Below are 57671 nucleotides of genomic sequence, written 5' to 3'. Positions count from 1 at the left end.
ACCAGTTGGTGGTGTCCTTGCCCTGCTGCTTCCACGTATAGAGCGGATAGCTGGCATCCTCAGCGACGATACCGTCACCGGATGCAGCCTTGAACGGCAGCGTGAAGCCATTTGCGGTCTTCGTCGCATCCGACTTCTGTTCGCCCTTGGCGGAAATCAGCGTACCCGTCGGCTTGCCGAACTTGTCGAGCAGACCCGGCGATGCCTCGCGCAGATTCTCACCGAATTCGCCGAAGCGAATGATCGCGTTCTGCCCCTCGGCCTGCTCGATCCAGATCTGATGCGCCTGCGCGGACGCGACAGTCGCGAGCAAAGCAACGGCGGAAATGGACAGCTTCATCATGATGGAGACCTCTGGAAACAATGGATCAGGCAGAAACAACAAGCGCCGGGACCGCATGCGGCCCCGGCGGATGTGAACGTGACATGATCGGGGCGCGTCCGATTGCCGGCGCGTCCCGCTCATGGCTGCAGACGATCAGAAATCGAATGCTGCCGACACGACATAAGTGCGCGGCGAACCGACCGTGACGAAGTTGCCGGTGGTCAGCCAGTAATTCTCGCCGGTGACGTTCTCGATATTCGCGCGGATCGTGACTGGCTTGCCGGTGATCGCCGTCGTCGTGTAGCGCGCACCGATATCCAGGCGGGTCCAGTCCGAGAAGCGCTGGTTCGGCAGGTTGGCGCTGGTGAGATAGGACTGGCCGGTATAGATCACGCGCCCGTTGAGCGAGAGACCATAGACCCACGGCGTGTCCCAATCGAGGCCCGCCGAGAACGTCTTGTCCGGCACGCCGGCCGCATCATTGCCGCGCTCCAGCGGATTGGTCGGATTGGTCAGTTCAGGCTTCAGGAAAGTCGCGCTGACCAGGCCGCGCAGGCCGGGCATCACCAGGCCGTAAGCGTTCAGCTCGAGACCACGGTTGCGCTGCTCGCCGTTATAGGAGAGTTCGCCAGCCGGGGTCGTCTGCGTCGCCGGGCGTGTGATCTGGAACACCGCAGCCGTTGTCGTGATGGTGCCCCAATCGACCTTGACGCCGGCTTCCTGCTGCTTCGACTTGAAGGGCGCGAGCACGGCACCCGCATTGGTGTAGTTGTTGGGCGCGCCACCGGGGACGACCTGCCCCTGGCTCAGGCCTTCAGCGTAGTTCGCATAGAGCGACACGTTGTGCCATGGCTTGAACACGACACCGGCAAGCGGCGTCGTTGCACCGGAATCGTAGCTCGCCCCCGGGACACCAGAGACCGGATTGAACGCGTCCTGCTTCACCATCTGATGGCGCACGCCGACGGTCACCAGGAACATGTCATTCAGGAAGGACATGGTGTCCGCGATGGCCACGCTCGTGCGCGTGATGTCGCTGGCCTTTCCTGGCGTCAGACGCGGGACGGTGATCATCGGCAGCGGCAGCGGGTTGTAGATATTCGACGAGATGGCCTGGGCTGCAGGATTGACCGACGAGGAGTTGCCATTCTCCTGCTGGAAGCCACTGAAGCCGACATTGACCGAATGGCCGATGAAGCCCGTATTGAAGCGCGACCGCAGACCGACATTGCCGCTCAGCGTCTTGCTATAGGAATCGTAGTAGCCATTGCCGACCCGGAAATTGCCGAGCGCATCCATGCCGGTGGGGCCACCCACGCGCGAATCCGGGAAGATCTGTTCGTTCTTGCCCTCGCGATAGCCGATCCCGGCATAGGCCGTCACGGCGTCGGCCAGATCGTATTCGAAGCTCGATGCGATCGTGTTGTCACGCTGCGTCAGCATCGTGCCCGGATACCAGTTGCTGCGCGCATCCGGCGGCGCCGGAATGAACGGCACGGTTGCCTGGACGGTCATCTGCGGACGGAAGTTCTTCGTATCGTCGTTCTGCGAAATCGCATCCAGCGTCCAGCGGAAACGTTCGCCACGATAATCGAGCGACAATGCGCCGAGGCCGGCGCGCCAGTTGCCGCCATCCACCGAGGCTTCGCCGTTGCGGCCGACGCCGTTGAAGCGGACACCCCACTCCTTGTTCGCGCCGAAGCGCTGGCTCGTCTCCAGATGCATACCGTAATTGCCGGCGCTCATGAAGAACGGCGTCAGGCGCGAGAACGGCACTTCGCCGGCACGCTTGGTCGCGATGTTGATGCCGCCGCCGACGCTGCTGCCGGGGGCCATGCCGTTGATCAAGGCGCCCGGCCCCTTGAGCAGTTCGATCCGCTCGATGATCTGCGAGGGCACGCGGCTGGAGGATACCAGTCCGTAAAGGCCGTTGAGACCGACATCGCCCGAACCAACCTGGAAGCCGCGAATCTGGAACGTGTCGTCGAAACCGTTGCCGCCCGTCGTCGTACGTACGGATGCGTCATTGATCAGCGTATCGGCTGCAGTACGCCCCTGCTGGTTCTCGATCAGCTCCGATGTGTAGTTCACCGTGCTGAACGGCGTGTTCATCACGCTCGTGCTACCGAGCAGGCCCAGCGTGCCGCCGGTCGCGACCTGGCCACCGGCATAAGCGGGCGCCGGCGTGCCGATCGTGCGCGTGGTTCCCATCGTGGTGGTCGGTGCAACCGGCTGTTCGGTCTGCTGACGCGGCGCCACGCGGGTGACGCGCTGAGGCGCGGTACGCGTGCGCACGGTCGATGTGCGTGCGCGCTGCTGAGGTGCATCGACCGCGATCGGCGGCAACGTTTGCGACGACGCGGTCTGCGCATCGGCTTCGGAGGAACTCACGCCGCTCAGGCACAGCGTGACAACGCCAGTCGCCACGCCAGCATACAAACGGCTCTTACAGGTCTTGAAGTAGGTCACGAACGCCCCTCAGTGAATCAGAGGCGACTGACTAGGAAGGTGAAGCTGCGCGGACAACAAAGCGCGTTTAGAATCGTTTTACGATAGCGAGAGAGCGCTTTGGAGCATTGCATCTACACATTGCGGCGGAACCCGCGTTCAAGTGTCGATCGATATTGTTCGATATCTCCGGAAACACTTCTCCCGTAGAACGAAATCCATCATCGCGCACGACGCCAATCATGCGACGCTTCGACATCTCTACACCCCCAAGCTGCGCGCGAGAGCCGCAGCACAGGCGACCATCTGCCACACATCAAATGAGATCTTCGCTCGAAGATTAAACGCACGGATTGTCAGAACGTCCTTGTCGACGACGACTCGTGTGGACAACGCAATTCATCAGCGTGAATAATTCAGCACTTTCAGCCTGCTTCCGTCGCCCGCGCGTCTCACAGGCTGAGGGCAAAAGAAGGACACCGATGCAGGGAGCATCACGTGTGGATCGCATGCGAACGATGCCGCCCGGACCAACGAGCGTATCGTGCCTCAGCTGTTTCACGCGGGACATTGGTGGGCTGTCCAAAGAAAAAAGTCTCAACGTCCCGCGTGCAGCGTTTTCCCCAGCGGAGTCTCCACCGTTCAAACACACCGTCATCGTCAGCGAAGCCCTTGCGCTTTGTCCTGAGGACGGGCTAGAAGGCGCGCAACGAGATGACGTTCTCGTCCGACCGATTCCAGACGGCGCTTCGACAGCAGCTCTGGATCGCTTGGGGAATGGTGTAACGGTAGCACAACAGACTCTGACTCTGTTTGTCTTGGTTCGAATCCAGGTTCCCCAGCCAGTTCAGGCAGGAAAAACGTCGAAAAATCATAAATTTAGATAGAAACACCGATCACCCAGTGATCGTTGAAGCGTTACGGCAAGGTCGATCGCCGCGCACGAGCTTTTCTGTCCGCTGGTCTTGGGTGCGCTACCTCGTGGCAACTGGCGAAGCGGTTAAGGCTTGGTGAATGCACGCAACCACCAGGCGAACAACCGGTATGCTGGAACCGCGATTCCCGCCGAATGGCAACCGGATGCAACCACCTGCCCTTTCGGTCGCAGGCTTCGTCAGCGCGCCTTAACAGTTTCTCCAGCGCCTGTGCCCCATAGTCTGCCCAAAATCGGGGCGCAGAATGCGAATTCGTCAATGAACCATCTGACTTCAACAGCGTCGTTCGGGCGCATCATCTCCGTGCGCGGTTCGCTGGCGCGCGTCGGCCTTCTTGCCGTCAATCCGATGAGCCCATCGGAGATGCGCGGCACCGTCGGCCGTTTCGTCAGCATTCGCTGCGCCAGCTCGACGATCATTGCCATGATCACCGAAGTCTCGTCCGAGAACATGCAGAGCTCGGAGCATTATGTGGCGAGCGCATCGGTGGACCTGCTCGGCGAGATCATCGGCACGCCGGAACACCCCAAATTCCAGCGCGGCGTCACCAATTATCCGACCATCGGCGACACCGTCGATCTGATCACCCAGAACGAGCTGCGCACCGTCTATGCGCCGTCCGGTTCTGACCAGATCAATGTCGGCACGCTGCAGCAGGATCGCTCGGTGATCGCCTATGTCGATGTCGAGGAAATGCTGAGCAAGCATTTCGCCGTGCTCGGTTCGACCGGCGTCGGCAAGTCGTCGGGTGTTTCGCTGCTGCTCAACGAGATCCTGCGCGCACGGCCGAACCTGCGCATTTTCCTGCTCGATGTGCACAATGAATATGGGCGCTGCTTCGGCGACAAGGCGCTGGTGCTCAATCCGCGAAATCTGAAACTGCCGTTCTGGCTGTTCAATTTCGAAGAGATCGTCGATGTGCTGTTCGCCGGCCGCCCCGGCGTGCCCGAAGAGCTGGAAATTCTCTCGGAAGTGATCCCGATCGCCAAGGGCGTCTATACGCAATACCAGAATGCCGACCGTATCGGCCTCAAGCGCATCGATCCGAAGACCATCGGCTATACGGTGGACACGCCGGTCCCGTATCGCCTGGTCGATATGATCTCGCTGATCGACGAGCGCATGGGCAAGCTGGAGAACCGCTCATCGCGCATCCAGTATCACAAGCTGATCTCGCGCATCGAGGCCGTGAAGAACGATCCGCGCTACGCCTTCATGTTCGACAACGCCAATGTCGGCGGCGACACCATGGCTGAAGTGATCAGCCATCTGTTCCGCCTGCCCGCCAATGGCAAGCCGATGACCATCATGCAGCTCGCAGGCTTCCCCGCGGAAGTCGTGGATTCCGTGGTGTCGGTGCTGTGCCGCATGGCGTTCGATTTCGGCCTGTGGAGCGACGGTGTGTCGCCGCTGCTGTTCGTCTGCGAGGAAGCGCATCGCTACGCCTCCGCCGACCGCAATATCGGCTTCGGTCCGACCCGCAAGGCGGTGTCGCGCATCGCCAAGGAAGGCCGCAAATACGGCGTCTATCTCGGCCTCGTGACCCAGCGTCCCGCCGAACTCGACGCCACCATCATTTCACAGTGCAACACGTTGTTCGCGATGCGTCTGGCCAATGACCGCGACCAGGCGCTGCTGCGCTCGGCGGTGTCGGATGCGGCCGCCAACCTGCTCTCTTTCGTGCCCTCGCTCGGCACCCGCGAAGTGCTCGCCTTCGGCGAAGGCGTCGCACTGCCGACGCGTCTGCGCTTCAAGGAAGTGCCGCCGCATCAGCTGCCGCGCTCGGAATCCGCGATCTCGACGGTGCCATCGGTCGCCGCCGGCCACGACATGCATTTCGTCGGTGCCGTGCTGGAGCGCTGGCGCGGCGCGACCACGAGCCGCGACGTACCGAACGATCCCGGCTTCATCGAACGCCCACTGGCGGCGCCGACACGCACCATGGACGCGCCGATGCTGCAGCCCTCGCTCGGCCTCGATCCCGATCGCTTCTCGCTGCTGAAGAAGCCGCTGCGCTAGCAGAGATCATATCGTGCTCGACTGGTCGGAGATCATCCTGCGCCTGGGCATCGCGGCCCTTGCCGGCGGTGCCGTCGGTCTCAATCGCGATCTGCATGGCAAGCCCGTGGGCGTACGCACGCTCGCTCTCGTCAGCCTTGCGACAGCGATGCTGACGACGCTCGCCGATCCCCTGCATCAGGGTGGCTTCACCGATGCCGGCAGCCGGATCGTGCAAGGCATTGTCACGGGCATCGGCTTTCTCGGCGCCGGCGTGATCTTCCATGCCGAGAAGCATTTCCGCATTCGGGGCCTCACCAGCGCAGCATGCGTCTGGCTCACCGCCTGCATCGGCATCATGTGCGGCGCCGGGCACTGGCGGCTGGTGATCGTCTCGCTTGCGATCACCTTCGCGGTGCTGCTGCTCGGCGGCAAGATCGAGCGCGCATTGCACCGCGCCTTCGGCGGCAAGGGCGATCCGACATCCGAGCCCATGGATGCGCCTCAGCCGTCCGATGCCGGGCCGCACCAGCCGGGCAAATAGATCGCATCCTTGCTCTTGGCGAGGGCCAGCGCCTTTTCGACGGCACTGGCGAAATCGCTTTCGACATCCTTGCGCGACAGCCGGCGCCGAAACAGATCGGCCCACAGGAATTCGCTGAACGGCGTGGTGTCCTTGGCATAGCCACCGGCCCGGCGGATCTCGCCAGCCAGACTGCGGAACGGATCGTCTTTCAGGCCGGTGACCGATTTCGGGATATCCTTGAATTGCCGCCGCTCCCCTTTGGCATCATAGGGATAGGCCCAGCGGCGATGGTCGAGCACGCTCCAGAACGCCTTCTGATCCACCATCGTGAGATCGGCGATCACGGTGACGAGCACATCCTTGACGCCCTCATCATGCAGCGCACGCGCGAGATGGTGGTGATCGACGACATAATGTCGTTTGTCCGGACCGAGCACCACCGGGATCATATGCTCGCCGAGCAGTTCGGCCTGTTTGCGCTTCGACTTGTGGTCACGCCAGCGCTTCCGTTTCTCTTTCACCTCGCGCATGCCCACTGTCATCTGCGTCGGGCGCAGCGACAGGATCGGCACAGGCTGCAGGATGGGTTCGCGGACATTCGACATGAGACACTCCGTCAGCGTGCATTTTCCGCCTGATCATGACACGGCTGCTGCTCACGTCGCGATCAGTTCCACGTCATCAAAGGGATCACGGCATTCCCGCCATGCAGCTTTTACTGAGTCAGCGGCACCTCACCATGCTATCGTTATTCATCGATGTCGCAGACGACGGATCATGAAGACCCAGCAGCCGATCATTCGCGAAGATGACGAGCACCGCGTGCTTCGCTTTGTCCCGCGGACGTCGGAGACACTGCCCCAGCATCCGACGGCGCCTGAATCCCGCACGGCATTAAATCCGGCCGGCGATCTGTCTCGCTATACGGCGTCCGCAAACGAGCCGGACGACTTCCGGCACCGGATGCTGGCCAACAGCGCGGCTGTCGCCTTCACCGCCTTGCTGGTTGGCGCCGGTATCTGGCTGGCCATCACGATTGCGGACCTCCGGAAGACCCAGGATTGCGTGCTGATGGGCCGGCGGGACTGCGCCCGTATCGCCACACCGCACATTTAGGCCCGTCCAGGCCCTTTCCGCCGCCCACAACGCGTTGGTGAGCAACTGCTCAACTGCATTGAACTGGCGCGCCTGCTCCGATATACGGGCAAACGACTCCCTGCGGCGGACCGGACCTTCCGGTGCGAAGCTTGGCCTTTGCGCGCGCAGGACGAAATTTATCTTCAATATATCAAAGGCTTAGTAATGTCCTCCACATTCGATCAGGTCGCTACCATCATCGCGGAAACCTGCGACATCCCGCGCGACACGATCACGCCGGAAAGCCACGCCATCGACGATCTCGGGATCGACAGCCTCGACTTCCTGGATATCGCCTTCGCCATCGACAAGGCGTTCGGGATCAAACTGCCGCTCGAGAAGTGGACCCAGGAAGTCAACGACGGCAAGGCGACCACCGAACAGTATTTCGTTCTGAAGAACCTCAGCGCGCGTATCGACGAACTGGTTGCTGCCAAGGGCGCCTGACGCCCGGCATGAACCGCGCATATTTTTACCTGATCGACCGCGCTGCCGGCCTCTCCGGCAGCGCGGAATCGCTCACGGTCGAGGCACTGCTCAATGGCTGAAACACGTCCCGTCGTATCCGAACCGGTCGAAGCATGGATCACCGGCATCGGTATCGTGTCGTCGCTCGGCGAAGGTCCCGATGCGCATTGGGATGCGCTCAATCAGAAGCGCGTGAATGTCGATGAGACGACCTTCGCGCCCTATGTCGTGCACCCCCTGTCCCCCGTGGGCTACGACACCCAGATCCCCAAGAAGGATCAGCGCCAGATGGAAGCCTGGCAGCGCATCGGCACCTATGCGGCCGGTCTTGCGCTCGATTCCGCCGGCGTGAAGGGCAACAAGGACATCCTGTCGAAGATGGACATGATCGTCGCGGCCGGTGGCGGCGAGCGCGATCTCACTGTCGATTCCAGCATCCTCAATTCGGAAGCCCATGGCGCAGCGACGCCGAGCTATCTGAACGAGAAGCTGCTCAACGATCTTCGCCCTACTCTCTTTCTCGCACAGCTCTCTAACCTGCTTGCCGGCAATATCGCCATCGTGCATGGCGTCACCGGTTCGTCCCGCACCTTCATGGGTGAGGAAGCCGCGGGCGTGGATGCGGTGCGTATCGCGCTTGCGCGTATCGCCGATGGCCAGAGCGACATCGCCCTTGTCGGCGCCGGCCATAATGGCGAGCGCAAGGACATGCTGCTGCTGTACGAATTCGACAACTTCAACCTGCGCGACAAGCATTCGTCGGTGTGGGATCGCAAGGACAAGAGCGGCTTCGCGCTCGGCTCCGGCGGCGCCTTCCTCGTCATCGAGTCGAAGGCCCATGCGGAAGCGCGTGGCGCAAAACCGTTTGCACGGCTGAAGACCGTGGTGGCCGATCGTGTACGTCGCAAGGACGGCGGCGAAGTCACCGTCTCGCTCGACAAGCTGTGGACCGCCGTCGGCGCCAGCGATGCGGACACGGCAGTCATCACCGGTGCGACCGGTGCAGAGCCTGCGACCTCGGAAGAACTGAGCTTCCTCAAGAAGCATGCGGATGTGCCGGTGCGCGCGACGGGCTCGTCGTTCGGCCATGCGGTGGAGACGCAGTTTCCGCTCGGCATCGGCCTCGCGGCATTGTCGCTGTCGCGCGGCGCGCTCTATGCGCCCAACGATTCCACGGGCACCGAGATTGAAATGTCGAAGGCGCCCTCCCAGATTGTCGTGATCGGGACCGGCCACTGGCGCGGCGAAGGCATGGCGCTGGTCGAGAAGATTTAAGTTTGAGAGGCCTGCAAAGGCGACGGAGAAAAGATGTCAGCAACCCGCGATAAATTCGGCCGACCGATCGTCGTCGTCACCGGCATGGGCGTTGCGACTTCGCTCGGCGCCGGCAAGCAAGACAACTGGAAGAAGCTGACCGCCGGCGAATCCGGCATCCGCACCATCACGCGCTTCCCCATCGAGGGCATGAAGACGACGATGGCCGGCACCGTGGACTTCCTGAACGTCGATCCGTTCTCCTCCACCGATCTCGGCGAGAAGCTCGGCGAACTCGTTGCGGAAGAAGCGATCGCCCAGGCCGGCATCGGCGCCAAGGGTGACTTCCCCGGCCCGCTGTTTCTCGCCGTCGCGCCGGTCGAAGTGGAATGGCCGCAGCGCCAGGCGCTCGCCAAGGCTGCCGGCGCCAACACCGACATCAATTACGACACGCTGCTGCGCACCGCCGGCTCCGGCGGCTTCACCGAATATCACCGCCGCTTCCTGTTCGGCTCGGTGGCCGACTCGCTCGCCGATACATTCGGCACCAAGGGCTCGCCGATCTCGCTCTCCACCGCCTGCGCATCGGGCGCGACTGCGATCCAGCTCGGCGTCGAAGCCATCCGTCGCGGCGAAGCCGATGCGGCGCTGTGCGTCGGCACCGATGGTTCAGTCAATCCGGAAGCGCTGATCCGCTTCTCGCTGCTGTCGGCTCTCTCTACCAATAACGAAACGCCCTCGAAGGCTTCGCGCCCGTTCGCGAAGAACCGCGAAGGCTTTGTGATGGCCGAAGGCGCCGGCGCGCTGGTGCTGGAGAGCCTGGAATCGGCAAAGGCGCGCGGCGCAAAGATCCTCGGCATCGTCGCCGGCTGCGGCGAACTCGCCGACAATTTCCACCGCACCCGCTCAAGCCCGGACGGCAAGCCGATCATCGGCTGCGTCAAGAACGGCCTGATCGATGCCGGCATGACCGTGGACCAGATCGACTACATCAATGCCCACGGCACCGGCACGCCGGAAAACGACAAGATGGAATATCTGGGGATCTCCACCGTGTTCGGTGAACTCGCCAAGACCGTTCCGGTGTCGTCGAACAAGTCGATGGTGGGTCACACCCTGTCGGCCGCCGGCGCCGTCGAGGCGGTGTTCTCGCTGCTGACGATTGAACATCAGCGCATTCCGCCGACCATCAATTACGACGTTCCGGACCCGACGATTCCGTTCGATGTGGTTCCCAACACCGCCCGCGACGCCAAGGTCACCGCCGTGATGTCGAATTCGTTCGGATTCGGCGGGCAAAATGCCTCGCTGATCCTCACCGGCGAGCCGGTATAGCGGAGCTCGCCGGTTGACCTTCAGGCGTTAACCGGCGATACGCAAGCCTCAGAAATCAACATCTTAGACCCGGAGACGCGGCATATGCGTGCGCTCAATCTTGCTGCTGAACGCGAGCTCATCACCGCCGACGTTCCCCGCCCCCGCCGCCCGCAGCCGGCGAAGTGCAGATCCGCGTCAAGGCGGTCGGCCTCAATCATATCGACGTTTGGGGCTATCGCGGCATGGCGTTCGCCAAGCGCAAGCTGCCGATCACCATCGGCGCCGAAGCGTCGGGCGAGATCGCAGCCGTCGGCGAAGGCGTCACCAATTTCAAGCCGGGCCAGAAGGTCGCCATGTATGGCGCGCTGACCTGCGGCCACTGCAAGGCATGCCAAGAGGGCCGCGATAATTTCTGCGAGAACGTCGGCGGCCTCTACGGCTTCCATATCGACGGTTTTGCGCGCGAGCTGATGAACATGCCGGCGCGCCTCGTGATCCCCGCACCGGACAGCCTGAGCTTCCGCGACATCGCCTGCGCGCCGATCGCCTTCTCCACCGTGCAGCACATGCTGTTCGACAATGCCAAGCTGCAGCCGGGCGAAACCATCCTCGTCCATGCCGGCGGCTCCGGTATCGGCACCGTCGCCATCATGATGGCCAAGAAGATCGGCTGCACCGTCATCACCACCGTGGGTGACGACAGCAAGTTCGAGGGCGTGAAGAAGCTCGGCGCGGACTACGTGATCAATTATCGCAAGGACCGTTTCGAAGGCGAAACGCGAAAAATCACCAAGAAGAAGGGCGTCGATGTCGTGTTCGAGCATGTCGGCGCCGACACGTTCAACGGCTCGCTGCTGGTGATGAAGCGCGGCGGCCGTCTGGTCACCTGCGGCTCGACCTCGGGTCCATCGACGACAATCAACCTGATGCAGCTGTTCCAGCAGCAATATCGCATCTTCGGCTCGTTCGGCGCCTCGATGCGCAACATCTCCGAGAGCCTCGACAAGATGGCTGACGGCATGCTGCCCGTGATCGATACCGAAGTGCCGTTCGACGATGTCGCCACCGCCTTGAAGCGCATGGAGACGCGTCAGGTGTTCGGCAAGATCATCGTCCACTTCTGATGCTCCGCCTGCTGCTTCGCACCAAGGCGCGCATCCGCGACGCCCTGAAGCCGGCAGGCGAAGCCGCCGTCGGCGCGCTGACCATCGGCCTGCTGCGCACCACGCGCTATTTCGATCCGGTCAAGACCGCCAACCTGTTCGGCAAGATCACCCGCCGGATCGGGCCGCTGTTGCGCGAGGACAAGATCGCGCGCGCGAATCTCGTCGCTGCGTTTCCCGAAAAGTCGCCGGAAGAGATCAACCGCATCGTCACCGGCGTGTGGGACAATATGGGACGGATGGGCGCCGAGTTCGCGCATCTCGATCGCATCTGGGATTACGACGTCACCAATCCCGGCAAGCCGAGCAATGTGGAATTCTCCAAGCGCACCGGCGAGATTTTCGATGCGCTCCGCGATGACGGCAAGCCGGCGCTCATCTTTGCGAGCCATCTCGGCAATTGGGAGATCCCTGCCCTCGCCGCGGTCGCGCATGGGCTCGACACGGCGGTGCTGTATCGCCCACCGAACATTGCGGCTGCCGATCGCGCCATCAAGAGCATCCGTGCGGTCAGCATGGGCAACCTGATTGCCGCCAGCCACGATGCGCCGGTCAAACTCGCGCATGCGCTCGACGAGGGCAAGCATGTGGCCATGCTAGTGGATCAGTGGTTCACCAAGGGCGCCGAGGTGGATTTCTTCGGCCGCAAGACACGCGCCAATCCAATGCTGCCGCGCCTGCTGCGTCAGGTGGATTGCCCGATCCATGGCGTGCGCGTGATCCGCCTGCCGAACCATCGCTTCCGCATCGAGCTATCCGAGGAAGTGAAGCCGGTGCGCACGGCCGACGGCAAGGTGGATATCGCCGGCACCATGCAAGCGGTGACGTCGGTGCTGGAAGGCTGGATCAGGGAATATCCGGATCAGTGGCTGTGGCTGCACAGAAGGTGGCGGTAGCTCCGAGGGCGTAGCCCGGATGGAGCGCAGCGCAATCCGGGGCCCGCGTTTCAAATGGTTCTGCTGTCCCCGGGTTACGCTTCGCTCCACCCGGGCTACGAGAGCCTCACTTCCCCGTCTTCACCTTCGTCCACAGCCGGTTGATGACCCGCTGTGTCGCCGGATCGCGCGCCGTGATGATGAACAACTTCGCCAGCATCGCCTCGTCCGGATAAATTGTCTTGTCGCCGATGATCTTCGCATCCACCAGCTTCTGGCTGGCGAGATTGCCGTTGGCATAGCCGAGATAGTTCGAGTTCTTCGCTGCGACGTCCGGTCGGTAGAGATAGTTGATCAGCTCATAGGCCTCGGCGACGTTCTTCGCATCCGCCGGAATGGCAAAGTTGTCGAAGAACATCTGCGCGCCCTCTTTCGGGATCGCGTAACCGATCTCGACGCCGTTTTTCGCCTCCGCCGCCCGCGCACGTGCCTGGATGATGTCGCCGGACCAGCCCATCACGAGGCAAATCTCGCCGGTGGCGAGGCCGTTCAGATATTCGGAGGAGTGAAATTTGCGCACGCTCGGACGAATTTTGGCGAGTACATCCGCCGCCTTCTCCAGATCGGGAGCCTTGGTCGAATTCGGATCGAGGCCGAGATAGTTCAACGCGGCTGGCAGAATGTCGTCGGCGCTATCCAGCATGTGGACGCCGCAATCCTTGAATTTTGCGAGGTTCTCCGGCTTGAACACGATGTCCCAGCTGTCGATCTTCGCATCCGGTCCGAGGATTTTCGCGACCTGCTTGACGTTGTAGCCGATGCCGGTGGTGCCCCACATGAAGTTGGCCGCATGGGCGTTGTCGGCATCATAGGTCGCGAGCCGCTTTGTCACTTCCGGCCATGCATTGGCGAGGTTCGGCAGCTTACTCTTGTCGAGCGGCTGAAAAACTTTCGCCTTGATCTGACGCTGCAGGAAGTAAGCAGTGGGCACGACCACATCATAGCCGGACTTTCCGGCGAGCAGACGCGTCTCCAGCGTCTCATTGGCGTCGAACGTGTCGTAGACGACCTTGATGCCGGTCTCTTTCGTGAAGTCCTCAAGGACTCCCGGCGCCATATAGTTCGACCAGTTGTAGAAATTGATCACACGCTGCTGCGCCTGCGCGGGCGAGGCCAGTATCAATGCGGCCGCAGCCGCAAATGCCAGTCTCGCCTTGCGCATGATCGATTCCTTTAACGCCGATGCACCGCGTCCGACAGCCGCTCTAGTGCAGCATCGAGCGTGGCGTCGTTCTTGGCGAAGCAGAAGCGCACCACCGAGGTCACCTTGTCCTGCTCATAGAAGGCCGACACCGGAATGCCCGCCACCTTGTATTGCGTGACGATGCGCTTGCAGAAGTCCTCGTCGGTCTCGTTGAGACCAAGTGGCGACAGGTCCACCGTGAGGAAATATGTGCCCTGCGACTTGATCACCGGGAAACCGATGCGCTCCAGCCCTGCCGCCAGACGATCGCGGCTGCGTGCGAGATCGGCGCGCATGGACTTGAAGTATTCGTCGGACTTGCCGAGGCCATAGGCTACGGCCACCTGCAGGTTCGGCGCCGTGGTGAATGTCAGGAACTGATGCACCTTGGCGCAGACGCGGAGCAGATGTGGCGCCGCGCAGACAAAACCGATCTTCCAGCCGGTGAGCGAGAAAATCTTGCCCGCCGAGCCGACCTTGATGGTGCGGTCGCGCATGCCCGGGATCGTGATCAGCGGGATGTGCTCGTGACCGTCGAACGTCACGTGCTCCCACACCTCATCACAAATAGCGATCGTGTCGAACTCCTGACAGAACTTCGCCAGCAGTTCGAGATCCTCACGCGGATAGACGACGGCGGCGGGATTGAGCGGCGAGTTGAACAGCACCGCGCGGGTCTTGTGGTTGAAGACGGCGCGCAGGTCCTCTTCCGTCAGGCGCCAATGCGGCGGCTTCAGCGAGACGAGACGCGGGATGCCGCCGCACTGGCGGATGATCGGCAGATAGCTGTCATAGGCCGGCTGAAACACCACCACTTCGTCGCCGGGCTGCACCACCGACATGATCGACGAGGTCAGCGCCTCCGTGCCGCCCGAGGTCACCATCACTTCGGTCATCGGATCGAGCGTGAGCTTGTGCCAGTGCTGATAATGCGTGGCGATGGCCTGGCGCAGCTCCGGGATGCCCATCATGGACGGATACTGGTTGTATCCGTTGACGACAGCATCCGCCGCAGCCTGACGAATATCGTCGGGACCGGGATGATCGGGAAAGCCCTGGCCGAGATTGATGGCGTTGTTGTCGCGCGAGAGCTGCGACATCGCCTCGAAGACGGTGACGGGCAGCTCGGAGAAGATCTTGTTCATCGAGTGATCAGGCTTTCGTCGGCAGGCCCGCGGCCTTCCAGCCGATGATGCCACCAGCGAGATGCTTGTTGTAAGGCAGCCCGGCTTCCTGCGCCGCGAGCGAGGCGGTCACCGAGCGCTTGCCGGAGCGGCATGCGAACACGACCTCCTTGCCGGCTGGATCGGGGATCGCGGCGGGATCGAATGTCGAGAGCGGCACGACGACGGAATCCGGATAGGCTTCGACTTCGACCTCGTTGGGCTCGCGCACATCGACCAGCAGATACTTGCCGTCCTTGATGCCCTGCGCGACGTCCTCGGGGGTCAAATCCTGAACTTCTGCCACCACAAACCTCCTGCACCCCGGCGTCCGGAGCAAATCAGAAGGGGCCGGATCGGCCCCTGTTTTCGAGGGCCAAACTCGCGCTTCGGAGGCCAGAAATCAAGTCCCCGTCATTGCGAGGAGCGCAGCGACGAAGCAATCCAGAAGGCCGCAACCGAAGGCTGGATTGCTTCGTCGCAACCGCTCCTCGCAATGACGGCCGTGACGCCTGGTGTCCAATCAGATCGTCACCTGCGTGCCCACTTCCACCACCCTGCCCGTCGGGATCTGGAAATAGTCGGTGGCATCATTGGCGGTGCGGCTGAGGCCGATGAAGAGATGGTCCTGCCAGCGCGGCATGCCGGAATGCGCGGCGGGCTTCAGCGCCCTCCGCGACAGGAAGAAGGAGGTCGACATGATGTCGAACTGCCAACCGGTTTTCCGCGCGATCGCCAATGCCTTCGGCACATTCGGCGACTCCATGAAGCCGAAGCGCAGCGTGATCTTCGAGAAGGTCTCGCTGATCTCCTCCATCCGCACGCGCTCGGAAATATCCACTTTCGGCGTCGGCGCCGTCTCGATGGTGAGAATAACGTTCTTCTCGTGCAGCACTTTGTAGTGTTTCAGACTATGCATCAGCGCCGTCGGCGCGCTGACGGGATCGCTGGTGAGAAACACCGCCGTGCCTTTCACGCGCTGCGGCGGCTTCTTCTCCAGCATGGCGACAAGATCGGCCAGCGGGAATTCCAGCTTTCGCGATTTCTCGAACAGCAGCCGGCTGCCGCGGCGCCACGTATACATCAGCATGACGATCACGCCGCCCGCCGCCAGCGGCACCCAGCCGCCGTCGAACACTTTCAGCAGGTTCGCCGTGAGGAAGGTGAGATCGATCAGCAGGAACGGCAGGATCAAAGCACCCGCCAGGATCGGCGACCACTTCCAGCCCTTCCAGATCAGCACGAAGGCCATCAGCGAGGTGACGACCATGGTGCCGGTGACCGAGATGCCATAGGCCGAGGCCAGCGAGCTCGACGACTTGAACATCACCACCAGCACGATCACGGCGATCAGCAGCAGCGTGTTGACGCGTGGGATGTAGATCTGGCCGGAATGGCTCTCCGACGTGTGGCGGATCTCGAAGCGCGGCAACAGGCCGAGCTGGATCGCCTGCCGCGTCAGTGAATAAGCACCGGTGATGACCGCCTGGCTGGCGATCACCGTGGCTGTGGCCGCGAGCGCCACCATCGGGATCAGCGCCCAATCCGGAAACATCAGATAGAACGGATTTTCCAGCGCGGTGGGATCGCGCAGCACCAGTGCTGCCTGGCCGAAATAGTTGATGGTCAGTGACGGCAACACGAGAAACAACCAGGCGAGCTGGATCGGCCGTTTGCCGAAATGGCCGAGATCCGCATAGAGCGCCTCGGCGCCGGTCACCGCGAGAAACACGGCACCCAATGTCACGAAGGCGATGATGCCGTGGTGGAACATGAAGTAGACGGCATGACTGGGGTTGAAGGCGGCCAGCACGCCGGGATGCTGGATGATCTGCGGCACAGCGGCGATCGCGATCACGAAGAACCACAGGCACATGATCGGCCCGAAGAAGATCGCGACCTTCGCCGTGCCGTGCGACTGCACCGCAAAGATCGCCACCAGCAACACGATGGTGATGGGCACCACATAGGGCTCGAACGCCTTGGTGACGAGCTTGGTGCCTTCGATGGCTGACAGCACCGAGACCGCTGGCGTGATCACCGCGTCACCATAGAACAGCGCCGCGCCGATGATGCCGAGCATGATCACCACGGTGCCGTTGCCGCCCACCGCGCGATGCGCCAGCGCCATCAGCGCCAGCGTGCCGCCCTCGCCATTGTTGTCGGCGCGCAGCAGGATGACGACATATTTGATCGTCACGACGATGATCAGCGCCCACACGATCAGCGAGAGAACGCCGAGAATCTCCGCATGGCCCACGCCGGGTGCCCGATGGCCGCCGGCGGCCACCAGCGCTTCGCGGAAGGCGTAGAGCGGGCTGGTGCCGATATCGCCATAGACGACGCCGATGCTGCCGACGATGAGCGAACCGAGCGTAGCTGTCGTATGGCCATGACCGTTATCCACCGGCGCATCGGCGGCGGGGGTGGCATTTTCACTCGTCATGGGATTGGCCTCAGGCGTATTCGCGGGACTGTTATGAACAGCGGGGCAGCGAGGCCGTTCCCGGCTCCGATGGTCGCAGCCAGTCTAGCGCAAATCGGGGAACCGGGAATGACAAAGGCGACGCGCTAGATCGTCACCTGAGTACCTACTTCCACCACCCGGCCGGTCGGGATCTGGAAATAATCGGTGGCGTCATTAGCTGAGCGGCTGAGCGCGATGAAGATATGGTCCTGCCACAGCGGCATGCCCGATTGCGCCGATGGCTTCAGCGAGCGCCGCGACACGAAGAACGACGTCGCCATGATGTCGAACTGCCAGCCAAGTTTTCGCGCGATCACGAGGGCCTTGGGGACGTTGGGCTGCTCCATGAAGCCGAAGCGCAATCGCACCATCGAGAACTTGTCGCTGATGTTCTCCATCCGCACCCGTTCGGAGACATCGACCTTCGGCGTCTGCGCGGTCTCGATGGTCAGGATCACATTGTGCTCGTGCAGCACCTTGTTGTGCTTGAGGTTATGCAGCAGCGCTGTGGGCACGAATTCGGGGTCGCTGGTGAGGAACACCGCGGTGCCCTTGACGATATGCGGCGGACGCTTCTCGAGGCTCTTGATGAGGTCGCGCAGCGGCACTTCGGTGCGACGGGTCTTGAGGATGAGGATGGCCGCGCCACGGCGCCAGGTCCAGATCATGCCGGCCATCAGCAGGCCGAACAGCAACGGCACCCAGCCGCCTTCCAGCAGCTTGAGCAGGTTGGCGCTAAGGAATGCGAGATCGACGAAGACCAGCGGCGCGATCAATGCGAAAGCGGTCGCGGCCTTCCAGTTCCACAGCTTCCAGATCACCACAAAACCCATGATGCCATCGACCACCATGGTGGTGGACACGGCGATGCCATAGGCGGAGGCGAGGCCGCTGGACGACTTGAACAACAGGACCAGCAACACCACGCCGATCAGCAGCAGGCGATTGACGCGCGGCAGATAGATCTGACCGGCATGGGTCTCGGAGGTAAACACCACCTCGAAACGTGGCAACAGGCCGAGTTGCACGGCCTGGCGCACCAGCGAATAGGCGCCGGTGATGACGGCCTGGCTGGCGATCACGGTGGCTGCCGTTGCCAGCACGATCAGCGGAACCAGCATCGATTCCGGGGCCATCAGATAAAACGGGTTTTCGATGGTCGCCGGGTTCGAGAGCACCAGTGCGCCCTGCCCGAAATAATTGATCAGCAGCGCCGGCAGGACGAAGAAGAACCATCCGTACTGGATCGGCCGGCGACCGAAGTGACCGAGATCGGCATAGAGCGCTTCACCGCCGGTGACCGCGAGGAACACGGCCCCCAGCGTGACCAGGCCGACGACGCCATGGCTCATCATGAACTGGACGGCGTAATACGGATTGATCGCATAGAGGACGGTGGGATCGTCGGAGATGTGCGACGCGCCCATCAGCGCCAGCGCCGTGAACCACGTGATCATCACCGGCCCGAAGGCGGATGCGACCTTGCCGGTGCCGATGCGCTGCACCGAGAACAGCAGGACGAGGATCATGATCGTGATCGGCACGACGTAATGCTCGAGTGCCGGCGCCTTCAGCTTGAGGCCTTCCACCGCCGACAGCACCGAGATCGCCGGCGTGATCATGGAATCGCCGATGAACATCGAGGCGCCGAGCACGCCGAGCGCCAGCAGCACCCAGCTCTGGCGGCCAAGCGCGCGCTGGCCCAGCGCCATCAGCGACAGTGTTCCGCCCTCGCCATTGTTGTCGGCGCGCAGCAGGAACAGCACATATTTCACCGTGACGACGATAAACAGCGCCCACAGGATCAGTGACAACACGCCGAGCACGACGACCGGCGTCGCCGGTCCGCCATGGGTGGCGCCATGTACCGCTTCGCGAAATGCGTAGAGTGGCGAGGTTCCGATGTCGCCAAACACGACACCGATGCTGCCGACCATGAGCGACCAGAAACTGGCATGCGCCGGAGCTTCGGTCGTACCTTCGCCTGTTGTTTCCGTGACAGCCATGCTGCTCGTGACGCCTTAGGACAATCCGGCGCCCGCTATGGCGCGCCGGACATTGCCAGTCAACCGCCAGCCTAGCCGATCCCACGGCCATATGCCTCTCCCCGCCCCTCGTAAAATGGGCGTGGAGCAGCAAAAAAAGGATTTGACTAGGCTAAGGTCCGTCTTTGACGAACCAGGCCTAGCTTTGTGATTTGAGCATTACGGCTTGAGGTTTGGCGGCAGCGGCGGATCTTCCCGCATCAGCGTGATGGTCACGCGCCGGTTGGCCGCCATGGTCGGATCGTCGGGAAACAGCGGTTGGGCATCCGCCTTCCCCGATACCGAGAAGATATGCGACGACGGCAGCCCTTCGCGCTCCAGAATTTGCCGGACGACATTGGCACGATCCGACGACAGATCGAATGCATCGTAGTCGGTCCGCGCCGGCACGAAGCCGGCCGCGGTGTGACCGACGATCGCAACCCGAAGCGGCGTCGCCTTCAGAGGAACCGCGAGCTTCTGCAGCAGTTGCCGCGTCCGCTCATACGGCACCTTGGAGCCATCGGCGAACATCGAACGGCCGTTCTGATCGATGATTTCGAGATTGAGTCCCTGCTTGGTCTCTTCGAACATGATGTTCTTCGAGATCTCGTTGATCTCCGGCATGTCCTGCAGTGCTTGGCGAAGGGATGCCGAGGCCAGCGCGAATTCGCGATCCATCTTCAGCTTGGCGCCGGAGGGCCGCGCCGTTGCTGTTTTTTCGTCGGGACTCGTGATGTTGGACGCGTCCTGCGGCGAGACGTGATCCTTGTTCTTGGTCATGCCGCGCGTCGGCAGACCATCCGACTCGATGACGCCGGAATAGCGCGAGTCACTCTGCACACCGAAGGCTTCGCGCACCGAACCGGCAACGACCTTGAGCTTCGCGCCGTCCGGGCTCGAGAACGCGACGAGCATCACGAAATAGCTGAGCAGCAGCGCCATCAAATCGGCGAAGGTCACGAACCAGCCGTGACCACCATGTGCCTCGCCGCGTTTTTTCTTGGCCATCTGCCGCTACTCCGCAGATCCCTGGACGATTATGCCGGGACCGGCTCACCCTCTTCGTGGCGATGCTTCTCGGGCAGATAGGCCAGCAGCATTTCGCGCACCAGCGCCGGGCTCTTGCTGTCACGGATCATCAGGATGCCGTCGATGATCAGCGTGCGGTTCGTCTCCTCGTCGAGCACCTTGACGTGCAGCTTGTCGGCGATGGGCAGACAGATGAGGTTGCCGACGATGGCGCCATACAGCGTCGCCAGCAGCGCCACCGCCATGAACGGGCCGAGCTTCGAGGGGTCCGACATGTTCGAGAACATCTGCACCATGCCGATCAGCGTACCGATCATGCCGAAGGCCGGGGCGCAGTCGCCGATGGCGCGATAGATCTTCGAACCTTCGTCGAGATGCATGAGGAAGTTGTCGCGGTCGCGCTCGAGATTGTCGCGGATGAATTCGAGGTCGTAGCCGTCGGCCACGAAGCGAATGCCCTTGGCGAGGAAGGCGTCATTGGTCTCGACTTTTTCGAGACCGACAGGCCCCTGCTTGCGCGCGATCTCGGCGATGCGGGCGAGTTCGTCGACGAGGTCGCGGGCATTCAGGCGGCTCAGCGTGAATGCGAATTTGGCGCCGAGCGGCATGCCGTGAAGAATCGAGGAGAGCGGGAAGCGGATAAGGGTTGCTGCGAACGACCCGCCGAAGATGATGATGACGGCGTGGATGTCGTAAAACATGCTGAAGCTGCCGCCCATCAGGACGAGCGTCACCATCACGATTACGCCGGCGACAAAACCCAGCAGTGTTGTAATATCCATAACAACTCCGACGCCAACGCGTATCGACCAACGCCCGTCCTGGACGGCGGCGCGCTCACAATGCAGCGCACGGTGCCACTTAACGATACGGCGATTAAGGACGGGTTACCGTTCACCACGCATTAACCAGCAATTAACGCGACAAACCGGCGCTGGAACGAAAAATGCGGAGACGTTTCCGTCTCCGCATTTCGCTCGTCGATATCGGTTTGCTTCAGTGAATTTCGGCCGCCTTGGCCATCGCGTCACGCAGCTTGGCCATGGAGAATCCGGGATCACGCGCCACCGCGAGGATCGGCTCTTCACGGCGCGCACACAATTCCGCTGCTTCAGGCAGCTTCGCGGCCACGTCAGGCGGTATGACCACGGCACCATGGCTGTCGGCATGGATGAGATCGCCGGACGCGACCGTCATACCGGCGACGCGCACTTCCTTGCCGAAATCGGTGACATGCACATGCGCATGCGACGGGCCGAGCGAGCCGGCCAGCGCCTGAAATCCTTCCGCCCATTGCGGGATATCGCGGATCGAACCGTCGGTGATGACGCCGAGGCAACCGAGCGCCTTGTGGATCGCGCTATTCACTTCGCCCCAGAACGCGCCATAGCCGGCATCGGGACCGTCGATGTCCTGGATCACGCTGATCTGCGGTCCGGGGCCACTGCCGACATATTCGTAATAGTCCAGCCGGCGCTTCTTCTGCTCGGCGGCAGGCAGACCCGACGCCGTTGTGGCGCGAATGGTCGCGGTGCGCGCATAGCCCACGATCGGCGGCAGATCGGGAAACGGGCAAACCAGCGGGCGCGTCGTGTAACCGATCAGACGACGCTCGGGCGCCACCAGCTCCAGCGCATTGCAGATGGTCGGCGTATCGATGCGGCGGAGCGCTTCGAGCACGGATTCAGGCAGCAGCGGTTCGGGCTTGGTCACGTTGTTTTCTCCCTTTTTGATTTTTGCTCCGGTCGTTGCCGGATGTTCTGGGTTGCCGATCAGGGCAAAGGCGTTGGCCGATCCTCGGGTGGCGGCGACGCCCCCACCGGCTGCTCGCTGGCGGCCGTCTGCGCCGCCAATGCGCGCTCATGCTGCCGATACGACTTCCAGCCGAATGGCAGGGTGGCGAGATAGAAGACCGATATCAGCGACAGCATGTGCCAGGGATAGCCGATCAACAGCGCCACGAAGAGCACCACCGAGGCCGAGATCAGTAGCACCAGCTCGCGCGGCACCCGCATGTTCACGGCCTTGCCGGAGAACACCGGCAGGCGCGACACCATCAGGAACGCGATCACCAGCACATAGGCCGTGGTGACCACCGCCGGCGGCTTCGGCACGTCCAGGAACGACAGATACACCGGCAGCATGACAGTGATGGCGCCCAGCGGCGCCGGCATGCCGGTGAAGAAATTAGCCGCAAAGGCCGGCTTGTCCGGATCGTCCATGGTCGCGTTGAATCGCGCCAGACGCAGGGAGCCTGCGATGGCGAACACCATCGAGGCGATCCAGCCGACATTGCTGAGATCGTGAAGCTGCCAGAAATACAGGATCAGGCCCGGCGCCACGCCGAAATTGACGAAATCAGCGAGGCTGTCGAGCTCGGCGCCGAATTTCGACTGGCCCTTGATCATGCGGGCGATGCGGCCATCGACGCCGTCCAGTACCGCGGCAAACACGATGGCGGCCACCGCGAGTTCCATCCGCCCTTCGGTGGACAGCCGGATGGCCGTGAGGCCGGCGCAGATCGCCAGCAGCGTGATCAAATTCGGCACCAGCATCCGGATCGGGATGGTGCGGAACCGGCGTCGGCGAGTGTCGGGGGTCTGGGATTGATCTGGCATTTGCATGGTTCACCCTTAGCAGAGCCTACCCCGCTCCGCCATGATGCCGCCCGTCGGGCCTCCAGACACGCCTGGAAGCCCGTTGGCGCGGTTAATCGACCCGGTAGGTCCGTCCACCGTCGCCGATGCTGAAATCCGCCAGCACGGTTTCGCCGGCAATGGCGGTCTGGCCGACCGCGACCAGGGCCTTGCTGCCCTCGGGAAGATAGATATCGAGGCGGGACCCGAAACGGATCAGGCCGAAACGCTCGCCGGCGCCCAGCACCTGGCCCTCGCGCACGAAGGACACGATGCGACGGGCCACGAGGCCGGCGATCTGCACCACGCCGATCCGGCCGCCGGGGGTCGAGATGACCAGCGAATTGCGCTCATTGTCCTCGCTGGCCTTGTCCAGCTCGGCATTGATGAACTTGCCCGGCCGATAGGCGATGCGCTCGATCCGGCCAGCCACGGGGCTGCGGTTCACATGGACATTGAACACGCTCATGAACACCGAAATGCGCAGCAGCGGCTGGTCGCCCAGGCCGAGCTCGGCCGGCGGCAGAACCGGCTGCACCATCGAAACCTTGCCGTCTGCCGGCGACACAACCACGCCCTCGCGGATCGGGGTGACGCGGACGGGGTCGCGGAAGAACAGCGCGCACCAGACCGTGAGACCGGTTCCGATCCAGCCGAGCGGGGTCCAGATCCAGAACAACACCAGGCTCGCCAGCGCGAAAATGCCGATGAACGGATAGCCTTCCCGATGGATCGGCGGAATCTGGCCACGGATGGAATTGGCGATGGACATGGGCTCACTGTTCTTTTTTCCCCTCTCCCGCATGCGGGAGAGGGTGGCGCCCGCGAAGCGGCGCGCCGGGAGAGGGGCTGTCTACAGTCACAGCGCTTAGAATCTCTTCCAGCACCGCGCCCGTATTCTTGAGCACCTCATTATTCCAGAACCGCAAAACGCGAAACCCTCGACTTTCGAGCCATTTCGTCCGCCGGAGATCGGCCTCGTTCTCGGCATGCTGCCCACCATCGACCTCGATCAGCACCTTGAGCCCCATGCAGGCGAAATCGATGACGAACGGCCCGACCGGCACCTGACGTTTGAACTTGAATCCCTGGAAGCGATGCGCGCGCAGGAGATACCACAGACGCCGTTCGGCATCCGTCATGTCCTTGCGCAAGGCTTTGGCTTGCTCCCGCGACATCCCCCTCTCCCGTCTCGACCGCTATCGCGGTCGATCCACCCTCTCCCCCACGCAGCTACGCTGCGCGGTGGCGAGGGGAAAGAACTATTCCGCAGCGTCAGGCCGGGTGACGGCCTCTTCGCCCCCCTCCTCCGCGACCGGGGGTGGCCGGCGGTTCGGGGCGGTGACATTATCCTCGCCGATCTGCGCCAGCTTCTCGCGCGCCGCTTCCGCCTCGCGCTGCCGGTTCCACATGCTGGCGTAAAGGCCATCGGCGACAAGCAGCTGCGCATGGGTGCCGCGTTCGGCGATACGGCCCTGCTCCAGCACGATGATCTCGTCGGCGCCGACAATGGTAGAGAGCCGATGCGCGATCACCAGCGAGGTGCGCCCCTTGGACACCTTCTCCAGCGCGTCCTGGATTTCCTGTTCGGTGTGGCTGTCGAGCGCGGATGTCGCCTCGTCCAGCAGCAGGATCGGCGGCGCCTTCAGCACCGTGCGCGCAATCGCCACACGCTGTTTTTCGCCACCGGACAGCTTCAACCCGCGCTCGCCGACTTCGGTGTCGTAGCCTTTGGGGCCATGCGGATGAACGGGTCGATCTGGGCCATGCGGGCGGCGTCCTCGACCTCGGCATCACTGGCATCCCAGCGGCCGTAGCGGATGTTGTAGCGGATGGTGTCGTTGAACAGCACCGTGTCCTGCGGCACCATGCCGATCGCCGAGCGCAACGACGATTGCGTGACGTCGCGAATGTCCTGCCCATCGACGGTGATGCGTCCGCCTGAGACGTCGTACAGCCGGAACAGCAGCCGCGAGATGGTGGATTTTCCCGCACCGGACGGCCCGACCACGGCCACCGTCTTGCCGGCGGGCACCTCGAAGCTCAGCCCCTTCAGGATCGGCCGATCCGGATCATAGGCGAAACGCACATCGTCGAAGCGGATCGCGCCGGAGGCGACGGACAGCGGCTTCGAACCCGGACGGTCCTTCACCTCGGTATCGCGATGGAGCACGCCGAACAGCTTTTCGATATCGATGATCGCCTGCTTGATCTCGCGATACATCATGCCGACGAGATTGAGCGGCTGATAGAGCTGGATCATCATGGCATTGACCATGACGAAATCGCCCACGGTGTGGGTGCCGTTGCGAATGCCGACGGCGCACATGATCATGGTCAGCGTCAGGCCGATGGTGAAGATCACCGCCTGCCCGGCATTGAGCACGGCCAGCGACGTATAGGTCTTCACGCTGGCGCGCTCGAAACGCGCGACCGAGCGGTCATAGCGCTCCGCCTCGCGCGCTTCGGCGCTGAAATACTTCACCGTCTCGTAATTGAGCAGCGAGTCGATCGCCTTGGTATTCGCCTCGGTGTCGGACTCGTTCATCTTGCGGCGGATCTCGATCCGCCACTCGGTCGCGACATAGGTGAAGTAGCAGTATATGGCGATGGTCAGCGCGACCACAGCGGCATAGCGCCAGTCGAATTGCCAGACCAGCACCGCCATCACCAGCGCCAGCTCGACCACCGTGGGGATCGCCTGCAGGATCACCATGCGGACGATGACCTCGATGCCTTCGCGCCCGCGTTCGAGCACGCGCGTCAGGCCGCCGGTCTTGCGTTCGAGATGGAAGCGCAGCGACAGCTCGTGCATGTGCACGAAAGTGAGATAAGCGAGCTTGCGCACCGCATGCATGGCGACGCTGGCAAAGATGCCGTCGCGCCATTGCGTGAACACGGCCATCAGGACGCGCACAAGACCATAGCTCGCCGTCATCGCGATCGGCGACGCAATCAGCCACAGCATCCAGTTCGACGGCGCGACCGGCGCCGAACCGGTGCCGCTCAGCGCATCGGTCGCCCATTTGAAGGTGAAGGGTACGATCAGCGTTGCGACCTTCGCGACCAGCAGCAGCACCATCGACCAGACGACGCGGCGCTTCAGGTCGGCACGGTCGCCCGGCCAGATATAGGGCCACAGATGCGCGAGGGTGCCGACCAATGTGGCCTGCTCCAGCGCTTTCGCCGGCGTCTCGCCATTCGTCTGTTTGGGATTGGTCTCAGCCATCAATCGCGCCCGACAACAAGCAAGCAGCGGCGCCGGGCCGCGCAGGAAAACGTCATTCTCATAATGCTCATATAGGAGCTTTGGCGGATTGTCGCACCTCTGCGGAGAATAGTTTTCCGGCCGGTAGCGTGTTCCCGGGATCAATTTCCCGCCATGCGATCAGGCGCGTCTTGACCGTGTCATGGGGCAATGCCACATGCCAAATCATGAGCACACTTAAAACGATCTGCGTCTATTGCGGCTCCGGCCCCGGCACCAATCCCCTTTTCGTCGAATCAGCGATCGCGCTTGGCAAGACCATGGCCGAGAACGGTATCGGCCTCGTCTATGGCGGCGGCTCCATCGGCCTGATGGGTGCAGTTGCGAAGTCGGTTCTGGACCATGGCGGCCACGTCACCGGCATCATCCCGGAATTCCTGACCAAGCGGGAGAACGCACTGGTCGGCGCCCAGGAGCTGATCGTCACCCATGACATGCATGAGCGCAAACGGCTGATGTTCGAACGCTCGGATGCGTTCGTTGCCCTGCCCGGCGGTATCGGCACGCTGGAAGAACTGGTCGAACAGCTCACCTGGCAGCAGCTCGGCCGGCATAGCAAGCCGATCCTGCTGGCCAATATCGACAATTTCTGGGAGCCGCTGCTGACCTTGCTGACGCATATGCGCAGCACCGCTTTCATCCGGCCGACCCTGCCGCTGGAGGTGCTGACCGCCGACCGCGCCGAGGACATCCTGCCGAAACTTCGCTCGGCTGCTGCCAAGGCTCCGGACGAAGGCAAGAAGTTGGCACCGGACGTGGCGACGCGGCTGTAGGCGTAGCCCGGATGGAGCGAAGCGAAATCCGGGGACAAGCGCTTCGACATTCTCGCTGGTCCCTGCATTGCGCTACGCTCCATGCAGGCTACGAACCTGCGCCCAGCGCCTTCTTCATCGTCGTATTCGCAAGCCACTCGTCATGCAGCGGCACGCTGTTGCGCTGGGTCGCCACATAGCCGCGCTTCATGAAGAATTCGAGCGCTGTGTCGCTGGCATCCACGGTGAGTGCTGTCGCACCACGCGCACCGGCGAGCTTCTCCAGCGCATCGATCAATGTGGAGGCAACGCCCTTCAGCACCGCATTTGGATGCACATAGAGCAGATCGATGTGATCGGCGCCCTTCAGCGACGCGAAGCCGACCGGAATGGCGTCGAGCGTCGCGATCAGCGTCAGCTGCGATGCGAGACGCTTGCCGAATTTCTCCTCGTCATCGCCGGCTTGCGCCCAGGCTTCCTGCTGCCCTTCGCTGTAATCGTCACCGGTCAATTCCGCGATCGACGCCACATAGATTGCCGCAGCAATCGCGGTGTCTTCAGGCAGGAACGGACGCAGGCCAGGCTTGGCGTTTTGGCTAGCCATCACACTCACCAATAACCCACGAGCTTCAATGCCAGCGCGATGGCGCCGACGATCAAGGCCCATTTCAGGACGATGTAATATTTCCAGTGCTTTGGAAACGGCGTGTCAGGACGGCTCATCGCGCGATCTCCCATGTGGTGATGGGTTTGCCCTCAGCGTCTTTGCCATCTTTGATGGAGATTCCCATAGCTGCAAGCTCATCTCGCAAACGATCAGATTCAGCGAAATCTCTATTGGCTCGAGCTTCACTTCTGAGCGCCACAAGTTTTTTCGCAGCTATTGTCAGCTCGTCCTCTTCCACTTCCGAACGATTCATAGCTAGCTCGAACAGCTCAAACACTCGCGGCGATGGCTTGGCTGGCTCGATAAGCCTCACTAACTCCGGGGTGCGTTCTTGAAGAGCTAGCAGAGCTGCAATCACTCTTGCGGCCGGACGAGCCCTACCATTCTTCAGGTCGGGCTGCCTCAATATCTCCACCGCCAAATTTCGCCATTCATTAGGGGAAATGAAAGCTAGTTGCGCGAGTGCGCCATTGAGATGGCTTGCAAGTTGGGAAACGTGATTCTTCCCACCCGAAAAACCTAAAAGTTTGAGAATTCGAAAGACCGTGTATCTATCGCGGTCGGATGGCTTTGGCTTTTTGACCGTCTCATCCAGCGTATGCAAAACCGGCTGAACGTTCAGATCATCCATCAGATGCTTAACTGCGGTGTCGAAGAGCTTCTTATTTAAAGTATCGCCAACTCTTTCGGCCGCGAACTCCGCCCAGTTGCTGAGACGAACCTGCGCCTCTTCCAAACCTTTAACAGTCCAGTCGATTGGCGAACGATAGTGAGTTTTCAGCATGTTCAGGCGCAGAACTTCGCCCGGCCAGTCATTCAGCAAGTCGCGGATGGTGAAAAAGTTGCCGAGGCTCTTCGACATCTTCTCGCCTTCGACCTGCAGGAAGCCGTTATGCATCCAGTAATTCGCCATCGCATGCGTGCCATGGGCGCAACGCGACTGGGCGATCTCGTTTTCATGATGCGGGAAGATGAGGTCGAGACCACCGCCGTGAATGTCGAAAGTGGCGCCGAGATAAGCCGCCGACATGGCCGAGCATTCGATATGCCAGCCGGGCCGCCCCCGGCCCACGGACTGTCCCAGCCGGGCTCTTCGGGTGACGACTGCTTCCATAGCACGAAATCGGTCGGATGCTTCTTGTGCGCATCGACGGCGACGCGCGCGCCGGCCTGCTGGTCTTCCAGCTTGCGGCCCGACAGTGCACCGTAATCCGGCATCGATTGCGTATCGAACAGCACTTCGCCTGCCGCTTCATAGGCATGGCCGCGCGCGATCAACTCCTTGATCAGCGTCACCATGTCGGACTTGCCGTCCGGCCGCGGCAGCACGAATTCGGTCGCGCGCGGCTGATGCGTCGGCGGCAAGCAACCGAGCGCCTTCACGTCGGCCTGGAATTGATCGGCAGTCTTCTCGGTGACCTTGCGGATCGCCTCGTTCAGCGGCAGGCCGGGATAATCGCGGAGCGCGCGATTGTTGATCTTGTCGTCGACGTCCGTGATGTTGCGCACATAAGTGACGTGGCTCTCGCCATAGACGTGACGCAGCAGGCGGAACAGCACATCGAAGACGATGACCGGCCGCGCATTGCCGATATGGGCGAAGTCGTAGACCGTGGGGCCGCAGACATACAGCCGCACATTGTCGGCATAGATCGGCGTGAAGACCCGTTTCTCGCGGGTCAGGGTATCGTAAAGGCGCAGTTCCATGGAACATCCATCGGCTGGTCGGCCGGGCGTCTGGGTATCTCTGGAATGAGAAAAGACGGCCTCAGCCAGCGAATCGCTAGCTCGTAATCTCGCGGCAAATGGTACAAATGGCGAGGAAACCGCTCATGGCGGCACCATGCGGCAGGCCCCGAGCGCGTCAAGCGGCGCCATGCAACCGCATCCTCCCCTGAAAACGCTCGCGCCCGGCACATTTCAGCCTTATTCGCTGCCTACCCCGCCACCGTGGTTAACCCTTGTTAACCATTAGAGTTTATCGAGTGAGGGCGAGTTCCTCATTCACTTGGTGGGTTATGAAAGTCATTTCAGCTGTTCTGACCGCCGCTTTTGTCGCGGTCGCATCTTCGGCCGCGTTCGCCGATTCCCGTGTCTTCATCGTCGCCAACCAGTCCGACGGCTATGGCATCGACCAGTGCCTCGCCAAGGGCGAGAAATGCGGGGCGCACGCGGCTTTGTCTTATTGCAAGACGCGCTCATTCACGCAGGCAGTCTCCTATCGCCGGGTCGATCCCGATGAAGTGACCGGCTCCGTCTCGTCGCAGGGCGGCCTGTGCCAGGGCGGCAAATGCGACGAATTCATCGCCATTACCTGCCAGCGCTGACGCTTGAACCACTATTTTTGCGCGTAGTTGGTGCGGCATCCACGCGTCGCGCCTGCGGCCATCGTGGGGCACCTGAATCGGCGTGACCCCACGGCCGGAAGCGGCTATGGAAACGGTGTTCGTGCCGCATTTTCATCGCCTATGTATGGCAATGACGGCGCGGGTCGCGACCGGGATCATGCTGTCTCGCTGCGACCTGCCGATTGTCTCGTTCATTGACCGGATGTCTGAACCTGTGACTGCCACTCTTTCCCGCTGGGCCATCATCTGCGCCGCATTGGTCGGCGTCACCGCATCGAATGGCGACGCTGTCGCCCAAGGCGCGCCGCCCTACCCCGCACAGGTCTATCCGCCCGGCCAGGCGCAGCAGCAGCAATCCGCCAATCCGATGTGCGGACGTCTCGAAGCGCAACTGAGCAGCATTGATCGCGGCAACGGCCTCGATCCCGCGCGCGCCGACCAGATCCGTCGCTACGAAGACTCCGTCAGCCGCCAGCAAAGCGAGCTCGATCGCGTCACCCAGCAGGCCCGGCGCATGGGCTGCGACTCCTCGGGCTTCTTCTCGCTGTTTTCCGGCCAGTCCGCGCAATGCGGCCCGGTGAACAACCAGATCCAGCAGATGCGTGGCAATCTCGATCAGATGACCACGAGCCTCGAGCGCCTGCGCGTGGGCACGCCCGGCAGTTCGGATCGCGACAGCCAGCGCCGCTCGGTGTTGCTGGCACTCGCGCAGAACAATTGCGGCCCGCAATATGCTGCTGCTGCACGCCAGCAGCAGCAGAATTCCGGCCCCGGCGGCTTTCTCAGCAATCTGTTCGGCAACAATGAATCCAGCCCCGGCGATATCCCGTCGGGCGGCGACATGATGAGCGCGGTGCCGCAGGGCACGTTCCGCACCGTCTGCGTGCGTACCTGCGACGGCTTCTATTTCCCGATTTCCTTCACCACGATCCCGGCGCGCTTCGCCGATGACGAGCGCGCCTGCAAGGCGCAGTGCCCGGCCTCGGACGCCAATCTCTACACCTATCGCAATCCCGGCGAAGACATGAATGCCGCGGTCTCGATCTCGGGCCAGCCCTACTCGTCATCGCCGAATGCGTTCAAGTATCGCACCGAATTCAACCCGTCCTGCTCGTGCAAGGCGCAGGGTCAGACCTGGTCCGACGCGCTGAAGAACATCGATGACAAGGCCGCGGCGCAGGCCGCCGGCGACGTCATCGTCACCGAGGAACGCGCCAAGCAGATGTCGCAGCCGCAGAAGGGCACGCCGGCTGCGCTGAAGAAGAACGCGGCGCCTGCGCAGGCAGCTCCCGCCGCGACACCGGCGCAACCTGCAGCGCCCGGCAATCCCGGCCAGATCCGTCAGGTCGGCCCACAATTCCTGCCGAACAATACGAAGCAGTAGTGCTTTGCCGTAGGGCGGATGAGGCGAAGCCGTCATCCGCCGCGGAGTTTCAATTTTGAATTCGGCCGGCGGATTACGCCTTCGGCTAATCCGCTCTACGAAAATAACGTTGGGGGATACAAAAGTGAGCGGACCACTCGCGGGCATTCGCGTCGTCGAATTCGGTACCTTGATCGCAGCGCCCTTCGCAGCGAGGCTGTTCGCGGAATTCGGCGCCGAGGTCATCAAGATCGAACAACCCGGATCGGGCGATCCCCTGCGCACCTGGCGCAAGCTGCATCAAGGCACGTCGGTGTGGTGGTATCTGCAGTCGCGCAACAAGAAGTCGATCGCACTCGATCTGAAGTCTCCTGAGGGCCTTGCGATCGCGCGCGATCTCGCGGCCTCCGCCGATGTCGTCATCGAGAATTTCAAGCCCGGCGGCATGGAGAAGCTCGGGCTCGGCTGGGACGTGCTGTCAAAGCTCAATCCCAACCTGACGCTGGTGCGCATTTCAGGCTTCGGCCAGACCGGCCCCTATCGTGACAAATCCGGCTTCGGCGCCATCGGTGAAGCGATGGGCGGGCTGCGCTACACCACCGGCAGCCCCGATGCGCCGCCCGCCCGCGTCGGCGTTTCCATCGGCGACAGCCTCGCCTCGCTGCATGGCGTGATGGGCGCGTTGATGTCGCTGCTCCGCGTGAAGACCGGACAAGGCGGCGGACAGATCGTCGATGTCTCGCTCTATGAGAGCGTGTTCAACATGATGGAAAGCACGGTGCCGGAATATGCGCTGGACGGACAGATCCGCACGCGCTCGGGCGGCTCGTTGCCGGGCATCACGCCGTCCAACACCTATGAGACCGCGGACGGCCAATATGCCGTCATCGCCGGCAACAGCAATGCGATCTTCAAGCGCTTGATGAATGTGATCGGGCGCCCCGATCTCGCAAACGATCCAGCCCTCGCCCATAATGATGGTCGCGTGCCGCAGACGGCCATGATCGATCAGGCGATCTCGGACTGGACCGGCACGCTCGGCATGGACGCCGTGCTCGACGCACTGGAAGCTGCGGATGTGCCGTCAGGCCGCATCTATTCGGTGGCCGATATCGTCAGCGATCCGCATTTCATCGCACGCGACATGATACTGCCGGCCACGCTGCCGGGCGGCACTGAAGTGAAGATGCCCGGCATTTCGCCAAAGCTTTCGGAAACGCCGGGCGAAGTGAAGTGGCAGGGTCCGGCGCTCGGTGCGCATACGGATGAGGTGCTGGCCGGCATCGGACGCAGCGCCGACGACATTGCCCAACTCCGCAAAGCCGGTGTGGTGGGATAGCGTGATCGCACAGGGCGGCTGACTACTCCGCTTTCATCAAATCCGACGGCCATCCGATCCGGACCAGCAGGCCATCGGGACCGTTGATGCCGACTTCATACATGCCCCATTCGCGGTGGCGCAGGATGCCGCCGGGACGGATGATCAGATCATCAACCCGTGCGGCGATGGCATCGACATCGGGCGTGCGAATGAACACGCCGAAGGGATTGGCTTCCGGCACGCGCCACGGACCATCGCCCGCTTGCGTCACATGCACCTCGCAATTCCATCCGGCCATGATGACATAGTCACCCTCGCCGCCTGCGCGTGCGAAACCCAGCCGCTCCCAGAATGCGACGGCGATCTTGAGATCGTTGCTCGGTACGATGGCGAACGCGCCGACAGAAGCTGCACGCGACATGGGGTGTCCTCCATCAGCCGTAGGACGGATCAGGCGAAGCAGTAATCCGCCGCGGAGTTTCAGTTATGAGCTCGGCCGGCGGATTACGCTTCGCTCATCCGCCCTACGGCTGCGGCGCTATTCGAAAGCTTCGCTCGTCCCCTTGCCCGGTCGCGTGATAAGATCTTCGTCCGGCTTCGGCAGTGGCTGGGCCAGATCGCGAAAACGGTTGGTGATGGGATAGCGACGGTCGCGGCCAAAGTTCTTGCGCGTGACCTTCACGCCCGGCGCGGCCTGACGACGCTTGTATTCGGCGATGTTCAACAGCCGATCGATGCGCGTCACCACGTCCTTCTCGAAACCATCGGCAACGATCTCGGACAACGGCTGCTCGCGTTCGACGAGGCGTTCGAGGATGGCGTCGAGGATCTCGTAAGGCGGCAGCGAGTCCTGGTCGGTCTGGTTTTCGCGCAGCTCCGCGGTCGGCGGTCGGATGATGATGTTGTTCGGGATCACCTCGCCATCCGGGCCCATAGCGCCTTCGGGCTTCCATGAGTTGCGCAGCGTCGAGATGCGGAACACCTGGGTCTTGTAGAGATCCTTGATCGGATTGAAGCCGCCATTCATGTCGCCATAGAGCGTGGCATAGCCCACCGACATTTCCGACTTGTTGCCGGTCGTCACGACCATGGCGCCAGTCTTGTTCGACACCGCCATCAACAGCGTGCCGCGGGTTCGGGCCTGCAGGTTCTCTTCGGTGATATCGCGCTCATAGCCCTTAAAGGTCTCGGCGAGGATCTTCTCAAAACCGTTCACAGCATCAGCGATAGGCAGTATCTCGTACCGGAAGCCGAACGCCTTCGCGAGCTTGTCGGCATCGTCGAGCGACACCTGCGCCGTGTAACGGAATGGAAGCATGATGCCACGCACGCGATCGGCACCGAGCGCATCGACTGCGATCGCTGCGCACAGCGCGCTATCGATGCCGCCGGAAATGCCCATCAGCACGCCGGGGAAACCGTTCTTGTTGACGTAGTCGCGCAGGCCGAGCACGCAGGCGGCATAGTCGCCCTCGTCTCCCTTGGGCAGTTTTGCGATCGGGCCGCTGCAGCGCCAGACGTCGTTCGTCTTCTCAAACGTGATGGTGGTGATGTTCTCAGTGAAGGACGGCAGCTGCACGGCGAGCGAGCGGTCGCCGTTCAAAACGAACGATGCGCCGTCGAACACCAGTTCGTCCTGGCCGCCGACCTGATTGAGATAGACCAGAGGCAGATGACTCTCGGTGACGCGCGCGACCTGCACGGACAAACGCAGATCATTCTTGCCGCGGGCATAGGGCGAGCCATTCGGCACGATCAGGATTTCGGCGCCGGTCTCGGTCAGCGTCTCGACCACGTCCTCATAGTCGGCGGACTCTTCCATCCAGGTGTCTTCGCAGATCGGCACGCCGACGCGCAGGCCGCGAATGGTGACGGGCCCGGACACCGAGCCGCGGGCGAACACGCGCTTCTCGTCGAACACGCCGTAATTGGGAAGGTTCACCTTGAAGCGGATCGCCGCAATGCGGCCGCCATCGAGCAGCGCGCAGGCATTGTAGAGTTTGCCGCCATCGACCCAGGGCGTGCCGACCAGCATCGCCGGGCCACCATCGGCGGTCTCGCGGGCAAGCGCCTCCACCTCGGCCCGGCAGGCCATCTGGAAAGCCGGCTTGAGCACGAGGTCTTCCGGCGGATAGCCGGCAATGAAGAGTTCGGGCAGCACGACGACATCGGCACTGTCGGCTTTTGCCTGAGCGCGCGCCTTGCGTGCTTTCTCGGCATTGCCGGCGATGTCGCCCACGGTCGGATTGAGCTGGGCCAGCGTGATGGTGAAGCGGGTATTTGTCATGGGGATATTGAAGCCTCTGGGCTGGTGGTTCGCAACCACTGACAATGTATCGCTCACATGTCGCAACGAGCTCCGCTGCGTCCCCTCCCCCAACCGGGGGAGGGTTAGGGAGAGGGGGCGCCACACATGACATCGGAGTGTGTGGCTCCCCCTCTCCCGCCGCGAAGACGCGGCGACCTCCCCCCTCTAGCGAAGCTTCGCTTCGCACCGGGGGAGGTGAACGGAGCGCCGTCGCGCCACCGAGTATCAAAACATCCCCACCCGCTCACCCAGCGCGAACAGCCACACCATGCCGGCGATGAGAAGCGCGATGGCGACAGCGGCGGAGCCTAGATCCTTCACACGACCAATCTGTGAATCGTGCTCCATCGTGACCCGGTCGGCCAGTTTCTCGATAGCGGTGTTGAGCAGCTCGACCGTGAGGACAAGCATCACCACCGCGATCATCTCGATGCGGCGGGCCATGGTGGTGCCTATCAGGAAAGCCAGCGGCAGTGACAGGACAAGCGCAACTATCTCCTCGCGAATGGCCCGCTCCGACGTAAAGCCGGAGCGGAGACCATTCCAGGAGTTGATGGTGGCTCGCCAGAGCCGATTCATCTAAAGGCCGCCACCTAAAGGCCCGCCACTTACAGGCCCGACGCAACCGGAAGCGGCTGCTCCTTGCCCGTGCGCGAGGTCTTGAGCAGCTCGGCGATCAGGAACGCCATGTCGATGGACTGCTCGGCGTTCAGGCGGGGATCGCAGACGGTGTGATAGCGGTCGTTGAGGTCCTCGTCGGTGATCGCGCGGGCGCCGCCGGTGCATTCGGTGACGTTCTGGCCGGTCATTTCCAGATGCACGCCGCCGGCATGGGTGCCTTCGGCCTGGTGGATCTGGAAGAACGACTTCACCTCGGACAGGATGCGGTCGAATGGGCGAGTCTTGTAGCCCGAATTCGACGTGATCGTGTTGCCATGCATCGGATCACACGACCACACCACCTTGCGACCTTCCTTCTGCACCGCGCGAACGAAGCCCGGCAAATGCTCGCCGACCTTCTCATGGCCGAAGCGGTTGATCAGGGTCAGGCGGCCGGGCTCGTTGTCCGGGTTCAGGATGTCGATCAGCTTCAGCAGCTCATCCGACTTGAGCGACGGACCGCACTTAAGGCCGATCGGATTCTTGATGCCGCGGAAATATTCCACATGCGCATGGTCGAGCTGGCGCGTGCGATCGCCGATCCACAGCATGTGGCCGGAGGTCGCGTACCAATCGCCCGTCGTGGAATCCACGCGGGTGAAGGCCTGCTCATAGCCGAGCAGCAGCGCTTCATGGCTGGTGTAGAAATCCGTCGAACGCAGCTCCGGATGAGCCTCGAGATCGAGTCCGCAGGCGCGCATGAAGTTCAGCGCGTCGGAGATACGGTCCGCCAGTTCCTTGTAACGGCGCGACTGCTGCGAATCCTTGAGGAAGCCGAGCATCCACTGATGCACGCTGCCGAGATTGGCAAAGCCACCCGATGCGAAGGCGCGCAGCAGGTTCAGCGTCGCGGCCGACTGGCGATAGGCCATCAGCTGGCGCTGCGGATCCGGCACGCGCGATTCCGCCGTGAAGGCGATGTCGTTGATGATGTCACCGCGATAGCTCGGCAGCTCCTGCCCGTTCGCCTTCTCGATCGGCGACGAACGCGGCTTGGCGAACTGGCCGGCGATGCGGCCGACCTTCACCACCGGCAGTGCGCCAGCATAAGTGAGCACGACCGACATCTGCAGGAAGGCGCGGAAGAAGTCGCGAATATTGTTCGCGCCATGCTCGGCGAAGCTTTCGGCGCAATCGCCGCCCTGCAGGAGGAAAGCCTCGCCGTTGGCCACTCGGGCGAGCTGCTTCTTCAGGTTACGGGCCTCACCCGCAAAAACCAGCGGCGGAAACGTGGCGAGTTGCGCCTCGACGTCGCCTAGGGCCTTCGCATCCGGATATTCCGGCATCTGCATGACGGGCTTGCCCCGCCAGCTCTCGGGTGTCCACCGCTCGGACATGAAATTGTCTCCTGAAAACCGCGCCTTAGGTGGCGACGGAGGTCGCGTTATACATGGGTCATATGGGCTCCGCCAGTTGGAAATCCAGCCTCCCCGCGTCCGATCATGCGCCCCAAGCCCTTGCACGAACAATCGAATTCGCATTTGCTGCGCATGCTAGCTGGGGAACTAAAGGATGAGACTGCCGGACGCGTCTCCTGACGACGCATTTTCCGACGACATCACGATTGTGGCCGCTGACGGATTTTCGCTGGGGGCAACGCTGTATCTGCCCCGTGGCGTCAGGACGCATGCGGTGCTGATCAACTCCGCCACCGCCGTACCACGGAAAATCTACAAGGGTTTTGCCAGCTATCTGGCGTCCCGCGGTTGTGCCGTCCTCACTTACGACTATCGCGGCACCGGCGATTCCCGGCCCAAGGGCACGACCTCGCTGCGCGGCTTCCGGGCCTCCATGACCGATTGGGCGGCGCTCGATGTGGTGGCCGCGGTGGACTGGATGCGCGAGCGCTACAAGCTGCCGCTCGGCTTTGTCGGCCATTCCTTCGGCGGCCAGGCGCTGGGGCTGATCCCGAACAATGCCGAAGTGTCGCGCGCACTGCTGGTGGCCGCGCAGGCAGGCACATGGCGGCTGATGACGCCGCCGGAGAACTACCGCATCTACGCGCTGATGAAATTCATCGGACCATCACTGGCACAGGTGATGGGCTATGCGCCCGGCAAGATCGGGCTCGGCCTCGACCTGCCGAAGAACGTATTCCTCGAATGGGCTAAATGGGTCACCAGCGACAACTACTTCTTCGACGACCGCAAGCTGCGCGCACTCGTGAATTTCCCCCGCTATCGCGGCGCGCTGCGCGCACTGAGCTTCACCGATGATCCATGGGCGACGCGTGCGGCCGTGGAGATGCTGTGCGCAGGTTTTACCTCGATCAAGCCGGATATCGATTCAATCCGACCGATCGAGGCCGGCAGCGACAAGATCGGACATTTCGGTTTCTTCCGCCCGGAGCATCGCGACACGCTGTGGCGCGGGGCGGCGGAATGGCTGCAGATGGAAGAGTAACCGAACAAACGGCGGCTCATTTGACGGGCACGGGGTTTTACCGTACGTTTCTGCAGAAGGAACGCTCATGCCCGCCTCGACACCAAAGACAACAAAGCGCGAACTCAAGAAGGAGCGCATCGAGCTGCGCGTTGCTGCATCAGCCAAAGAGCTGATCCAGCGCGCCATGAGCGTGAGCGGCCTAACCGCGGGCGATCTTGCTTATGAAGGTGCCCGGCGTGTACTCGACGAACACCAGCGTATGGTGCTGACAGGCGCAGACCGCGATGCGTTCCTCGATGCCGTTGCCAGTCGTCCGGAGCCTACTGCCAAGTTGGTAGCGGCACTGCGCAGACATCACGACATCATGGGCTGACCATTGCGCTACGCGATCGCCCCGCTCGACAAGCAACACCAGCGCAGCGAGTTCAATTCAGGACAGCCCGATATCGATGCCTGGTTCCGGCAGCGGGCAAGCCAGGACGAACGCCGCAATATTGCCCGGGTCTTCGTGGCCACTGATGACACAAACGAAGTCATCGGGTTTTACAGCCTAAGCAGCTTCACCCTCGCGCTCGCGGATCTTCCTGCCGAACTGTCCAGCAAGCTCCCGCGCTACGACGCGATCCCCGCTGCACTGATCGGTCGTCTGGCACGCGATATCCGCGTCCGCGGTCAGGGGATCGGCGAGTTGCTTTTGGCCGATGCCATTCACCGTATCCTCGGTGCGGCGCGATCCTTGGCGGTGTTCGCCATCATCGTCGACGCCAAGGACGCGCCTGCAGCGGCCTTCTACGAAACGTTCGGTTTCCACGCTTTTCCGGCGACCCCGCACCGACTATTCCTGCTCGCATCGTCTGCGGCTGCGGCGCTTCAGAAAGCATAGACACGACGACAGCTAAGAGTTGCAGGCTACGGTCGGCCGACTATTACTCCGCCGCCTCGCGCACGTAACGCGCGGTTGGCGTGCGCATGGTCACCAGCTCTTCCGCCGCACTCGGATGCACCGCCACGGTGGCGTCGAAATCAGCCTTGGTTGCTTTCAGCTTGATGCAGATGCCGAGGATCTGGATCAGCTCCGCGGCCTCGGGGCCGACGAGATGACAGCCGACCACCACATCGGTCGATCCATCGACGATCAGCTTCATCAACACGCGGCTGTCGCTGCCGGAGATGGTGGATTTGATGCCGCGGAAATCGGTCTTGTAGATATCGACGTGACTGAACTTGGCGCGCGCTTCCTGCTCGGTCATGCCGACAGTGCCGACTTCCGGCTGGGTGAACACCGCCGTCGGAATATTCGAGTGATCGACCTTCACGGTTTTGCCGCCGAACACGGTATCGGCAAAGGCGTGGCCCTCGCGGATCGCCACCGGCGTAAGGTTCACGCGATTGGTGACGTCGCCTACCGCATAGATATGCGGGACATTGGTCTGCGAGAATTCGTTGACGAGGATTGAGCCGTCGCTGTGCTTGAAATGCACGCCTGCCTTTTCCAGACCGAGCCCTTTCGTATTCGCGTGGCGACCGATGGCGAACAGGACCTGATCCGCAGAGATGCTCGCACCATCCGACAGATGGGCGCAGAAGTCGTGGCGGTTCTTGTCCACGGCCTTCACGGTACAGCCGGTCAGGATGGTGATGCCCTGCTTCTCCATCTCCTTGCGGACATGGGCTCGGACATCTTCATCGAAGCCGCGGAGAATGTTGTCGCCGCGATAGACCACGGTGACGGCGGAGCCAAGGCCGGCGAAAATGCAGGCGAATTCCAGCGCGATATAGCCACCGCCCTGAATGACGATGCGCTTCGGCATCTCCGGCAGATGAAAGACCTCGTTCGACGAGATGACATGCTCGATGCCGGGAATGTCCGGCCCATGGCTCGGCGTGCCACCAGTCGCGATCAGGATGTTCTTTGCGCGGACCGTCTCGCCATTGCTGAGTTTCAGCGTATGCGGATCCTCGAACACCGCGCGCGCTTTGGCGGTCTTCGCGCCGGGCTTCTCCACATTGGTGGTGTAAATGCCTTCGAGCCGCGCGATTTCCTTGTCCTTTGCCGCGATGAAGGTCGGCCAGTCGAATGTGGCAGTCGGAATGGTCCATCCGAAGCCCCGGGCATCGTCGATCTCGCGCGACACATGCGAGGCATAGACCATCAGCTTCTTCGGCACGCAGCCGCGGATCACGCAGGTGCCGCCGAAGCGATATTCCTCGGCGACCATGACGCTGGCGCCGTAGCCGGCAGCGATGCGGGCGGCGCGTACGCCGCCTGATCCACCACCGATGACGAAGAGATCGACGTCGAAGTCAGACTTGCTGGACATGAATTACTCCGAACTGCGATCGAGTACTCTTTCACCTCTCCTCTCCGGGGAGAGGTCGAGCGGCGAAGCCGATCGGGTGAGGGGTACCCTACACTCCGACGTTAAAAGCCCCCTCACCCGGCGCTACACGCCGACCTCTCCCCGGTGGGGAGAGGTGAAGAGGCTGCCACCATTAAATTTCCTTGCCGCGCTTGCGCATTTCGGCGCGGAACTGGCCGTTCACTTGCTCGGCAAACTGCTGCGCCCACTGCTGCATGTAGTTCACGCTGGCCGAGATCGACTGCGGCTCCATCTGCAGCAGCTTCTGGCCGAGCGGCGACTTGTAGAACGCCGCGAGATCCTTCAGCTCGGCTTCGGTGAAGTCGCTGGCATAGATCTTCGCCATCTGCTCGCCGATCTCCTTGTCGCGGCCGGCATTCGCTTGCGCAACGACGACAGCGACCTCGTTGAGATCCTTCTGGTAATTCAGATTGCTCTGCATCAGCGAATCCTTGACGCGCTGGACCATGTTCGGAATGGCGTTCGCATACATGGCGCTCGCATTCTTCATCTGCAGGATTTCCTTGGCGTAGCCGATGGCGGCCGGCGATGCCGGCTTGATCGGCCGCTCGGCGGCGGGAGCCGGCGCCTGTGCAGAGGCCGGCAAAGTGACGGCCGCGACGCCAAACACGAGGCCAGCGGACAGCAGCATTTTCGACAGGGTCTTCATGACAGTCTCCTTGAGATCGCAGCCTTAGGGCCGCTCAACGACGCGAATTCCATCCGAACCAGCGAGCACGATCGTGTTCGCCAGGCCGATAAACAGTCCATGTTCGACGACGCCGGGAATGGCACCGAGCAGCGTCCCAAGGCGCGGTGCATCCGTAATGGTTCCGAGCTTGGCATCCAGAATCCAGTGGCCGCCATCGGTGACGAAAGCATGGCCGTCCTTGCCGGGACGAACGACCATTTCGCCCGTCAGCCCACATTGCGCGAACACGCTTTCGATAGCGCGGCGCGTGGCGCCGAGACCGAACGGGATCACTTCAATGGGCAGCGGAAAACGGCCGAGCTTCGGCACCCATTTGCTGTCGTCGGCAATCACGATCATGCGGTCGGAGGCCGCCGCGACGATCTTCTCGCGCAGCAACGCACCGCCGCCGCCCTTGATGAGGTTGAGATCGGGATCGGCCTCATCGGCGCCGTCCACGGTCAGGTCGAGGTGGTCAATCTCGTCGAGCGTAGTCAGCGGCACGCCACAGGCTTCAGCCTGGATGCGGGTCGCTTCCGAGGTCGGCACGCCGATGATCTTGAGGCCGCCTTTCACGCGCTCACCGAGCAGATCGACGAAGTGCTTGGCGGTCGAGCCAGTGCCAAGGCCGAGCTTCATGCCACCCTGCACGTGTTCCAGCGCCTTGGCGGCAGCCTGTCGTTTCAGCTCGTCCATATTCATCGCAGCGGCAGTCCTTATTGGCATCGCCCCGTGTCAGCGGGAGGCGCGGCATATCTAGCGACGTTTGGGGGCAGGAACAGGGTGCAAGGCGTGCATTCCCAGGGAATACAGACTTGCCATATCTGGCCATAACGGGAGCGATCCGCGGGGCTATGCCCCCTTGCGGGATCGCTTCCGGACCGGTAGCGATCCCCCATGACCAAAGCCCCCTCGTCGTTTTCGACCTCGACGGCACCCTCGTCGATACCGCCCCTGATCTGATCAGCGCCCTCAACCACGTACTGGCCCGCGAAGGTCTTGCGCCCGTACCACTGGAATCGGCGCGCAAGATGATCGGCCAGGGCGCGCGGAAGCTGATCGAGCGCGGGCTGGAGGTCGAGGGCCGCGAGATGACACCGGCGGAAGTGACCAAGCTGACTGGCGATTTCATCGACTATTACGCCGAACATATCGCCGATGAATCGCGCCCTTTCGACGGCTTGATCGCAGCGCTCGACGTGCTGGAAGCAAAAGGATACCGCTTCGCAGTCTGTACCAACAAGCTGGAATGGCTATCGAAACGGCTGCTGGAAAAGCTGGGCCTCACCGCCCGATTCGCGGCCATCTGCGGCGCCGACACTTTTGGCGTCTCGAAGCCCGATCCCGTGATCCTGCAGCAGACCGTCGCCCAGGCCGGCGGCGAGATGTCGGCGGTGGTGATGGTCGGCGATGCCGGGCCGGATGTCGGCGTGGCCCGCCGCGCCAATGTGCCTGTAATTGGCGTGACGTTCGGCTATACGGACACCCCGATCGCGGAGCTGAAGCCGGATGTAGTCATCGATCATTTCCGCGACCTGCCCGCAACGGTTGAGCGACTGGTTCCCGGCAAGTGACGCTACGATGCTCATTTGACTGGCTTATTCGGAACACTCCGAAACCGAATTAACCATCAGTTAACTATCGCGCGCCGGCTGGTTGCGTCATCGGACCCACGCTCCTATGGTTGCGATGGGGACTGCGGCAAGCTGCAAAGATAACGGATTTTACGATGCGTCGAGTATTGGTGTTGACGGCGGCGGGCCTAAGCCTCGCTGGCTGCTCCTCGTTCTCCATGGATGCCTTCAAGTCGGCACCCGAACCGATTACCGTCCAGTTCGAATCGACGCCTCCGGGCGCTGAGGCGAAGACGTCGGTCGGCCCCGCCTGTACGACCCCCTGCTCACTGCCCATCGTGACCGAGGGCGATTTCAGCGTGACCTTCACGCTGCCCAAGTTCCAGCCTGCCACGGTGCCTGTGACCGTCACGCGCTTCCCGGCCGAATTCGCTTCGCCTGCGCGCACTGTCGTCGATCCGAGCCCGGTTGCCGTCGAATTGCAGCCGGCAGTGCCGGCGCGAAAGGCGCGCAAGGCCGCCAAACGTGCTGCCGCCCCGGCAGCAGCGCCCGCGGAAGCTCCGGCCGCCGCCGCCGGCTCGCCGTTTCCAAATCCCCGATAAAATCGGACCTCAAACCGCCGGCACAATTGCGCTGACGCAATTGTGCCGGGCCAACTGCATGATTAGATTATGACGAGCGGCGGGCGCGTCGCTTGTTGCATGCAGCAAGGCGTTTGAATGTCGGTCACCGATCTCATTCCTGCACAGACTTCCTCTGCCATGACCGATCCCTTCGGCCGGCGGATCAGCTATCTGCGCGTCTCGGTCACCGATCGCTGCGATCTGCGCTGCTTTTATTGCATGTCGGAAGACATGACGTTCCTGCCGAAAGCCGATCTGCTGACGCTGGAAGAACTCGACCGCCTCTGCTCCGCCTTCATCGCTAGGGGCGTGACGAAACTACGACTCACCGGCGGCGAGCCTTTGGTCCGCCGGAATGTGATGGGTCTCGTGCGCTCCCTGTCGCGGCACCTGAAGACGGGGGCGCTGAAGGAACTGACGCTTACGACCAATGGCTCGCTGCTTTCCAAATATGCCGATGAACTCGCCGATTGCGGCGTGAAGCGGATCAACGTCTCGCTGGACACGCTCGACGCCACCAAGTTCAAGACCATCACGCGCTGGGGCGACATCTCCAAGGTGATGGCCGGCATCGATGCTGCACAGGCTGCCGGCATCGCCGTCAAGATCAACGCCGTCGCGCTGAAGAACCTCAACGAAGATGAGATTCCGGCGCTCATGGAATGGGCCCATGGCCGCGACATGGCACTGACGCTGATCGAGGTGATGCCCATGGGCGATATCGGCGAGGGCCGGATCGACCAATATGTGCCGCTATCCCTGCTGCGCTCGCGCCTCGCCAACAATTACACGCTGACCGACCTTTCGGATGATACCGGCGGCCCTGCCCGTTATGTCCGCGTGGCCGAAACCGGTGGCAAGCTTGGGTTCATCACGCCGATGACCCATAATTTCTGCGAAAGCTGCAACCGCGTCCGCATCACCTGCACCGGCACGATCCATACCTGCCTCGGTCACGAGGATGCGTCCGACCTGCGCAAGCCGCTGCGCGCATCGACCGACAACGACCTCCTGAATGCGACCATCGATCGGGCCATCGGCACCAAGCCGAAGGGCCATGATTTCATCATCGATCGTCGCAACAATCGCCCGAGCGTCAGCCGGCATATGAGCGTAACCGGCGGTTGATCGGCGCACCGCCGTACCCTCTTCGAGACCCCCGACCAATGGCCTGCGCGCAATCCTCAATTTCTGATTGACGATTGCATGACGCGCTGAAATGGTGCCGAAAATTTTGGTCGCCCAGCGGAAAAAGCTCCGCTTTCTCAGTGAGAAAGACGTGATCCGCGGCCTTTCGGGCGAGTTTCGGGGGAAACCGTGGACGTACTCAAATTCACGAATGCCATTGATCGGCTCAGCGACGCCTTCGGCTTCGTCGCCAAGTGGCTCGTGCTGTTTGCCTGCCTTATCAGCGCCGGCAATGCCACGATCCGCTATCTCTTTCATTACTCGTCGAATGGCTGGCTCGAGATCCAGTGGTACATGTTCGCGGGCATCGTGTTCTTCGGCGCTTCGCAGACGCTGCGTCTTAACGAGCATGTGCGCGTCGATCTGCTCTACTCCGCCGTCTCCGATCGGGCGCGGCTGTGGATCGATATTATCGGCCTGTGCGTCTTCCTGCTGCCGGCGATGATTTATCTCACTTACATGACGACGCCGTTCTTCCTGAATTCATGGAATTCGCAGGAATATTCCAGCAATGCCGGCGGCCTGATCTTGTGGCCGGTGAAGCTTGTACTGCCGGTCGGCTTCGCGCTGCTGGTGCTGCAGGGCGTCGCCGAACTGATCAAGCGCATCGCCGCCCTCGCCGGCCTCGTCAAGATCGACACCCATTACGAAGCGCCGCTGCAATAGCGGCGTTTGCTTTTTCAGCCCTTCGCGTTGCGACCAGATAATCGATAGTCAGGACCACCGATGTTCTCCTACGGCGTGTTTCCTCCGCTGATGTTTGGCACCATGATCTGCTTCATGGTGTTCGGCTTCCCGGTCGCCTTCTCGCTCGCCGCTGTCGGCCTGTTCTTCGGAATTCTGGGCATTTTCTCCGGACATTTCGATCCGTCATTCCTGCAGGCGCTGCCGTTTCGTTTCTACGGCACGATCTCGAACGACCTGTTGCTGTCGATCCCGTTCTTCACCTTCATGGGCGCCATCCTCGAGCGCTGCGGCCTTGCTGAAGACCTGCTCGAAGGCACCGGCCAACTGTTCGGAAAAATCCCCGGCGGCCTTGCTTACGCAGTCATCCTGGTCGGCGCCGTGCTCGGCGCCATCACCGGCACCGTCGCCGCATCGGTGATCGCCATGGGCGTGATCTCGCTGCCGATCATGATGCGCTACGGCTACGACATGAAGCTCGCCACTGGCGTGATCGCCGCATCCGGCACCATCACCCAGCTGATCCCGCCGTCGCTGGTGCTGATCGTGCTGGCCGACCAGCTCGGCCGCTCGGTGGGCGATATGTATCTCGGCGCCATCGGCCCTTCGATCCTGCAGGTCGTGATCTTCCTGCTGTTCATCGTGATCATGTCGATCCTGCGCCCGACCTCGATGCCGCCGATTCCGGAGCATGCACGCGAGCCGATGGGCTGGAAGCTGATCAGCCGCGTGCTGTGGGGCATGATCCCGTCGCTGGTGCTGATCTTCCTGGTGCTCGGCACTATCGGTCTCGGCCTCGCCACACCGACCGAAGCCGGCGCCATGGGCGCCGTCGGTGCGATCGTGCTGGCCGCCATCCATCGCCGCCTCACCTGGCCGCTGGTCGAACAGGCCATGACCTCGACCATGCGCCTCACCTCGATGGTGGTGTTCATCCTGATCGGCTCGACCTGCTTCAGCCTCGTCTTTCAGGGCATGGATGGTTCGCACTGGATCGAGCACCTGCTCACGGGCCTGCCCGGCGGCGCAGTGGGCTTCCTCGTCTTCGTGAACATCTTCGTGTTCTTCCTGGCGTTCTTCCTCGACTTCTTCGAGATCGCCTTCATCATCATCCCGCTGCTGGCGCCGGTCGCTGCCAAGCTCGGCATCGATCTGGTCTGGTTCGGCGTGTTGCTCTGCGTGAACATGCAGACCTCGTTCATGCATCCGCCGTTCGGCTTCGCGCTGTTCTATCTGCGCGGCATCGCGCCGCCGGAAGTGAAGAGCCGCGACATCTATCTGGGCGCCATCCCGTGGGTGGGCATGCAGATCCTGCTGGTGATCATCGTGATCATGTGGCCGGGCCTCGTGACCTACTGGATCGACAACACGGTGATCGACACGTCCAACGTGAAGATCGAAATCCCGCAGATTGAGATGCCGGCGATGCCGGACTTCGGGCAGCCGAAGTAGTAGCTGGCAATATTTGATCGGGCGGCCGGATTGGGGTAGTGTTTGCCCGGTCTGGCTGGTCAGAATGAATGAGGCTTGCTGCAGATGACGACGCTGACACGGAATGAGTTTGCACGAGCCCCCGATCGTGCCACAGAGGCGGCGTCGGATGGGCCTGTCTTCATTACGGATCAGGGTGAGCCCCGACACGTCTTGCTCAGCATCGACGCCTATCGTCGTTTGAAAAGCGGCGACCTGACTCTCCCTGAGGCATTAGCGGCCCCGAACTTGTCGGATATCGATCTGGACAGCGAGCTTGAACGCCCGAAGACGCCGCCACGAATTCCTGAATTCGACTAATGCTTGCCGGCACAGCCCATGTTCCTTCTCGACACGAATGTCGTCTCGGAACTGCGCAAGATCAGCGATGGCCGCGTCGCACCAGGCGTTGCCGCATGGTTCGCAACGGTCGATCCCGCTGATTGCTATGTCTCGCCGATCACGCTGATGGAAATCGAAACCGGCATTCTCAGGATCGCACGTCGAGACATCCTGCAAGGCAATCGCTTACGCATATGGATGGAAACAGACGTGCGACCACAATTCTCGGTTCGGACGCTGCCAATCGATTCAGACGTTGCGTTTCAATGCGCGCAGCTGCATTGCCCCGATCCCAGGCCGGATCGCGACGCCTGGATCGCTGCGACCGCGCTCGTGCACGACATGACGGTGGTGACACGCAACGTCGCTGATTTCTCGCCGATGGGCGTCCGCCTGCTGAATCCCTGGACGGCTCTGAGCGGCCACAGCACGCCCTAGACTGAGATCTCGATCGACCAAAAAGCCGGCCACCTCGCAGAGGCCGGCTTCCGGACTGGCTTTAGCCGCCCTCACCCGCGCGGGCGCGAACGGATCATGTAGTTGTCGTAGGAAAATTCCGCGACCTGCCACCACGCATACTGATCCGCGCGGAACGCCACCATGTGGTCGTAGAGCTTCTTGAAATTCGGATTCTTCGCCGCGATTTCCGCATACAGATCGTTGGCCGCCTTGAGCGACGCATCGAGGATCGCCGGTGAGAATGCGCGCAGTTGCGTGCCACCCGCAACAAGCCGCTTGATCGCAGGCGGATTGAACGCGTCGTAACGCGCCTGCATCGCTTCATTTGCCATCGACGATGCGGTCTTGATCAAGGACTTGTAGGCCGGAGGCAGCTGCTCCCATTTCGCGATATTGACCATGTGATGGATGGTCGGGCCGCCATCCCAGAAACCGGGGTAATAGTAGTATTTCGCGACCTTCTGGAAGCCGAGCTTCTCGTCGTCATAAGGCCCGACGAACTCTGCGGCATCCACCGTGCCCTTTTCCAGCGACGCGTAGATATCGCCTGCGCCGACCTGCTGCGGCACGACGCCGATCTTCGCAAGGACATTGCCGGCGATGCCGCCGATGCGCATCTTCAGCCCGTTGAGATCGGCGACTTCCTTGATCTCCTTGCGGAACCAACCGCCCATCTGGCAGCCGGTATTGCCGGCGGCGAAAGCGATCAGATTGTAGTTTTTCAGGAAGTCGTTGAAGAGTTCGGCGCCGCCGCCCGAATGCAACCACGCCGTCTGCATGCGGCTGTTCAGGCCGAATGGCATCGATGTGCCGATCGCAAAAGTTGGATCCTTGCCGACATAGTAATAGCCGGCGGTCTGCGCCATCTCGACCGTGCCGTTCGATGCCGCATCCAGTGCCTGCAGCGCGGGCACGATTTCGCCCGCTGCGAACACCTGGATCTGGAATTTATTGTCCGTCGCTTCGGCGACAGCTTTTGCGAACAGATCAGTGGCGCCGTAGATCGTATCGAGGGATTTCGGGAAGCTCGATGTCAGTCGCCAACGGATTTCCGGCATCGACTGCGCGATGGCGGGTGATGCCACGGTGGCTGCGCCCGCGGCGCCGAGCCCGGCCATGCGAATAAACTGACGACGCTTCATGAAGTCCTCCCTCAAATTTCCGCGCCTCTCTGTCGGAGGCGTGGTGCGATGATGGAGCAATCACGAACTGAAATCCAAGTGAATTTGCACGAAAAAGCCCGGCTTCCTCGCGGAAACCGGGCTTCTCGATGCGGTTTGTTGACCTGGATCAGCCGCGCGTACGCGAGCGGATCATGAAGCTGTCGTAGGTATATTCTGCAACCTGCCACCACAGATATTCGTCCGACCGATAGGCCTGCATCGCGTCGATCGACTTCTTGAAGTCGGGGTTCTTCGACGAGATGTCAGCCCAGAGCTCGTTGGTTGCCTTCAAGCAGGCATCGAGCACTTCATTGGTGAACGGACGCAGCTGCGTGCCGGATGCCACCAGCTGCTTCAGCGCCTGCGGGTTCTGCATGTCGTAGCGCGCAGCCATCCAGCTATTGGCGTTTGCACAGGCATTCGCAAGAATCGCCTGATAGTTCTTCGGCAGCGAATTGAACTTGTCGAGATTGGTGAATGCGTGGACCGTCGGGCCGCCTTCCCAGAAGCCGGGATAGTAGTAGTACTTCGCGACCTTCTGGAAGCCGAGCTTCTGGTCGTCATACGGACCGACCCACTCGGCCGCGTCGATGGTGCCCTTTTCCAGCGACGGATAGATGTCACCGCCAGCGAGCTGCTGCGGCACCACGCCGACCTTCTGCAATACCTGACCAGCGATACCGCCGATGCGCATCTTCAGGCCGTTGAGGTCGGCAACGGTCTTGATCTCCTTGCGGAACCAACCGCCCATTTGGGTGCCGGTGTTGCCGCAGGGATGACCGATGACGCCGAACTTCTTGTAGAACTCGTTGCCGAGCTGCTCACCGCCGCCCTGATACCACCAGGAATTCTGCTGGCGGGCGTTGAGGCCGAACGGGACCGACGCATAGATCGCGAAGGTCGGGTCCTTGCCCACATAGTAGTAGGACACCGTGTGGCACATTTCGACAGTGCCGTTCGAGGTGGCATCGAGCGCCTGCAGGCCCGGCACCAGTTCACCGGCCGCGAAGACCTGGATCTGGAATTTGCCGTCGGTCATTTCCGAGACCTGCTTGGCCATCATCTCGGCGCCGCCATAGATGGTGTCGAGCGACTTCGGGAATGAGGACGCCAGGCGCCACTTCACTTCCGGCATCGACTGCGCGATGGCCGGCGAGGCCACGGCGGCGGTCGCTGCAGCACCGGCTGCCGAGACCTTCAAAAACTCACGACGCTTCATTCAAGCTCTCCTTTTGAAAGCGTTTCCCCAAAAATCCTTCGAGCTTTTCGACGGCGCGATCACTGCGCGATTCAACCGAAGATGCTCTTGGTCGCGGGTGATGTAACACGGTTATGAAGCGGCGGAAAATGAGACGAGTGTCGTAGTTCGCCCGATTGGACGAAAGTTCTATGCGGCATTCCGCGCCCGCTTCGCGGGCGCAGCGCCATCAGGCCAAAACGGCTTTCAGGCCGTCCCGGACCTGTTCGCCGATCCTCCGGTAAATGGCCGCATGGGGGCCATTCGGCTCGCTGACCACCACGGGCGTGCCTGCATCCGACATCGCGCGAATGGACATATGGAGCGGCACCTCGCCGAGGAACGGGACCCCCAGCCGCTCGGCCTCATGGCGGGCACCGCCATGGCCGAAAATATCCGACCGGGTGCCGCATTCCGGGCACTGGAAGTAGCTCATATTCTCGACAATCCCCAGGACGGGGACATTGACCTTGGTGAACATGGCAAGACCCCGACGCGCATCGATCAACGCCAGGTCCTGCGGGGTCGAAACGATCACGGCGCCTTTCAGGGGCACATTCTGCGCCAACGTCAGCTGGGCATCGCCGGTGCCGGGCGGCATATCAACGACGAGGACGTCCAGCTGCCCCCAGGCGACATCGCGCAGCATCTGGGTGATCGCCGACATCACCATCGGCCCGCGCCAGATCATCGCGGTTTCCTCCTCGACCAGGAAGCCGATCGACATGATCGAGAGGCCGAAGCGCTCGATCGGGATCATCTTCTTGTCGTCGTCGAGCACCGGCTTCTCGTTGATGCCGGTCAGGCGCGGCACCGAGGGGCCGTAGATGTCGGCATCGAGCAAGCCGACCTTGAGGCCGAGATCGCGCAAGCCCAGCGCCACGTTCAGCGAGGTGGTGGACTTGCCGACGCCACCCTTGCCCGAGGCCACCGCGATGACAGCCTTCACGCCGGGAACTTCGGCCTGCTTGCTCATCGCGGATGGCGCGCCAGGCGGCTGATGCGGCCGATGCGCCGAAACCGGCTGTACGCCATGGGAATGGCCGCCGGGACCATGACGATGCGGCGTTGCTGGCGCCGAGCCGGGCTTCCGTTCCGCCGTCAGCGCCACCATTGCGCCCGTGACACCGGGAATGGCGCGCACCGCGGCTTCGGCCTGCGCACGCACACTTTCCCAGGCCCGTGCCTCGGCGGCATCCACATTGATGGAGAACATCACCTTGCCGTCCGCGACAGCGATTTCGGACAACACATTGGCATGCACCAGCGGCACGCCACGCGGCGACGCCACTTTGGCAAGGCCATCCAGAACCTGTTGTTTCGAAACGCTCAAATGCTGTCTCCCGTTGGGCAAATCCCAACCGCACAGATAGAGCACCTGCGCGCCATGTCCATGGCGTTTCGGTCACGATTGCGGCGGGATTTGCGCCGGCGCAATCCCGTGCCGCGCCCTTCTCGCGGCGCACACAAAGTGGCATGCCCGCAACCACGGGGCTTTGCCGCTTCCCGCCCAACGACTATGCTGCGGCCTCTTCGTGTTCCCGCCGCCTGCGCGGGCACCAACTCCCCACAGTCGATAGCCGGCGGCACAGCCGGCAACATCCAAAGGGTTCGGATATGGCCAAAGTTGCTTTCATCGGTCTCGGCGTCATGGGCTTCCCCATGGCCGGTCATCTCGCCACCAAAGGCGGCCACGAGGTCACCGTCTACAACCGCAACGCGGCCAAATCGAAAGCATGGGTGGAGAAATTCGGCGGCAAGTCTGCCCCGACCCCCAAGGCTGCTGCCGAAGGCCAGGATTTCGTCATGGCCTGCGTGGGCAATGACGACGACCTGCGCTCGGTGACCACCGGCCCGGACGGCGCCTTCTCCGGCATGGGCAAGGGCAAGATTTTTGTCGATCACACCACCGCCTCGGCTGAAGTTGCCCGTGAGCTCGACGCCGCCGCCACCAAGGCCGGCTTCCACTTCATCGATGCCCCCGTCTCCGGTGGCCAGGCCGGCGCCGAGAACGGCGCCCTCACCGTGATGTGCGGCGGCGAGGCCTCGGTCTATGCCAAGGTCGATCCGATCATCGCCGCCTATGCCAAGATGCAGAAGCTGCTCGGCCCCGCCGGCTCTGGCCAGCTGACCAAGATGGTCAACCAGATCTGCATCGCCGGCCTCGTCGAGGCGCTGTCGGAAGGCATCCATTTTGCGAAGAAGGCGGGGCTGGACGTCAATTCGGTGGTCGAGGTGATCTCCAAGGGCGCCGCCCAGTCATGGCAGATGGAGAACCGCCACAAGACCATGAATGACGGCAAGTTCGACTTCGGCTTTGCCGTCGAATGGATGCGCAAGGACCTGTCGATCTGCCTCGCCGAAGCCCGCCGCAACGGCGCCAGCCTGCCCGTCACCGCACTGGTCGATAACTTCTACTCGGAAGTGGAAAAGATCGGCGGCAAGCGCTGGGATACGTCTGCGCTGCTCGCGCGTCTGGAGAAGTAAGCTCTTCAAAACGCGACTAAATCCGCGGCCGGGCGAAGCGTATCGCGCTTCCCCGGCCGCTTTCGTTTTCACTGTAAATTAACCGGATTGCCGCGTTCTTTAAGGCGCCCTTTAAGGATTGTGCGGCACAGATAACGATCTGTGAAAACCGCCCGCAGTTGCGTGCAGGATTTGTGTAAGCGTGATGAGTGAGCCCGCCGCCAGGCCCGAGGTCGTCCAGCTTCCGGCTGAAGAGCCCGTCGCTGCACCGGCACGTAACCGGCGGGCGGCTCAGCAGCGCGTGCGCGAGGCCCGCGACCGCCTGACCTCGACCTCCGGCACCCGCCCCGCCTTCGACCGCGAATTGCTTCGCCAATACGCCCAGACCCGCCTCTCCGCCTCGCTGGTGGTGACGCTGCTGGTGGTCGGCACCGGACTCGTGTTCGGCGCCTGGCTGCAGCCGCTGCCCGCTGCCGCCTGGGCCTGCGGCATGCTGTGCATCCACGCCGTGATCCTGCGTGCCTGCAATCGCTATCTGGCCGAACCGCCCGCTCCGAATGCGACGCGCAAATGGCGCACGCGCTTCATGGCGCTCGATCTGCTGTACGGACTGGCATGGACCACCATCCTGGTGCATCCGACCGGTGCGGACGTCGTCTCCAATTCGCTGATGATGTTCCTGATGCTGCTGGTGGTGGCGGTCTCGAGCATGCTCGCATCAAGCCTGCCGATCGCAGCCATCGCCGCCACCGCGCCCGTGACCTTCGGCGTTGCGCTGAGCTTCGTGTTGCGCGGCACCTTCGACAACTATGTCCTCGCAGCACTCGCCGTTGCTGCGGAGGGCTACTTCATCCTGCTGGCGCAGCGCCTGCATTCGACGACGCTGGCGGCATTGGAAGCGCGCGCCGAGAAGGATGCGCTGATCGGCGAACTCGAACAGGCCAAGGCGATCTCGGATGAGGCGCGCCATCGCGCCGAAGCAGCGAATGTCGCCAAGTCGCGCTTCCTCGCCCAGATGAGCCACGAACTGCGCACGCCGCTGAATGCCATTCTCGGCTTCTCGGAAGTGATGAAGAGCGAAATCTTCGGCGCCCATGCCGTCGCTGTCTACAAGGACTATTCGGCGGACATCCACAATTCCGGTGTCCACCTCCTCAACCTCATCAATGAAATCCTCGACCTCTCGCGCATCGAGGCCGGCCGTTACGAGCTCAACGAAGAAGCAGTCTCGCTGGAGCATGTCGTGGCCGACTGCCACCATCTCCTGAAGCTGCGCGCCACCAGCCGCGGCATCACCATTCACGAAGTGTTCGAGCACGGCATGCCGCGCATCTGGGGCGACGAGCGCGCCTGCCGTCAGATCGTGCTCAACCTGTTGTCCAACGCCATCAAGTTCACGCCGCAGGGCGGCGAGATCTGGCTCAAGGTCGGCTGGACAGCGTCCGGCGGTCAGTATCTGTCGTGCAAGGACACGGGCTCGGGGATCGCGGAAGACGAGATCCCGATCGTGCTGGCCTCGTTCGGTCAAGGCTCCAATTCCATCAAATCGGCCGAGCAAGGCGCTGGTCTCGGCCTGCCGATCGCCAAGAGCCTGATCGACATGCATGGCGGCACCTTCACCCTGAAATCGAAGCTGCGCATCGGCACCGAGGTGATCATCACCTTCCCGCCGGAGCGCGTGATGTCCGCACTGGCACCGGTGACGGAGGACTCGCCGCCGCTGCAGCCGGACTACGAGATCACCGACGAAAAGCGCCGTCCGCGCAACAAGCCGATCATGAATGCGGGAACCGGGTTGTAGCGCATGATCCCGAAAGGTGTTCAGCGGTTTTCGGACCAGATCATGCGCGAACAAGACGCTTCGCGGCTTGCACATCGGCGGCGAACCGCCTCTATATCGCTCCATGAACAAAGAAACGCCGTGCCTCGCCATCTGTGTGATCGATCCCAAAGCCAAGCTCTGCCTCGGATGCGGGCGGACGCTGCAGGAGATCGCGCGCTGGGGCCGCATGGAGAGCGCGGAACGCCTGAGCATCATGGCGACGCTGGAAACCCGCATGATCGACGCCGGCTTCGCCCCGCCCTCGACCTACGCGGCCAAGCGGAAGCCCGTGACGCCCTGAATGACCTGATCACCGGGAGAGCCGCATGACGCGCGTCTTCCTGCTGGTCACCGTGATCGTCGCCACCGCCGGCGCAGCCCTCGCCTATGGCGATCCCAAGCAGATCAGCAAAGCCGGAACGATCGTCTCCGACATCCTGCGCAAACAAGTTCCGCCGCCGCTGCGTCTCGTGGATGTCCCACGCGGCAATGGCGGTGAATTCGCGCTGCAGGCCAAGATCAACGGCGTCACCGCGCCGATGATCATCGACACCGGCGCGACATCGGTAGTCCTGTCCTACGAGACCGCGAAAAGCATCGGCCTGCCCATCGAGCTGCTGAACTACAATATCGATGTGGAAACCGTCTCCGGCCGCACCAAGGCGGCACGGCTGACGCTGGATCGCCTCGCCGTCGGCAAGCTCGTCGAGCGATCGGTGCCCGCTCTCATCGTGCAGCGCGGCCAGATGAAGACCAACCTGCTCGGCATGAGCTTCCTCGATCGGCTGGAAAGCTGGGAAGTGCGCCCCGACAAGCTGATGCTGCGCGGCTATCCCTGAAACTTACGCCGCTTCCGACACATCCGGCTCGTCATCGACGAGCGAGATCGCCTCACGCAGCACGTCGATACCGGCACCATGCTTCACGCCGTTTTCGGCCAGATGCCGCCGGAACGCGCGCGCCCCACGGACGGCATGGAAAGCGCCGACGAAATGTCGGGTGATCGAATGCAGGCGCGTCCCCTGCGCGAGCTGATCCGCGATGTAGGGCATCATCGCCTCCATCGCGTCCTTCATCGTCGCATGCGGCGCGGGTTCGCCGAAGATTTCGGGATCGACCGCGAGCAGACGCCATGGCTCCTGATAGGCCGCACGACCAAGCATCGCGCCATCGACATGCGCCAGATGCGCTTTCGCTGATGCGACATCAGGAATGCCGCCATTGATGGCAATCGGGACGTCCGGCATCGCCGCCTTCAGCCGATAGACGCGGTCATAGTTCAGCGGCGGAATGGTGCGGTTCTCTTTCGGCGACAGGCCATTGAGCCACGCCTTGCGGGCATGGACGACAAGACCATCCGCACCCGCGGCCACCACCGCCTGCGCCAGCGCATCGAGCGCGACTTCCGGATCCTGATCGTCAACGCCGATACGGCACTTCACCGTCACCGGCACATCGACTGCAGCCTTCATTGCAGCCACACAGCGCGCGACAAGATCGGGCTCCGCCATCAGGCAGGCGCCGAAGCGGCCTTCCTTCACACGGTCCGACGGACAGCCGACATTGATGTTGATCTCGTCATAACCAAAATCGGCGCCGATCCTTGCGGCTTCGGCAAGCTTCTCCGGATCCGAACCGCCGAGCTGCAGCGCCACCGGATGCTCGCTCGCATCGAAACCGAGAAGGCGCTTGCGATCACCGTGAATGATCGCCGGCGTCGTGACCATCTCCGTATAGAGCAGCGCACGCCGCGTCAGCAGGCGATGGAAGACGCGACAGTGCCGGTCAGTCCAGTCCATCATAGGCGCGACAGAAAATCTGTAGCTCGGATAGGTCAAATGCTTGGTCCCTGCCCGCGGCAGCGCGCGTGCGGCTTAATCTTTATATTCATACAGCAGGCGCGCGCGGATCGTGCCGTCGAGTGCGCGGATATCCTCGAGTACGCGCTGGCTGTCGGCGGCCGATGCATCGGCGTCGAGCACGACATAGCCGACATCGTTGTTGGTCTCGTAATATTGCGCGGCGATGTTGACCGAGTGTCGTGCCAGTACCTCGTTGAGGCGACCGAGCATGCCCGGCACGTTGCGCTGGACCTGGATGAATCGCGTGCCCAACGGACGCGCCGGCAGTTGCACCTGCGGGAAATTCACCGCGCCGACGGTTGCGCCACTGTCGCTGTAGTCGATCAGCTTTCGCGCGACTTCGGCGCCGATGCGCTCCTGTGCCTCCTCCGTCGAGCCGCCCACATGCGGGGTGAGGATCACATTGGTGAGGCCCTGCAGTGGCGAGACGAATTTCTCCTGGTTGGAGCTCGGCTCCACCGGAAACACGTCCACCGCCGCACCGCGCAGTTTGCCCGTGCGCAGCGCTTCGGCCAGCGCCGCGAGATCGACCACCGTGCCGCGGCTGTTGTTGATGAAATAGGCGCCCTTCTTCATCCACCCGATCTCGGTTGCGCCGATCATGCCCTGTGTCGCCGCGGTCTCCGGCACATGCATGCTGACCACATCGCTTTGCGCCATCAGATCCTGCAACGTGGCCACCGGCTCGGTATTGCCGTGACGCAGGCGGTCGGTGTGATCGTAGAAGATCACTTTCATGCCGAGCGCTTCGGCGAGGTTGGAGAGCTGCGAGCCGATATTGCCGTAGCCGACAATGCCGAGCGTCTTGCCGCGCACCTCGTGGCTATCGACGGCAGACTTGTCCCAGCCGCCGCGATGCGCGGAGACGGAGCGGTCGATGATCCGGCGCAGCAGCATCACGATCTCGCCGATCACCAGTTCGGCGACGCTCCGGGTGTTGGAGAAAGGCGCGTTGAAGACGGGAATGCCACTGCGACGCGCGGCATCGAGATCGACTTGATTGGTGCCGACGCTGAAGCAGCCGATGGCGATCAGTCGGTCGGCGGCGTCCAGCACGTCCTGCGTGATCTGGGTCCGCGACCGGATGCCGAGCAGATGAACGCCCTTGAGCGCTTCCTTCAGCTCACTGCCGCCCAACGCCTTGGTCAGGCGCGTCACATTGGTGTAGCCGGCCGCGTCGATCAGCTCGACGGCGCTGTCGTTGACGCCTTCGAGCAGCAGGATCTTGATCTTGTCTTTCGGGAGAGAGAGCTGCGGGGCGGGAATGGCGGTCTTCACGGGCACGGCGTCCTTCGGGGAGCAGTTGAAACGACGAAGCAACGGGAGCCCCGGAAGGCTCCGGCGAGGTCGGGACGCCAGACGCTGTTTCGATATGGCGTCTCTTTAATCCGGTCACCCCGACCATGCCAAGTGGGGGCACAACCATTTGAATGCAATAGCTTTTCAGGCCGCACCGGAGGATCGGGACGGATATCCAGTCGCATTCGCCCCGGCAGACTCGCCGGATTCCGCGGGGCGAGCGGGCCAGCGGAACGGAACCCGCGCTCCGACATTGTCAGGGGCCTTATCGCAATGTCCCACCTTAGGTGTTCCGATTCCCGATCTTGATCCCGACACGACCGACCAGGACGACCTTCACGGCGGCCG

At 62.3% G+C, this 57671-nt stretch carries 52 protein-coding genes, 1 tRNA gene and 4 pseudogenes (1 of these 57 running past the window's edge); 27 read left to right on the top strand and 30 right to left on the bottom strand.

Features of this window, described 5'->3' with window-relative positions; translation table 11 throughout:
* Both RPMA_RS11620 and RPMA_RS11615 read right to left on the bottom strand, forming a co-directional pair.
* Window positions 1-343: the 5' portion of a cobalt ABC transporter substrate-binding protein gene (locus RPMA_RS11620; RefSeq protein ID WP_211912946.1), read on the bottom strand. 386 nt of this gene lie to the left of the window's left edge; only the first 343 of its 729 coding nucleotides appear in the window; the start codon lies at window positions 341-343; its stop codon lies off the left edge, out of view.
* Between the two features lie 135 nt (window positions 344-478).
* Window positions 479-2794 (bottom strand): TonB-dependent receptor, encoded by a 2316-nt coding sequence (locus RPMA_RS11615; RefSeq protein ID WP_211912945.1) that lies wholly within the window; start codon window positions 2792-2794, stop codon window positions 479-481.
* A 750-nt stretch (window positions 2795-3544) separates the two neighbouring features.
* On the opposite strand from RPMA_RS11615, the gene RPMA_RS11610 reads away from it, so the two are divergent.
* From RPMA_RS11610 to RPMA_RS11600, 3 genes are all read left to right on the top strand, one after another.
* A tRNA-Gln gene (locus RPMA_RS11610) sits at window positions 3545-3618 on the top strand.
* Window positions 3619-3966: 348 nt separating this feature from the next.
* Window positions 3967-5727 carry an ATP-binding protein gene (locus tag RPMA_RS11605; protein ID WP_211912944.1) on the top strand — a complete coding sequence of 587 codons (1761 nt, stop codon included), beginning with the start codon at window positions 3967-3969 and terminating at the stop codon, window positions 5725-5727.
* A gap of 13 nt (window positions 5728-5740) precedes the next feature.
* Entirely contained in the window at window positions 5741-6250 is a 510-nt protein-coding gene (locus RPMA_RS11600; RefSeq protein ID WP_211912943.1) for an MgtC/SapB family protein, read from the top strand.
* Here RPMA_RS11600 and RPMA_RS11595 read toward each other — a convergent pair.
* Complete coding sequence (locus RPMA_RS11595; protein WP_211912942.1) at window positions 6211-6837, bottom strand: ParB-like protein; 627 nt, start codon at window positions 6835-6837, stop codon at window positions 6211-6213. The genes RPMA_RS11600 and RPMA_RS11595 overlap by 40 nt on opposite strands.
* Window positions 6838-7009: 172 nt before the next feature.
* Between RPMA_RS11595 and RPMA_RS11590 the strand changes: the two genes are divergently transcribed.
* The 6 genes and pseudogenes from RPMA_RS11590 (at window position 7010) to RPMA_RS11565 (ending at window position 12467) form a co-directional block, all read left to right on the top strand.
* Window positions 7010-7348 (top strand): hypothetical protein, encoded by a 339-nt coding sequence (locus RPMA_RS11590; RefSeq protein WP_211912941.1) that lies wholly within the window; start codon window positions 7010-7012, stop codon window positions 7346-7348.
* Window positions 7349-7534: 186 nt separating this feature from the next.
* Entirely contained in the window at window positions 7535-7816 is a 282-nt protein-coding gene (locus tag RPMA_RS11585; RefSeq protein WP_002711294.1) for an acyl carrier protein, read from the top strand.
* A gap of 93 nt (window positions 7817-7909) precedes the next feature.
* Window positions 7910-9112 carry a beta-ketoacyl-ACP synthase gene (locus RPMA_RS11580; RefSeq protein ID WP_211912940.1) on the top strand — a complete coding sequence of 401 codons (1203 nt, stop codon included), beginning with the start codon at window positions 7910-7912 and terminating at the stop codon, window positions 9110-9112.
* Window positions 9113-9145: 33 nt separating this feature from the next.
* On the top strand, window positions 9146-10426 hold the full coding sequence (locus tag RPMA_RS11575) for a beta-ketoacyl-ACP synthase (RefSeq protein WP_211912939.1): 1281 nt from the start codon (window positions 9146-9148) through the stop codon (window positions 10424-10426).
* An 84-nt stretch (window positions 10427-10510) separates the two neighbouring features.
* Window positions 10511-11532 (top strand): annotated as a pseudogene (locus RPMA_RS11570) (zinc-binding dehydrogenase).
* Window positions 11532-12467, top strand: coding sequence for a lipid A biosynthesis lauroyl acyltransferase (locus RPMA_RS11565; protein WP_211912938.1), 936 nt, complete (start codon window positions 11532-11534; stop codon window positions 12465-12467). Before RPMA_RS11570 ends, RPMA_RS11565 begins: the two are co-directional and overlap by 1 nt.
* 106 nt (window positions 12468-12573) lie before the next feature.
* Here the strand turns inward: RPMA_RS11565 and RPMA_RS11560 are convergent, their stop codons facing one another.
* From RPMA_RS11560 to RPMA_RS11505, 12 genes and pseudogenes are all read right to left on the bottom strand, one after another.
* The gene (locus RPMA_RS11560; protein WP_211912937.1) at window positions 12574-13668 is read right to left on the bottom strand and encodes a polyamine ABC transporter substrate-binding protein; all 1095 of its coding nucleotides are present in this window, start codon (window positions 13666-13668) and stop codon (window positions 12574-12576) included.
* An 11-nt stretch (window positions 13669-13679) separates the two neighbouring features.
* The gene (locus tag RPMA_RS11555) at window positions 13680-14834 is read right to left on the bottom strand and encodes an aminotransferase (protein WP_211912936.1); all 1155 of its coding nucleotides are present in this window, start codon (window positions 14832-14834) and stop codon (window positions 13680-13682) included.
* Window positions 14835-14841: 7 nt separating this feature from the next.
* A complete protein-coding gene (locus tag RPMA_RS11550; RefSeq protein WP_211912935.1) occupies window positions 14842-15162 on the bottom strand; it encodes a rhodanese-like domain-containing protein in 321 nt (106 codons plus the stop codon).
* A gap of 213 nt (window positions 15163-15375) precedes the next feature.
* Window positions 15376-17298 (bottom strand): potassium transporter Kup, encoded by a 1923-nt coding sequence (locus RPMA_RS11545; protein ID WP_211912934.1) that lies wholly within the window; start codon window positions 17296-17298, stop codon window positions 15376-15378.
* A gap of 125 nt (window positions 17299-17423) precedes the next feature.
* The gene (locus tag RPMA_RS11540; protein ID WP_211912933.1) at window positions 17424-19325 is read right to left on the bottom strand and encodes a potassium transporter Kup; all 1902 of its coding nucleotides are present in this window, start codon (window positions 19323-19325) and stop codon (window positions 17424-17426) included.
* Between the two features lie 198 nt (window positions 19326-19523).
* Window positions 19524-20354 (bottom strand): OmpA/MotB family protein, encoded by an 831-nt coding sequence (locus tag RPMA_RS11535; RefSeq protein ID WP_211912932.1) that lies wholly within the window; start codon window positions 20352-20354, stop codon window positions 19524-19526.
* A gap of 29 nt (window positions 20355-20383) precedes the next feature.
* Window positions 20384-21157 (bottom strand): motility protein A, encoded by a 774-nt coding sequence (locus tag RPMA_RS11530; RefSeq protein WP_211912931.1) that lies wholly within the window; start codon window positions 21155-21157, stop codon window positions 20384-20386.
* 214 nt (window positions 21158-21371) lie between these two features.
* The gene (locus RPMA_RS11525; RefSeq protein WP_211912930.1) at window positions 21372-22088 is read right to left on the bottom strand and encodes an RraA family protein; all 717 of its coding nucleotides are present in this window, start codon (window positions 22086-22088) and stop codon (window positions 21372-21374) included.
* A 59-nt stretch (window positions 22089-22147) separates the two neighbouring features.
* Window positions 22148-22993, bottom strand: a complete 846-nt coding sequence (pssA, locus tag RPMA_RS11520) for a CDP-diacylglycerol--serine O-phosphatidyltransferase (RefSeq protein ID WP_211912929.1) — start codon at window positions 22991-22993, stop codon at window positions 22148-22150.
* Window positions 22994-23084: 91 nt separating this feature from the next.
* Window positions 23085-23783: a phosphatidylserine decarboxylase gene (locus RPMA_RS11515; protein ID WP_249225640.1), complete on the bottom strand. Its 699-nt coding sequence runs from the start codon at window positions 23781-23783 to the stop codon at window positions 23085-23087.
* 4 nt (window positions 23784-23787) lie between these two features.
* The gene (locus RPMA_RS11510) at window positions 23788-24165 is read right to left on the bottom strand and encodes an endonuclease domain-containing protein (protein WP_249225639.1); all 378 of its coding nucleotides are present in this window, start codon (window positions 24163-24165) and stop codon (window positions 23788-23790) included.
* Window positions 24166-24273: 108 nt separating this feature from the next.
* Window positions 24274-26240 (bottom strand): annotated as a pseudogene (locus RPMA_RS11505) (ABCB family ABC transporter ATP-binding protein/permease).
* A gap of 206 nt (window positions 26241-26446) precedes the next feature.
* Between RPMA_RS11505 and RPMA_RS11500 the strand changes: the two are divergent.
* Window positions 26447-27052: an LOG family protein gene (locus RPMA_RS11500; RefSeq protein ID WP_211912926.1), complete on the top strand. Its 606-nt coding sequence runs from the start codon at window positions 26447-26449 to the stop codon at window positions 27050-27052.
* Window positions 27053-27140: 88 nt separating this feature from the next.
* On the opposite strand, the gene RPMA_RS11495 is transcribed toward RPMA_RS11500, so the two are convergent.
* The 3 genes and pseudogenes from RPMA_RS11495 to cysS form a co-directional block, all read right to left on the bottom strand.
* Window positions 27141-27635 carry a GNAT family N-acetyltransferase gene (locus RPMA_RS11495; RefSeq protein WP_211912925.1) on the bottom strand — a complete coding sequence of 165 codons (495 nt, stop codon included), beginning with the start codon at window positions 27633-27635 and terminating at the stop codon, window positions 27141-27143.
* A gap of 115 nt (window positions 27636-27750) precedes the next feature.
* Window positions 27751-27900 (bottom strand): annotated as a pseudogene (locus RPMA_RS28720) (CysS/YqeB C-terminal domain-containing protein); the annotation flags it as partial.
* A gap of 312 nt (window positions 27901-28212) precedes the next feature.
* Window positions 28213-29405 (bottom strand): annotated as a pseudogene (gene cysS / locus RPMA_RS11490) (cysteine--tRNA ligase); the annotation flags it as partial.
* Between the two features lie 311 nt (window positions 29406-29716).
* Here cysS and RPMA_RS11485 point away from each other — a divergent pair.
* The 3 genes from RPMA_RS11485 to RPMA_RS11475 all read left to right on the top strand — a co-directional run bounded on the left by RPMA_RS11485 (window position 29717) and on the right by RPMA_RS11475 (window position 32748).
* Window positions 29717-30025, top strand: a complete 309-nt coding sequence (locus tag RPMA_RS11485) for a hypothetical protein (protein WP_211912924.1) — start codon at window positions 29717-29719, stop codon at window positions 30023-30025.
* Between the two features lie 223 nt (window positions 30026-30248).
* The gene (locus RPMA_RS11480) at window positions 30249-31430 is read left to right on the top strand and encodes a DUF2865 domain-containing protein (protein WP_211912923.1); all 1182 of its coding nucleotides are present in this window, start codon (window positions 30249-30251) and stop codon (window positions 31428-31430) included.
* A 124-nt stretch (window positions 31431-31554) separates the two neighbouring features.
* Window positions 31555-32748, top strand: a complete 1194-nt coding sequence (locus RPMA_RS11475; RefSeq protein WP_211912922.1) for a CaiB/BaiF CoA transferase family protein — start codon at window positions 31555-31557, stop codon at window positions 32746-32748.
* Between the two features lie 22 nt (window positions 32749-32770).
* Here RPMA_RS11475 and RPMA_RS11470 read toward each other — a convergent pair whose 3' ends face one another.
* From RPMA_RS11470 to RPMA_RS11455, 4 genes are all read right to left on the bottom strand, one after another.
* Window positions 32771-33151, bottom strand: coding sequence for a VOC family protein (locus RPMA_RS11470; protein ID WP_211912921.1), 381 nt, complete (start codon window positions 33149-33151; stop codon window positions 32771-32773).
* Window positions 33152-33268: 117 nt separating this feature from the next.
* Window positions 33269-35017, bottom strand: a complete 1749-nt coding sequence (locus tag RPMA_RS11465) for an NAD+ synthase (RefSeq protein WP_211912920.1) — start codon at window positions 35015-35017, stop codon at window positions 33269-33271.
* A 246-nt stretch (window positions 35018-35263) separates the two neighbouring features.
* Complete coding sequence (locus tag RPMA_RS11460; protein WP_211912919.1) at window positions 35264-35617, bottom strand: diacylglycerol kinase; 354 nt, start codon at window positions 35615-35617, stop codon at window positions 35264-35266.
* A gap of 29 nt (window positions 35618-35646) precedes the next feature.
* Window positions 35647-37035: a class II 3-deoxy-7-phosphoheptulonate synthase gene (locus RPMA_RS11455; RefSeq protein ID WP_211912918.1), complete on the bottom strand. Its 1389-nt coding sequence runs from the start codon at window positions 37033-37035 to the stop codon at window positions 35647-35649.
* Between the two features lie 175 nt (window positions 37036-37210).
* Between RPMA_RS11455 and RPMA_RS11450 the strand changes: the two genes are divergently transcribed.
* From RPMA_RS11450 to RPMA_RS11440, 3 genes are all read left to right on the top strand, one after another.
* Window positions 37211-38101 carry an alpha/beta hydrolase family protein gene (locus RPMA_RS11450; protein ID WP_211912917.1) on the top strand — a complete coding sequence of 297 codons (891 nt, stop codon included), beginning with the start codon at window positions 37211-37213 and terminating at the stop codon, window positions 38099-38101.
* 67 nt (window positions 38102-38168) lie between these two features.
* Window positions 38169-38456, top strand: coding sequence for a type II toxin-antitoxin system TacA family antitoxin (locus RPMA_RS11445; protein ID WP_211912916.1), 288 nt, complete (start codon window positions 38169-38171; stop codon window positions 38454-38456).
* 3 nt (window positions 38457-38459) lie between these two features.
* Entirely contained in the window at window positions 38460-38966 is a 507-nt protein-coding gene (locus RPMA_RS11440) for a GNAT family N-acetyltransferase (protein WP_249225637.1), read from the top strand.
* A 43-nt stretch (window positions 38967-39009) separates the two neighbouring features.
* Here RPMA_RS11440 and gor read toward each other — a convergent pair whose 3' ends face one another.
* From gor to rpiA, 3 genes are all read right to left on the bottom strand, one after another.
* Window positions 39010-40404: a glutathione-disulfide reductase gene (gene gor / locus RPMA_RS11435; RefSeq protein WP_211912915.1), complete on the bottom strand. Its 1395-nt coding sequence runs from the start codon at window positions 40402-40404 to the stop codon at window positions 39010-39012.
* A 172-nt stretch (window positions 40405-40576) separates the two neighbouring features.
* A complete protein-coding gene (locus tag RPMA_RS11430; RefSeq protein ID WP_211912914.1) occupies window positions 40577-41113 on the bottom strand; it encodes a DUF2059 domain-containing protein in 537 nt (178 codons plus the stop codon).
* 24 nt (window positions 41114-41137) lie between these two features.
* Window positions 41138-41836 carry a ribose-5-phosphate isomerase RpiA gene (gene rpiA, locus RPMA_RS11425; RefSeq protein WP_211912913.1) on the bottom strand — a complete coding sequence of 233 codons (699 nt, stop codon included), beginning with the start codon at window positions 41834-41836 and terminating at the stop codon, window positions 41138-41140.
* A 152-nt stretch (window positions 41837-41988) separates the two neighbouring features.
* Here rpiA and gph point away from each other — a divergent pair, with 152 nt between their 5' ends.
* From gph to RPMA_RS11390, 7 genes are all read left to right on the top strand, one after another.
* On the top strand, window positions 41989-42708 hold the full coding sequence (gph, locus tag RPMA_RS11420) for a phosphoglycolate phosphatase (RefSeq protein ID WP_211912912.1): 720 nt from the start codon (window positions 41989-41991) through the stop codon (window positions 42706-42708).
* 155 nt (window positions 42709-42863) lie between these two features.
* Complete coding sequence (locus RPMA_RS11415; protein WP_211912911.1) at window positions 42864-43310, top strand: hypothetical protein; 447 nt, start codon at window positions 42864-42866, stop codon at window positions 43308-43310.
* A 117-nt stretch (window positions 43311-43427) separates the two neighbouring features.
* Window positions 43428-44459, top strand: coding sequence for a GTP 3',8-cyclase MoaA (gene moaA, locus RPMA_RS11410; RefSeq protein ID WP_211912910.1), 1032 nt, complete (start codon window positions 43428-43430; stop codon window positions 44457-44459).
* A gap of 216 nt (window positions 44460-44675) precedes the next feature.
* Entirely contained in the window at window positions 44676-45185 is a 510-nt protein-coding gene (locus RPMA_RS11405) for a TRAP transporter small permease subunit (protein WP_408056547.1), read from the top strand.
* Between the two features lie 60 nt (window positions 45186-45245).
* On the top strand, window positions 45246-46655 hold the full coding sequence (locus RPMA_RS11400) for a TRAP transporter large permease (protein WP_211912908.1): 1410 nt from the start codon (window positions 45246-45248) through the stop codon (window positions 46653-46655).
* 84 nt (window positions 46656-46739) lie between these two features.
* Complete coding sequence (locus RPMA_RS11395) at window positions 46740-46994, top strand: type II toxin-antitoxin system Phd/YefM family antitoxin (protein WP_211912907.1); 255 nt, start codon at window positions 46740-46742, stop codon at window positions 46992-46994.
* Window positions 46995-47012: 18 nt separating this feature from the next.
* Window positions 47013-47453, top strand: coding sequence for a type II toxin-antitoxin system VapC family toxin (locus RPMA_RS11390; RefSeq protein ID WP_211912906.1), 441 nt, complete (start codon window positions 47013-47015; stop codon window positions 47451-47453).
* Between the two features lie 71 nt (window positions 47454-47524).
* On the opposite strand, the gene RPMA_RS11385 is transcribed toward RPMA_RS11390, so the two are convergent.
* The 3 genes from RPMA_RS11385 to apbC all read right to left on the bottom strand — a co-directional run bounded on the left by RPMA_RS11385 (window position 47525) and on the right by apbC (window position 51207).
* A complete protein-coding gene (locus tag RPMA_RS11385; RefSeq protein ID WP_211912905.1) occupies window positions 47525-48616 on the bottom strand; it encodes a TRAP transporter substrate-binding protein in 1092 nt (363 codons plus the stop codon).
* Between the two features lie 148 nt (window positions 48617-48764).
* Window positions 48765-49856 (bottom strand): TRAP transporter substrate-binding protein, encoded by a 1092-nt coding sequence (locus RPMA_RS11380; RefSeq protein WP_211912904.1) that lies wholly within the window; start codon window positions 49854-49856, stop codon window positions 48765-48767.
* 208 nt (window positions 49857-50064) lie between these two features.
* Window positions 50065-51207: an iron-sulfur cluster carrier protein ApbC gene (gene apbC / locus RPMA_RS11375; RefSeq protein ID WP_211912903.1), complete on the bottom strand. Its 1143-nt coding sequence runs from the start codon at window positions 51205-51207 to the stop codon at window positions 50065-50067.
* A 284-nt stretch (window positions 51208-51491) separates the two neighbouring features.
* Here apbC and RPMA_RS11370 point away from each other — a divergent pair, with 284 nt between their 5' ends.
* From RPMA_RS11370 to RPMA_RS11355, 4 genes are all read left to right on the top strand, one after another.
* The gene (locus tag RPMA_RS11370) at window positions 51492-52361 is read left to right on the top strand and encodes an NAD(P)-dependent oxidoreductase (protein ID WP_211912902.1); all 870 of its coding nucleotides are present in this window, start codon (window positions 51492-51494) and stop codon (window positions 52359-52361) included.
* A 184-nt stretch (window positions 52362-52545) separates the two neighbouring features.
* The gene (locus tag RPMA_RS11365; protein ID WP_211912901.1) at window positions 52546-54141 is read left to right on the top strand and encodes a sensor histidine kinase; all 1596 of its coding nucleotides are present in this window, start codon (window positions 52546-52548) and stop codon (window positions 54139-54141) included.
* Window positions 54142-54244: 103 nt separating this feature from the next.
* Entirely contained in the window at window positions 54245-54463 is a 219-nt protein-coding gene (locus tag RPMA_RS11360; RefSeq protein WP_211912900.1) for a DUF1289 domain-containing protein, read from the top strand.
* Between the two features lie 25 nt (window positions 54464-54488).
* Window positions 54489-55001, top strand: a complete 513-nt coding sequence (locus RPMA_RS11355) for a TIGR02281 family clan AA aspartic protease (RefSeq protein ID WP_211912899.1) — start codon at window positions 54489-54491, stop codon at window positions 54999-55001.
* Between the two features lie 3 nt (window positions 55002-55004).
* Here the strand turns inward: RPMA_RS11355 and dusA are convergent, their stop codons facing one another.
* The gene (gene dusA / locus RPMA_RS11350; RefSeq protein ID WP_211912898.1) at window positions 55005-56000 is read right to left on the bottom strand and encodes a tRNA dihydrouridine(20/20a) synthase DusA; all 996 of its coding nucleotides are present in this window, start codon (window positions 55998-56000) and stop codon (window positions 55005-55007) included.
* A gap of 36 nt (window positions 56001-56036) precedes the next feature.
* Window positions 56037-57290 (bottom strand): phosphoglycerate dehydrogenase, encoded by a 1254-nt coding sequence (serA, locus tag RPMA_RS11345; RefSeq protein WP_211913617.1) that lies wholly within the window; start codon window positions 57288-57290, stop codon window positions 56037-56039.
* Window positions 57291-57671 lie beyond the last annotated feature (381 nt).

Source organism: Tardiphaga alba, from assembly GCF_018279705.1.
Taxonomy (GTDB): Bacteria; Pseudomonadota; Alphaproteobacteria; order Rhizobiales; family Xanthobacteraceae; genus Tardiphaga; species Tardiphaga alba.
The sequence above is the reverse complement of the archived record's forward strand: the minus strand, read 5'-3'. Positions and strand labels throughout refer to the sequence as shown.

What these genes read in the sequence shown, in the direction of transcription:
- RPMA_RS11605 (WP_211912944.1), top strand. Translation starts at nt 3,967, where the DNA reads ATGAACCATCTGACTTCAACAGCGTCGTTCGGGCGCATCATCTCCGTG.
- RPMA_RS11595 (WP_211912942.1), bottom strand. Translation starts at nt 6,837, where the DNA reads ATGTCGAATGTCCGCGAACCCATCCTGCAGCCTGTGCCGATCCTGTCG.
- RPMA_RS11590 (WP_211912941.1), top strand. Translation starts at nt 7,010, where the DNA reads ATGAAGACCCAGCAGCCGATCATTCGCGAAGATGACGAGCACCGCGTG.
- RPMA_RS11585 (WP_002711294.1), top strand. Translation starts at nt 7,535, where the DNA reads ATGTCCTCCACATTCGATCAGGTCGCTACCATCATCGCGGAAACCTGC.
- RPMA_RS11580 (WP_211912940.1), top strand. Translation starts at nt 7,910, where the DNA reads ATGGCTGAAACACGTCCCGTCGTATCCGAACCGGTCGAAGCATGGATC.
- RPMA_RS11575 (WP_211912939.1), top strand. Translation starts at nt 9,146, where the DNA reads ATGTCAGCAACCCGCGATAAATTCGGCCGACCGATCGTCGTCGTCACC.
- RPMA_RS11565 (WP_211912938.1), top strand. Translation starts at nt 11,532, where the DNA reads ATGCTCCGCCTGCTGCTTCGCACCAAGGCGCGCATCCGCGACGCCCTG.
- RPMA_RS11560 (WP_211912937.1), bottom strand. Translation starts at nt 13,668, where the DNA reads ATGCGCAAGGCGAGACTGGCATTTGCGGCTGCGGCCGCATTGATACTG.
- RPMA_RS11555 (WP_211912936.1), bottom strand. Translation starts at nt 14,834, where the DNA reads ATGAACAAGATCTTCTCCGAGCTGCCCGTCACCGTCTTCGAGGCGATG.
- RPMA_RS11545 (WP_211912934.1), bottom strand. Translation starts at nt 17,298, where the DNA reads ATGACGAGTGAAAATGCCACCCCCGCCGCCGATGCGCCGGTGGATAAC.
- RPMA_RS11540 (WP_211912933.1), bottom strand. Translation starts at nt 19,325, where the DNA reads ATGGCTGTCACGGAAACAACAGGCGAAGGTACGACCGAAGCTCCGGCG.
- RPMA_RS11535 (WP_211912932.1), bottom strand. Translation starts at nt 20,354, where the DNA reads ATGGCCAAGAAAAAACGCGGCGAGGCACATGGTGGTCACGGCTGGTTC.
- RPMA_RS11530 (WP_211912931.1), bottom strand. Translation starts at nt 21,157, where the DNA reads ATGGATATTACAACACTGCTGGGTTTTGTCGCCGGCGTAATCGTGATG.
- pssA (WP_211912929.1), bottom strand. Translation starts at nt 22,993, where the DNA reads ATGCCAGATCAATCCCAGACCCCCGACACTCGCCGACGCCGGTTCCGC.
- RPMA_RS11515 (WP_249225640.1), bottom strand. Translation starts at nt 23,783, where the DNA reads ATGTCCATCGCCAATTCCATCCGTGGCCAGATTCCGCCGATCCATCGG.
- RPMA_RS11500 (WP_211912926.1), top strand. Translation starts at nt 26,447, where the DNA reads ATGAGCACACTTAAAACGATCTGCGTCTATTGCGGCTCCGGCCCCGGC.
- RPMA_RS11495 (WP_211912925.1), bottom strand. Translation starts at nt 27,635, where the DNA reads ATGGCTAGCCAAAACGCCAAGCCTGGCCTGCGTCCGTTCCTGCCTGAA.
- RPMA_RS11485 (WP_211912924.1), top strand. Translation starts at nt 29,717, where the DNA reads ATGAAAGTCATTTCAGCTGTTCTGACCGCCGCTTTTGTCGCGGTCGCA.
- RPMA_RS11480 (WP_211912923.1), top strand. Translation starts at nt 30,249, where the DNA reads ATGTCTGAACCTGTGACTGCCACTCTTTCCCGCTGGGCCATCATCTGC.
- RPMA_RS11470 (WP_211912921.1), bottom strand. Translation starts at nt 33,151, where the DNA reads ATGTCGCGTGCAGCTTCTGTCGGCGCGTTCGCCATCGTACCGAGCAAC.
- RPMA_RS11465 (WP_211912920.1), bottom strand. Translation starts at nt 35,017, where the DNA reads ATGACAAATACCCGCTTCACCATCACGCTGGCCCAGCTCAATCCGACC.
- RPMA_RS11460 (WP_211912919.1), bottom strand. Translation starts at nt 35,617, where the DNA reads ATGAATCGGCTCTGGCGAGCCACCATCAACTCCTGGAATGGTCTCCGC.
- RPMA_RS11455 (WP_211912918.1), bottom strand. Translation starts at nt 37,035, where the DNA reads ATGTCCGAGCGGTGGACACCCGAGAGCTGGCGGGGCAAGCCCGTCATG.
- RPMA_RS11450 (WP_211912917.1), top strand. Translation starts at nt 37,211, where the DNA reads ATGAGACTGCCGGACGCGTCTCCTGACGACGCATTTTCCGACGACATC.
- RPMA_RS11445 (WP_211912916.1), top strand. Translation starts at nt 38,169, where the DNA reads ATGCCCGCCTCGACACCAAAGACAACAAAGCGCGAACTCAAGAAGGAG.
- gor (WP_211912915.1), bottom strand. Translation starts at nt 40,404, where the DNA reads ATGTCCAGCAAGTCTGACTTCGACGTCGATCTCTTCGTCATCGGTGGT.
- RPMA_RS11430 (WP_211912914.1), bottom strand. Translation starts at nt 41,113, where the DNA reads ATGAAGACCCTGTCGAAAATGCTGCTGTCCGCTGGCCTCGTGTTTGGC.
- rpiA (WP_211912913.1), bottom strand. Translation starts at nt 41,836, where the DNA reads ATGAATATGGACGAGCTGAAACGACAGGCTGCCGCCAAGGCGCTGGAA.
- gph (WP_211912912.1), top strand. Translation starts at nt 41,989, where the DNA reads ATGCCCCCTTGCGGGATCGCTTCCGGACCGGTAGCGATCCCCCATGAC.
- RPMA_RS11415 (WP_211912911.1), top strand. Translation starts at nt 42,864, where the DNA reads ATGCGTCGAGTATTGGTGTTGACGGCGGCGGGCCTAAGCCTCGCTGGC.
- moaA (WP_211912910.1), top strand. Translation starts at nt 43,428, where the DNA reads ATGTCGGTCACCGATCTCATTCCTGCACAGACTTCCTCTGCCATGACC.
- RPMA_RS11400 (WP_211912908.1), top strand. Translation starts at nt 45,246, where the DNA reads ATGTTCTCCTACGGCGTGTTTCCTCCGCTGATGTTTGGCACCATGATC.
- RPMA_RS11395 (WP_211912907.1), top strand. Translation starts at nt 46,740, where the DNA reads ATGACGACGCTGACACGGAATGAGTTTGCACGAGCCCCCGATCGTGCC.
- RPMA_RS11390 (WP_211912906.1), top strand. Translation starts at nt 47,013, where the DNA reads ATGTTCCTTCTCGACACGAATGTCGTCTCGGAACTGCGCAAGATCAGC.
- RPMA_RS11385 (WP_211912905.1), bottom strand. Translation starts at nt 48,616, where the DNA reads ATGAAGCGTCGTCAGTTTATTCGCATGGCCGGGCTCGGCGCCGCGGGC.
- RPMA_RS11380 (WP_211912904.1), bottom strand. Translation starts at nt 49,856, where the DNA reads ATGAAGCGTCGTGAGTTTTTGAAGGTCTCGGCAGCCGGTGCTGCAGCG.
- RPMA_RS11370 (WP_211912902.1), top strand. Translation starts at nt 51,492, where the DNA reads ATGGCCAAAGTTGCTTTCATCGGTCTCGGCGTCATGGGCTTCCCCATG.
- RPMA_RS11365 (WP_211912901.1), top strand. Translation starts at nt 52,546, where the DNA reads ATGAGTGAGCCCGCCGCCAGGCCCGAGGTCGTCCAGCTTCCGGCTGAA.
- RPMA_RS11360 (WP_211912900.1), top strand. Translation starts at nt 54,245, where the DNA reads ATGAACAAAGAAACGCCGTGCCTCGCCATCTGTGTGATCGATCCCAAA.
- RPMA_RS11355 (WP_211912899.1), top strand. Translation starts at nt 54,489, where the DNA reads ATGACGCGCGTCTTCCTGCTGGTCACCGTGATCGTCGCCACCGCCGGC.